Consider the following 41,720-nt stretch of genomic DNA (forward strand, 5'->3'; position numbering starts at 1 on the left):
CGCATACCTTTAAAAAAGGACACCGCATAATGGTGCAGGTGCAAAGCAGCTGGTTTCCGCTGGTAGACAGAAATCCGCAACAGTTTGGGTATATACCCGGTATGGATGCGAAAGATTTTAAAAAAGCTGCCATTCGTATTTATCATGATGCGAAGCACAGCAGCAATATAATATTGCCGGTAATGGAGGATTAACAGCCTATGCTTTATCAATGGCGTCAATAATGATCCCGCAGGCCTTAACGATCTCTTCATCGCTGATGTTCAGCGGGGGTGCTATGCGCATGCATTGGGGGGCAAATAAAAACCAGTCGGTTAATGCACCTGCTTCAATACAAAGGTCAATAATGGTCTTGTTTTTTTTGAAGCTCTCAAATTCAACAGCGATGAGCAGGCCCGAAGAACGAACGGTTTTGATTTGAGGATGCTTCAGTAAGGAAAGAAAAAGCTTTTCCTTTTCTTTTACACTGCCGGTAATATTTTCCTCCTGTAATACTTTCAGTGCGGCCAATCCGGCGGCACAGCTAACCGGGTGCCCGCCAAATGTAGTGATGTGTCCTAGAACCGGGTTGCCGGTAAGGCAGCGCATTATTTTCTGATCCGCGATAAAGGCGCCCAAAGGCATTCCGCCACCCAGCGCTTTGCCCAGCAAAACAATATCAGGTATTACCTGTATCTGTTCAAATCCCCACAGGCTGCCCGTTCTGCCAAAGCCGGTCTGGATTTCATCCAGCACCAGCAGGCAGCCGGTTTCCGTGCATTTTTTACGCAGGGCCTGCATCCATGCGTTGGACGGAGCCACTATGCCACGTTCTGCCTGTACGGTTTCGGCAACTACGCAGGCGGTTGAGGTATCGATATGTTCGAGATCGCTGAATGAATTGTAGTTCAAATGCAGGATGCCGGGCAATAAGGGACGGTACGCATTGCGCCAGTATTCATCTCCTATAATGCTCAATGCGCCCTGTGTTGACCCGTGATAAGATTGATTGAAGGCGATGATCTGCGTTCGGCCGGTATACCGTTTGGCTAATTTCATAGCGCCCTCCGTAGCCTCAGCGCCCGAATTGGTGAAGTATACAGCGTTGAGTGAACGGGGTAAATACCGGGCAAGATGATGTGCATAAGCCACCTGTGGTGTTTCAACCAGCTCGCCATACACCAGCAAATGCAGGTATTGATCCACCTGCTTTTTAATGGCTTCTGTTACCGCGGGATGGCGGTGTCCGATATTGCATACGCTTATTCCGGCTATGAGGTCAATAAATGATTTTCCGTCAACATCCCATAGTGTGGAACCTTCTGCTTTAACAATTTCCAATGCTAAGGGTGCATCTGAAGTTTGCGCTACATGCTGTAAAAAAAGTTGCCGCTGATTCAATGTTAAGATTTATGTGACAGGTAATTAGCTGTAATGCTGTTGTACACGCAAATGTCGGCATTATGCGCATATAAGCGAACGCGATTGCGTTTCTAATTGTTGCTGGCAGTGAGGACACCAGCCAGGTCCGTCCTGCTGTGGGCGGGGTCCGCCTGACCGGTAGGCAGTATAGACGCGGTCTCCAGTAATTTTACCCTGAAAGGATTACAGGTCTGTAATTCAGTTATACCAAATGGTGCGACCCCTTCGGGGTCGAAGGCTTCGGCTATGGTTTTTTATAAACCTTGTATCCCTTCGGGATAGAGAGCAGCTGTATTGAACAATTCAGGGCAGTATATATAAGCGGGCAGGGTTGCCCCAACTGCCTGGCTCAATTATCATAAACGCATATAAGCATCGTTCTTGTCTTTTATTTTTTGGAACTTTAATAGCCCGGTTGTGAAACTCATCGCTGCAAAGCATGCCTCGTGTTTTGCCATCTTATTGTCTCAGTTTCGCTAACGTTACCGCCTGCTTAAATCTTTTTGTTTTCCCTTTCAGGTTATACACTTCCGTTAGTACGATATAGATGCCCATACCTGTTTGCCGGTTTTTTTCGTCCAGCCCGTCCCACCTGAAATAGCCTTTGGTTCCGCAAATGCCGTTACGTACCAGGTAGCGGACGCTTCTTCCCCGCACATCAAACAGGGTTATATTGCATACATAGCCGGGTTCTGGAAATTGATAGGCGATGGTAAGAAAATCATCATGCCCGTCGTTGTCGGGCGAAAAAACGCCGGGGCTGATATTGACCTCTCCCCGCAATTGTTCATGTACGCTGAACTGAGAGTTCTGATAAGTGGGCGTTCCGTAACCGGCACTGGCGGCTGCGGAATGCCAGTTGTTTTTATCCTGCGTCGGCTGATCGTACGCTATCCTTTCCAGTGCCACCCCCTTATAATTGGTCACCAGCCCTAAATGCCAGTTTTCATTGTAACGGAGTTCATCCAGTACTTCACCCATTGCATTCAGCAATACTACAGCGCCTGATGCGTTCGGATAAGAAGGCATGGTTGTTATTTCAATTACAGCTCCGGGATCTTTAACCAGGTATTGTTGCTTAACTGCGGCGGCGTTATCCGTTACAACAATAAAATCGCTGGGGAAAATTAAAACATCTTCATCATTGAGCTGCTTAATGCTACTGGTGGCGCCGGCACTGTTCCTGTTGGCAATGTATAATATTTTGGCATTGATAACATGATCGCTGCGGTTATAAAGCTCTATATAGTCGGCACCATCTGCGGGAGGGTTGAACAGTATTTCATTAATAACAATATCAGAAGCGCCGGGCATTTGTGCCAGGCCTGCTTTTGCAGAAAATTCATTGCCGGCTCCGTTCCCGCTGCAATCCACAATCTTTCTTACGTGCAGGTTGTATATTTTTTCTTTTAACAGCGGCGCGCTCAACTTTAGTCTCACCGTATTGAACAGGGGCGCCCCCGGCTCAGCCAGCTCAATGACCATACCGTCACTGCATATATAATTTTCTTTTACCGATGCCTGTAAGCTGTCTAATGTTTCATCAAATACAAGCACAATATGCATACTGTCTGTGGCGTGTGCACCGAGCAACTGAGGCGCAGTTTCATCTTTATTATCCCCGGCTACGGAGTTGGGCGTTCCCGGTGTGCCGCCCCTTGCATCAGTAGCCGCCTTCCAGTTGCTGCCGCCGCTGCATGGGTTTTGGGGATCTGTCATTTCAAGCGACCAGCCGCCATTGCTTTTCAGTTCGTTGCCGTACCAGCTCTTACTATACGCCACGGCATGAATTAGTTTCTCATCGGCTGAACGCAGCAGCAGCATATCGCCATTAATGGCCGGGGAAGGGAAGCCGCTAATGCCTATGGTGGCGCCAAAAAGAGAAAGTGCTGTGGCGGCGCTGGTTGAGCAAAGAACAACAAAGCTGTCGGGTTGCAGTATGAAGTGAGCTTTAATGACCGTTGTGCTTTTGCCATTTGCAATTTGCCAGCCATAGAGGTTATAAGCGTTGCGCGAAGCATTGAACAACTCTATATATTTAAAATTGGGGAGCCCCGGAGAGGAAGAGGGATTTGTCATGATCTCATGGATCAGTACATCATAACGGGTCGCCGGTTGTGCCTGCATATGTGAAGTGCAGGCAAGCGTTAGCATGCAGAGCAGGGTGTTTTTCATGGTTTCAAGTTATAAAAATTCCGGCATATTTCCCTATCTTCAACTGATAAGTTCAGTTATGCCTTCCACCTCGCATCAACCCTCAACCGGGTCTCATTTACCCCGTACCTTAGGACCCTTAATGCTTTGGGGACTTGGGGTTGGATATGTTATATCGGGCATGTATTTCGGCTGGAACCTCGGACTTGCGGCGGGGGGCACTTACGGCCTGGCGCTGGCCACCCTGCTTATTATTGTTCTTTACATTACGTTCACCTTTTCCTATACCGAACTGGCCTGTGCCATTCCCAAAGCCGGCGGTGTTTTTGATTATGCCACCAGGGCGCTGGGAAAAGACGCCGGCTTTATAGCCGGTATGGCACAGATCATAGAATTTGTATTTGCCCCGCCGGCCATTGCCGCTGCCATTGGCGCTTATTTCCATATTTTTTTTCCGCAGGTACCCGTTACTGTTATTGCCATAACCGCTTATATTATTTTTACGTCGCTTAATATTTACGGGGTTAAAGCAGCCGCAACTTTTGAGCTGGTCATTACCATACTGGCTGTAACGGAACTGCTCATTTTTGCAGGCGCTACCCTTCCGCATTTCGAATTCCGGCATATTCAGCACAATGCATTTCCCTTTGGCTGGAAAGGGGTATGGGCCGCTATACCTTTTGCCATCTGGTTCTTTTTGGCCATTGAGGGCGTGGCCAATGTGGCGGAAGAAGCCATTAACCCGCAACGGAATGTATTGCTGGGCTTTGGATCGGCTTTGCTTACCCTTATTGTATTGTGCATTTTAACCTTCCTGTCTTCCGTAGGTGTGGCAGGCTGGGAAGCCATTGTGTACCCTTCTCCCGGCGCGCCGCCCTCCGATTCGCCGCTTCCTTTGGCGCTCGAAAAAGTAACAGGCAGCAGCGGGTGGCTGTACCATCTTCTTATTACTATAGGACTAATGGGTTTGGTAGCCTCCTTTCATGGCATCATACTTGCTGCAGGGCGCGCTACATTTGAGTTTGGGAGAGTAAAATATATTCCGCAGGCATTCGGCAGCATTCATCCGCGGTTTAAAACCCCTGCCAATGCATTGCTTATCAATATGGTGATCGGCATCATTGCATTGCTTACGGGCAAAACCGGGCAAATCATTACAATAGCCTGCTTCGGTGCACTCACCCTTTATATTTTTTCAATGATCACTGTATTGGTATTGCGCAAAAAGGAGCCTTCCCTGCCGCGTCCTTTCAGGGTTCCCTTTTATCCATATTTCCCTGTTGTTGCTTTGATAATTGCTATAATTTCGCTGATCGCTATGACCACCCTTAACATTGCTGTTGCCCTGGTTTACTTTGGTATTCTCGTTATCAGCTATATTTGGTTCCATTTTTTTGTAAAACAATCCATGCATGCCGCAGAAATTAACAACAACTGAGCTTCTCCAGCAACTCTCCGATCAAAATATCCAAAAAATAAAATTAGCCGTAACAGACCTCGACGGAGTGCTGCGCGGCAAGGTCATCAGCTTCAACAAATTCAAATCCATAGCCAACAGCGGCTTTGGATTTTGCGATGTGGTATTTGGCTGGGATGCGGGCGATGTTGCTTACGATAATGCTACCGTCACAGGATGGCATACGGGTTATCCCGATGCCACTGCCGTTATAGATATTCAAACCTACCGGCGCATCCCCTGGGAAAGCGATCTGCCGTTTTTTTTGGCTGATTTTGATGACGGTAAGGGAAACTGCTCGGCAGTTTGCCCGAGAAGCCTGCTAAAAAAAATAAACCGGCAGGCCAATGATGAAGGCTTTATTGCTTTCTGTTCGCAGGAATTTGAATGGTTTAACCTGCTGGATAACTCAACGGAATTATATACCGGTAAATTCCGTGATCTTAAACCCATGACCAATGGCATGTTTGGCTATTCGGTTTTAAGAGCTTCACAGAAAAGCGCTTTTTTTCACGACCTGTTCGACCTGCTGAACAAGTTTGATATCCCGCTGGAAGGGCTTCATACCGAAACCGGCCCGGGTGTGTATGAAGCTGCTATTATGTACTCCGGCATACTGGAAGCTGCCGACAGGGCGGTATTGTTCAAGAGCGGTGTAAAAGAGATCGGCTTCCGTCATGGAGTGCTTCCCACTTTCATGGCCAAGTTCAGCGAAAACTTACCCGGCTGCAGCGGGCATGTGCACCAGAGCCTGTGGTCTTCTGATGCCAAACAAAATCTTTTCTACGATAAAAAAAGTAAAACCGGTATCAGCCCGTTGATGGAAAGTTATATAGCAGGACAGTTGCATTGCCTTCCTCATATACTTCCCATGTATGCGCCTACGGTTAACAGTTATAAACGACTGGTAGAAGGGGCATGGGCGCCCACAACCCTAACCTGGGCCATTGATAACCGCACCACCGCTTTAAGGGCTTTGCCTGCGGGTGAAAAGTCAACCCGGCTGGAAACCAGAGTGGTTGGATCCGATTCCAATCCTTATCTCGCTATGGCAGCATGCCTGGCTTCGGGATTGTATGGCATCCGCAAAAAAATGAAGCTGCAGATACCGGCTACTACAGGTAACGGTTACGAGGATAAAAAGCATGGTATACTGCCCGCTGACTTATGGCAGGCTACCCAGGCCATGAAGCAGTCACCTGTGGCGAAGGAGCTTTTCGGCGAAGCATTTGTGGCCCATTTTTCGGCAACGCGTGAATGGGAATGGCGCCAGTTCTCCAAAGTGGTAACGGATTGGGAACTGAAGCGGTACCTGGAGATCATTTAAGTGATAAGGGGTAAGTGATAAGGGGTAAGTGGTAAGATGGTAAGATGGTAAAGCTGTAAGATGGTAAGATAGTAAGACTGTAAGAATCTCAAATCAAAAATTTCAAATTTCAAATTTCAAATCTGTATATGTCATTCGAAAAGATCCATCAGTTTAATTTCCCAACTACCATTCGTTTTGGCGCAGGCGTGGTTAAGGAGCTTCCGGCTTATTTGAAGGCGAATAATTTAAAAGCACCTTTGGTTGTAACCGACCCTAATGTAGCGCAACTGCCTTTCTTTAAAAACATTGCTGAAGACCTGCGTAAGCACAGTATAGCTGTTGAAGTGTTTTCAGATATTCATAAAAACCCGGTTAAGTCGGATGTATACAAAGGCGTGGATGTTTGGGATGCAACAAACCGCGACAGCGTTATAGGCATTGGCGGCGGTGCGGGGCTTGATGTTGCCCGCGCAATACTGCTGCGCATCAATCACCGCGAAGATCTTTTCAAGTATGATGACCTGGTTGGCGGCGATGTATATGTTACCAACGATGTGCCTCATTTTATAACAGTTCCCACTACTTCCGGCACAGGCAGCGAAGTGGGCCGCAGCGCTATCATTTCCGACGACGACACCCACCAGAAGAAAATTTTATTTTCTCCCAAACTGATGGCAAAGATCGTTTTCGCAGATCCTGTACTGACCATGGATATTCCCGGCCCCATTACGGCGGCTACAGGCATGGATGCGTTAACCCATAACATGGAAGCCTTCCTGGCAAAAAATTACCATCCCATGTGCGACGGCATAGCGCTGGAAGGCATAAAGCTCATTGATGAATCGCTTGAAAGGGCCACCAATAAGCCCGACCTGGAATCAAGAAGCAAGATGCTGCTGGGCTCTATGATGGGCGCTATCGCTTTTCAGAAAGGGCTGGGTGTGGTGCATTCGCTCGCACATCCGCTCTCCTCTTTATTGGATACACACCACGGGCTGGCCAATGCGGTTAATATTCCCTATGGCATGCAATTCAATATCGCGGGGTTTGAAGATAAGTTTCGCCGTATAGCCCGTGCCCTCGAATTGCCAAAGGAAAACGGTGAGGCAGTGGTGCAGTATTTATTTGATTTGAATACAAAGATCAATATACCCCACCATCTTCGTGATATCGGGGTAAAGGATGAACATATAGAAACCCTGGCCGACCTGGCTTTTGCGGATTTTGCCCATCCCAACAACCCAAAACCCGTATCAAGAGAAGACTTTAAGCAACTTTATTTAAAAGCATTATAATATCGCGGTTGAAATGATAATAGGTGTTACGGATTGCAGCAAATATGCCAATTATGCCAGCTGGATATTGGCGCACGGGCCCGAAGTGAAAGTAAAAAAGCTTACCTGGCAGTCATCCGGTATGGAAGGAATAAAAGATTGCGATGGCGTGGTGCTTACAGGCGGTGAGGATGTGCATCCCCGGTTTTACAACCGCCCTGATCTGTATGAATATTGTTATAAAGATGATGTGAGTGAAGCGAGGGATGAATTTGAGCTGAAAATACTGGAACATACCGAAGCCAGTGCAGTGCCGGTGCTGGGCATTTGCAGGGGACTGCAGATCGCCAATGTTTTTTTTGGCGGTACGCTTATTCCTGATATTCCGCGCTGGGGCAAATTCAATCATTCCAAGCTGCCCGATGATACAGACCGTTACCATTCTATTCGGGTTGATCCGGCATCATGGCTGCATAAGATCACGGGTAGTGGAGCAGGGCCGGTGAACAGCAATCATCACCAGAGCGCCGATGCCATTGGCAACGGGCTTATTGTTTCGGCCCTGTCGCCCGACGGCATAGTGGAAGCATTGGAAAGGAAAAATCCCGGCGGAGCATCTTTTTTATGTCTTGTACAGTGGCATCCTGAACGCATGAGTGAACAGGGCAGTAATTTTGTAAAAAATATAAGAGAAGCGTTTATAGGGGCAAGTGGTGAGAAGTGTTACAGGTTGCAGGTTACAAGTTAGGGAGTGTGCATGGTTGGTGAGCAGTGAGCGGTGAGAAGTGAAAGAGTATCAAGTCTGTTAGTATTTGCCTCATGGCTGAAAGCTTATAGCTCAGGAAAAATGAAAAATAGAAGATGAAAAGTTGAAAACCGCACCCAACCGCACCAGCCTGAACCTGTAACCTGAAACGTGTAACTTGCAACCCGCTCCCTGCACCTTCACACCTTAAAATAAACAATATGCAAATCATAAATCCGGCAACAGAAGAAGTGATACAGGAAGTAGCAGAAGATACTCCTGAAACAGTAGCGGGAAAATATCAGCTTTTAAAAGAAGGTCAGAAGCACTGGGCTGCAAAGCCATTGGAACAGCGGATTGGTGCGATCGAAAAATTTTATGCCCTGCTTGATGAACGTAAAGATGAGCTGGCCGCAACACTTACCCTGGAAGTGGGTAAGCCGCTTCAGCAATCATATAATGAGCTGAACGGTGCCCGCAAAAGACTTGAATATTTTATAAAAAACGCTGCCAGGTGGCTGGCGGAAGAGTGGATCACCGAAGAAGATGCTACAAGAGAAAAGATCGTGTACGAACCTTTGGGTGTTATAGCCAATATTTCAGCATGGAACTATCCCTACCTGGTAGGTGTGAATGTATTTGTGCCGGCGCTTATTGGTGGAAATGCTGTGCTGTATAAGCCATCTGAATATGCTACACTGACAGGTTTGCATATACGGCAGCTTCTATACCGGTCGGGCATACCCGAAAATGTTTTCCAGGCAGTAACCGGGAAAGGTCCGGCCGGGGAGGCCCTGCTCGATCTGCCGCTGAATGGTTATTTCTTTACCGGCAGTTACCGTACCGGAAAGCATATAGCCGAACAAACTGCGGGCAAGCTTGTGCCTGTACAGTTAGAGCTGGGTGGTAAGGATCCATTGTATGTGATGGATGACGTGGACGATGTAAACGCTGTAGCTGAAGCCGCGCTTGAAGGAGCTGTATACAATGCAGGGCAAAGCTGCTGCGCTGTTGAAAGGATATACGTGCAGGAAAACATCTATAATAAGTTTGTGGAGACTTTTGTAGCGCTGGCAAAAAAGCTGGTTACCGGCAACCCGATGGATAAGAAAACAGATATCGGCCCCGTAAGCAGAAAGGAGCAATTGAAATTTTTAGCCGGGCAGGTGGAAGATGCCAGGCAAAAAGGCGGCAGCATAATGTCGGGCGGCGCTGAACCCAAAGGCAAAGGCTATTTCTTTGAGCCCACTGTAGTTACCAATGCCAATCACGGGATGAAATTAATGACCGATGAATCTTTCGGCCCGGTAATAGGCATACAAAAAGTAAAGGACGACGATGAGGCGGTGCAACTGATGAAAGATACACCTTATGGCTTAACTGCTGCGGTATATTCCAAAAGCTTTGACCGCGCCGAAAAAGTGATGAAGCAGATGGATACCGGAACCGTATACTGGAACTGTTGCGACAGGGTAAGTGCCGGGTTGCCCTGGTCGGGCCGTAAAAACTCCGGACTGGGCGCTACATTGTCATATCATGGCATTAGGGCATTCGTGCAGCCGAAGGCTTATCATATGAGAGGATAGCCATACTATACCGCCGGGCGGCGGGAAAAGAGGATTTGGCCACATCTCGTTAACCACTGGCAGGTTGATTTTCATAATAATCGTTGTCTGTTCAGATAAGGAGCGCACTGTTAAGGTATTGAGCGCTTACATAACTTATGACGGTGATTTGGTCTGCGTGAAGCAGGAGCAATTCCCGAACTCATTTCTGAGTATCATTTTTCAAAGTCATTATTGTAGTACATTTGAACATAATCTGAATTTATTTTATGTATAATATTAGATCCGGAAAAGAGCTTGAGCGAATTACCCATAAAACGATGGCGGACATTGTTGAGATCCGGCTAAGAGAATATCTGAAAAACAAAGCGTTAAGACCAGGAGATTCGCTGCCCAAAGAAACCGAAATTGCGGAATCTCTCGGGGTTTCAAGAAATGTGGTGAGAGAAGCGTTGAGCCGTTTGCGTATGCTGGGAATAATACAAACCAAGAAAAGAACCGGAATGGTTGTTTCCAGTCCTGATATAATGGGATCATTCGAAAGAGTGCTTGATCCGATGTTTATTGATGAAACAACGCTCCGGGAAATTTTTGAACTCAGGCTTATATTGGAAATAGGATTGGCAGAACTTCTTTTTCTCCGGAAAACGGAAGCAGATATAGCAGAGCTTGAAAAAATTGCAAAAAAACAAAAGCCTACCACAGGGCAGCATTCATTCCGGATAAAGAATGAAATTGACTTTCACGGCAAGTTGTACCAAATGACGGGCAATCATACTTTGAGGCGCTTTCAGGATATGCTTTTGCCGGTGTTTGGGTATTTGGTTTCTCTTGAAAAAGTGCCTATCATTGGAAAAGTTTCACATCTTGATTTGGTAGAAATACTTAAAACCGGCACCAAAGAAGATTTCCGGCAGGGGATGCTTCAGCATCTTGAGCATCATTTCAGCAAGCTTCATTGATATAATTAATTCAGCAATAAATTTTTTTTATTTCAGTAAAATACCTACATTTGATATGTAGTACATAACTACATTAGGATATTCAATTTCATTACTTACAAAACGATTATATGCTTATGAAATGGAGAAGCCTTTCCCTGCCTGAGTTTTCTTTTCTTTTTTTTGTATGCCTTTTTTTATCTCAATCCCTGTTTGCACAGAATATAAATTTAAGCGGCACTGTGCGGGACGGTGCCTCAAGGGGAATTGAGAGTGCCAGCATAAAGATTAAAGGCACTTCTAAAGGTACCGTTACCAACGCGGATGGGTCATTTTCACTCAGTGTGCCATCGCCGCGGTCAGTTCTGGTAATAACAAGCGTAGGTTATACCCCTGTTGAAATAAGAGTGGGTAACCAAACAACACTTGATATTCAAATGGAGCCGCTGGATGAATCAATGACAGATATCGTTATTGTGGGATATACACAACAGTCGAAAGCCAAAACCACCGCTGCCATTTCCAAAATTGATCCGGATGAACTAAAAAACAGACCCAGCCCCAATCCTGTACAGGCCATGCAGGGGAAATTGGCCGGGGTATCTGTTCCCGTGGCCAACGGGCAACCGGGAGCAGGTGTAAACAATATCATTATACGCGGCGGCACCAAATTGAATGTATACGGTTCCGGTTTGGGAACAGGCGGGGGAAATGTACAGGGGTCTTCTGATAATACCGGGCCGCTGGTAGTTATTGACGGGGTTTTTCGTTCTATGAACGATATCAATCCCGATAACATTGAATCAATCCAGGTAATGAAAGATGCTGCCTCAACTGCGATATACGGAGCAAGAGGTGCCAATGGCGTTATTGTAATCAAAACCAAAGGCGGCAGGTTCAACACAAAGATGAATCTTATTATCAATCATCGTACTACCTGGGAAACAAAAGCGAAAGACCTTGATTATATCAGCGCAGAACAGTACCTGAAGCTGGCAAGAACAACTGTACAAAATACCCATGACCCGCTTGATAAAAATAATCTCCTGAATAATGCGGGCTTTTCGGCCGGTACAAGAATATTTACAGCGCCCGGACAGTTTGGCAAGCATGTATATACGACCGGTCTTTACGACAATATCGTGGCTGTTGAAGGCCAGGCATACGTAGACAATTTATTGGCCAATGGATGGCAAACAACAGATGATCCCCTCAACCCCGGTACGAGATTGCTTTTTCTTGATAACAAATACCAGGATAAATTATGGAAAACCGGATTGTCGCAGGTAACAAATATCTCTGTAAATGGCGGCGGTGAAAATGCAAACTACAATGTTTCTGTAGGGCATACCGATCAAAAAGGGGTGTTCGTAGGGACCAACTATAAGCGAATGGACGTGCTGGGAAATTTTGGTTTTAAAGTAACCGAAAACTTCAGGTTAAACGCTATGGTAGATTACCAGAATTTCCGGCCGAATTATGTAGAATCTTTTCAAAATGATATCACCCGGGCCACGCGTGTTACGCCATTGCTCCGTTTGTTTAAAGATGACGGGCTTCCCACTCCGGGAGAAAATTATTCTACCCGCAACCGTTTTCATACGCTGATGTATGATGACCTGCGTATAAAAACGGAAAGATTCGTTACAAGGCTTTCTGCAGATGTTGAGATCCTTAACGGATTGCATTACAAACCGGCATTCTCATACATGCTGCAGGACTACTCATACATGTTTATGCGCAAAGCAACGCCTTCAGATGAAATTCAGCCCCCGCAGCAGCGTCAAAAAACGCAAAACAGCAGCAACTCACGCCAGATCATGATCGACCAGATCTTACAGTATGATTTCAATATCAGGAATAATCACAATTTTACGGCGCTCGCAGGATTTAACTTTACACAGAATACCAGCCGCAATATGAATATGGGCTCGCAGCGGGCAACCAACGACTATATTTACACCATTAATGAGCCGGTAACAACTGTAATTAATGGGGTTATTACACCCAACGTTACTACTTTCAATACTTCACTGGGCGAAACGAGGTCGGCAAGTTATTTCGGACAGTTGAACTATGACTATGACGGGAAATATCTTCTGAGCGGTTCTTTGCGCTATGATGGTTTTTCCAATTTTGCTCCGCAGAACAAATATGCATTTTTCCCCTCTATATCCGCAGGATGGAATATTCACCGCGAAAATTTCTGGAAATCTGCAGCGGTAAGCATGTTGAAGCTCAGGGCCAGCTGGGGTAAGGCCGGACTAAGCGACCTGAGCATTACAGACACTTACGGCGGGTATTCGGCAACCCGGTATGCTTTGGGTCCCGGTATACTCAGATCCAATTTGTCGAACCCTGCATTGATATGGGAATCTACCGCCACTACAGACATTGCCGTGGACGCGGGATTTCTTGACAACAGGATCACTTTAACTGTTGATTATTATAATAAGCTCACCCAAAACAGGCTGGCTTCCAAGCCGCTGCCTTCGGAAGCTCCATTCTCCTCTATTGTATACAATAACGGTGAATTGCAAAACAGAGGGTTTGAAATAGAAATAGGCGCTACAATTATCAGGACGGAAAGTTTTTCGTGGAGATCTAACTTGTCCTTTGCTCTAAATAAGCAAAAAGTGACCAAACTGCCAGACAATGGCCGGGAAAAGAACAGGCAGGGCGGAGATCTCATTTATGATCCTGCCGGTAAACAATTGGTTGAAGCCGGAGGTATAGCAGAAGGAGAAAGACCTTATGCCCTGTATGCATACCAGGTGCTGGGGGTGTTTGCCACGGAAGCCGAAGCGCAGGAATGGAATACTAAAATAAAAGATAACCTGGCTTCGCCCGCAGGTATCGCAGCAGGTAAGCATGCCGGGGATTTTATCTTTAACGATGTTAACGGCGATGGTGTAATAGATTCCAAAGATCAGGTATTTATGGGATACCGTACGCCTGATAAAATTGGAGGTATGCAAAATACACTCAGCTATAAGGGTGTTTCTCTGCGTATCGCGTTGGATTATGCGATGGGTCATATGATCGCGAATGGCGCTTTGGCCCGCTCTATCGGACAGGGACGTGCATTTAATGAAGGCGCTCCAAAAGAAGTATTGGGCAATGAAATATGGCAGAAAGAAGGTGATGCAGGAAAAAGATATGCCCGCTTTTCTTTTGCAGATTTCGATTTCGGACAGCGGAACTATATCAGACTGGCTCCGCTTGGTAATAACCATTCTTACGGTTCCGATGTTTCGGCAATGATTGATAAAGGAGACTTCCTGGCGATTAGAGAAATTACGGTAGCTTATGACATACCGTCGTCGGTTATGAGAAAAATAAAATCCACGGGAATGAATGTGTTCTTTAGTGTAAACAATGTGGCTTACCTCACAAAGTATCCCGGTATTAATCCGGAAACCTATACCGGTTTCGATGCCCATGGATATCCAAGACCCAGACAATTCTCTCTTGGCGCCACATTGAATTTTTAAACCAGAGTATTACACTGAAAATTTTCAATATGAAAAATTATATATTATATATATCGGCTTTAATATACGCAGGTGCCCTGCTTTCTTCGTGTGAAAAAATACTGGAGGTAAAGCCTCAGTCAAGCATAACCGAAGAAAATTACTTCAAAAATGAAGGCGATTATGAGCCTTATGTTACAGGCATCTATACCTTTATTCGTTCGTTCCATAACAATGTAACGTATGGTACGGAGCGCAGTGAAGAGTTGATTTCTGCATCCAATTCCAGGTTCGGAGTTGCCTGGAGCCAGATCATAACGCCTGCATCGGGCGCTGTTAATTATAACGACTGGTACCGGGCAATAGGACATTGCAATCTCCTGCTGATGCGGATCAAAGATTTTACGTTTACTGCAAACCCCGATGCAAAAAACCGTATTATGGCTGAAACTTATGCACTTCGCGGGTACTTTTACTTTCATCTTACCCGTATCATAGGGGATGCACCCCTGATGTTGCAGGCTGTAGTGGATGACAATGTGCCGCTGCTTCCGAGGTCTCCGGCAACTGATGTTATGAAGCAGATCAACAGCGACCTGGATTCTTCTATCTTACTCTTTAAAGCGATCCCGGGTTACAACTTCACTGCATTTTCATCTAAATACAGGTTCACTTATGGTTCGGTGCAGGCTTTAAAAGCCGATGCAAAATTGTGGAGCGCCAAAGTGCTGAACGGGGGAACAGCAGATCTTAATGATGCGCTTTCAGCCATTGAGGAGGTGGAAAAAACCAATGCTTCGCTCAACGCAGATTTCGCCAATGTTACCGGCACAAGAGCCGGTTCCAACCCGGAAGTGATACTGGCAGCCTATTACAATCGCGACGAAACCGGCAACAACTATGTAATAAATGCACTACCCTTTCTGGCGATCATACAGGGCGCATTGAACCTTGACAGTTTGCCCTATTGCGCCACTGCCGCCAACGGTCAGGGTGCATACCAGATCAGTGAACAATCCCGGGCTCTTTTTGCAGCCCATCCCGAAGATAAAAGAATACCCTATACCTGGATCGTTGAGCGACAAAGCGACGGACCCAGGATAGCCTGGATAACCAAATACCGCGGCACCAAATATGCCGAAGACCGGGTGCCCGACAATGACCTGATCATGTACAGGCTGGCCGACATATACCTGATGAAGGCAGAGGTTTATGCTGCATTAGACAATACACCTCTTGCAATAGAATATCTGGAGAAGATCAGGGAAAGAGCGGGAACAGGTGAATATACAGGGGCTGAAGATAAGCAAAGCGTGGAGCGCGAAATACTGGATGAAAGAGGCAGGGAATTATTTTTTGAGAACAGGCGATGGTATGACCTGGTTCGTTTTCACCGCGGAGGCACAATTGATGTATACAACTATGTTCCAAATCTCATAGGAAAAACAACACCCTTGTTCTGGCCGCTTAATACAACCGTATTGGGAAACAATGATATGCTGGAACAAACGGACGGGTATTAAGTAAATAATATGCTCACCATTGTATGGCGTTTTATATGAAGCAATTTATTGCTATAGGAATTCTTTTTTCATTGATTTTTTTTTCAGCCCGTGTGCAGGCTCAAAGCGCGGCTTTTTCAGATACAGCGCTTTTGTTTGAGCCCGACAGGGACGGGTACACGATGTTTCATGTGCCGGCATTAACCATATCTGCAAAAGGAACGATACTGGCATTTGCGGAAGGAAGGTACGGCAAAGGAAAAGACTGGGATGACATGGATCTCTTAATGCGGCGGAGCACAGATGGCGGTCATACATGGGAACCTTTCCGGGTAATAATACCCCGTACCAAAGGCAAGCCAACCAGTAATATTACCCCTGTCGCCGATAAAAATGGCACCATCCATTTGCTGTATCATGTTAATTATGCCAACGCATACTACATTCAGTCTGAAGATGAAGGCAGAACCTGGTCGGCGCCCGTGGATATTACATACGTGTTCAACGGGTTTAAAACAGCATACGACTGGAAGGTTCTTGCCACAGGCCCCGCTCACGGCATTCAATTGAAGAGCGGAAGATTGCTGGTGCCCGTATGGTTATGCATACCCAATAAGAATATCCCCGGAGGCGACCATCGCCCGAGTTGTGTGGCCACCATATACAGTGATGACCACGGTAAAACATGGCAACGTGGGGATATCATTACCGATAACGGCGACATTGCTGCAGGCGGTGATACCATCATCAATCCCAATGAATCAATTGTTGTGCAGTTAACGGATGGCAGCATAATGATCAACATGCGCAATGAATCGTTGATCAACAGGCGCCTGATAAGTGTAAGCCCCGATGGAATTTCCGGGTGGAGCAGGCCGCATTTTGATATGGATTTGTTTGAACCGGTATGCATGGCAAGTATAATCAGGGTATCGGGAAGGAAGCATAAAAAAAGCAGGATAATCTTTGTAAACCCCGACAGCAGGAACAATGCCACTCAGATACGGAAAAGACAGGCAGTATATAAACCGAGAGAAAATGTTACAGCAAGAATAAGTTATGATGAGGGGAAAACCTGGGCCGCTCACAGATCTCTTTATCCGGGAGGTTCCGGCTATTCGGATCTGGCAGTTGATAAAAATGGGATGATTTATTGTCTGTATGAAATAAGAGATGGAGACGATAATGACTGGAAATACAGGATAATAATGCACAGATTCAACCTGGAATGGCTCACAAACGGGAAGGATTATTTTCATTGAACTTTTGATACGCACATTTGAAATAAATAAATATTATGAGTAAAATACAAGGATTGATAGCTGCGGCATTTACACCATTTAAAGAAGACGGCTCAGTAAATTTTGAAATGATCCCGGAACTGGTAGAAAAACTGGTACAGGATGGTTTGCAGGGAGCATTTGTTTGCGGCAGTAACGGTGAAGGGCCTAACATGACTACCGCAGAAAGAATACAGGTAAGCGAAGCTTTTATAAAAAGTGCCGCTAAGCGGATAAAAATAATTGTTCATGTAGGGCATAGCAGTATACAGGAGGCCCGCACACTGGCTGCTCATGCAGAAAGAGCAGGGGCCGACGCTGTGTCTTCTGTCGCCGCCTTCTACTTTAAACCAACCTCGGTATCAAACCTTGCCGCAGCTATAGCAGCCATTGCGGAAGCGGCGCCTTCCACTCCTTTCTACTATTATCATATCCCGCAGCTTACCGGTATTGCAATGGACATGATCGAGTTTATGAACAAGGCACAGACCCTCATTCCCAATCTGGCGGGAATAAAATATACGGCTGCCTCAATCAACGAATTTCAGCTGTGCCTGCGCTACCAGCACAGAAAGTTTGATATTCTTTACGGGTATGATGAATTGTTGCTTCCTGCGTTATCGGTAGGAGCCGTTTCGGCCATTGGCAGCACGTATACGTTTGCAGCTCCCTGCTATTTAAAAACGATTGATCTGTTTAACAGCGGCAACTTCAGGGCAGCAGAAGAAAATCATTCTTTTATGGTAGAAGCTATAAAAATTTTTGCTGCATACCCGCCCATTCCCGCACAAAAGGCTATTATGACAATGCTGGGTTGGGATATGGGGCCAAGCAGACTGCCCCTGCAAACATTAAGCAAAGCAGATTTCGATACATTATATGATTCATTGCGGTCAATTTCTTTTTTTGACAAAGTTCCGGTGAGGCAAACACACAAGGTTTAATGGATCGCCCGTATTAATCCCGTTCAGATAAATGGTATGCATTGAAACAATTACTGATTATTCTATTTTTTTTGCCGATGAGCAGTATTTCGCAGGATCAAAAATATTTTAACTGGAATACGCTTTCGCCCTATCCCGATAAAGATGGCTGGGCCGGTTCTTATGCAGGTGTAAGCAATGGAGCATTGATCATAGCCGGCGGTGCAAATTTTCCGGACGATACGAGGCCCTGGAATAATGGGAAGAAAGCATGGCATAAAAAGATATTTGTTCTTGAAATGCCGGACGGGTCCTGGAAAGAAGCCGGCTCATTGCCCCGAGAGATGGGATATGGCGTTTCATTAACGTATAACAACAGCCTGCTTTGTATCGGAGGCGGCGATGCCCGGGGAAATTATGCAGATGTATTTATGCTTACCTATCTGTCCGGCGCTGTAGAAACTGTAAGGCTGCCGGATATGCCTGCACCTTTAATCAATGCCTGTGGCGTAATGGTTAAAGATGTTGTATACATAGCAGGTGGAATTAAAACGCCGGACGGAAAAACAGAAAAAATATGCTGGAGCCTTGATCTGGCTGCTCCCGGGGAAGGCTGGAATATACTTCCTGAAATGCCCGGTTCATCCCGTATGCTGGCCACTGCTGCAACGGCAGATGGAAAAGTATACGTTTTGGGAGGAGTGGAACTGGTAACGCAACCGGGTGACAGCGTTTTAAAACGCAACTACCTGAAGGATTGCTGGGAGTATACACCTGCGGATCAAAGTTGGAAAAGAATAGCCGATCTGCCCCATCCTGTAGCCGCGGCGCCCGGTCCTGCCTATAACGCCGGTCAATCGCATATCATGCTTTTTGGAGGGGATAACGGGGAAAATGCCGCTAAAGTATCTGCGCTCAAAGATGATCATCCGGGTTTTTCCAGCGATATACTTGCCTACAATACGATAACAGATACCTGGTCTGTAACCGGTAAAATTCCGATCAACATAAGAGAGGATGCGGCGGTACATCCCCACAACAGCACTTATGCACCCGTAACCACTCCTTTGGTAATATGGAATAACAATATTGTTATTGCCGGTGGAGAGGTTAGGCCGGCAGTGCGTACCAACAAGGTTTTAATGGCAACGCCCCGGCAACCCGACGGGCAATTCGGCTGGCTGGACTGGTCGATCATTGGACTGTATTTTTTATTGGTGATAGGCATCAGTATGCATGTCTCGAAAAATATGGGTGAATCTACTGCAGATTTTTTTCTCGGAGGACAAAAGATCCCCTGGTGGGCCGCAGGACTGAGTATTTTTGGTTCCAAACTAAGTGCACTCACTTTTATAGCGATACCTGCAAAAGCATATGCAACAGACTGGGTGTTTATAATGAACAATGTGATGATAATAGTGGTGGCCCCCATCGTGACCATGTTTTATTTGCCCTATTTCCGGAAACTTAAAATAACAAGTGTATACGAATACCTGGAAATACGCTTCAGCAGGAATGTAAAGCTGTTGGGCAGCCTCACCTTTGTATTGTTTCAACTCAGCAGGCTGGGCGTTGTAATATATTTGCCGGCTTTGGTGCTGAGTACGGTTACCGGTATCAATATCTTTACCTGTATCGTAGTTACCACCTTGGTTACAACTGCTTATAGCGTGGCAGGAGGTATAGAAGCCGTGGTATGGACTGAAGTGATGCAGGTTTTTGTATTATTGGGTGGTGCTCTTGCCGCTCTTTTTTTCATAAGTTACAATACAGAGGGCGGCTTCAGCAGCCTGCTGTCGGAGGCCTATGTTCACGATAAATTCCGGGTGGCTAACCTGGGCTGGAGCATATCCCAGCCTGTGCTCTGGGTGGTTGCCGTGGGTGCCTTCCTTACCAATCTTGTAACGTATACCAGCGACCAGGTAGTGGTTCAAAGGTATCTTACCACGTCTACCGAATCTGAGGCAAGGAGATCTATTTATACCAATGCCTTAATGGTCATTCCGGCATCTCTTATCTTTTTTGGTGTGGGAACTGCCTTATGGGGATACTTTCGTCATAATCCCGGCGCAATCAATCCCCACGGCAGAGTTGATGATGTATTTCCCTGGTTTATTTCTCATGAACTGCCTTCCGGCCTGTCGGGCCTGGTTATAGCGGGTTTGTTTGCCGCAACGATGTCTACCATCAGCTCAAGCATGAATTCCATTGCAACTGTTGTTACCACCGACTTTTTTAAACCATTGAAAAGAGCTGCAACCGATAAGGAAAGTTTACGGTTTGCCAAATGGGTTACTGTTTTTTTAGGGTTGGGCGGATGTTTGATCGCAATCTATCTGGTATATCTTCAAAATGCTTCTATATGGGATCAGTACCTGAAAATAATAGGATTATTCGGTGGGTGCCTTGCCGGTATGTTCATGGCAGGTATATTTTTTAAGGGCATCAACAGCAACGGCATACTCGCCGGATTCATTATCAGCAGCATTGCTTTGTACTTTATTCAGCAATCAGAGTCAATAAATTTTTTCCTGTATCCTTTGTTTGCGGTAATAGGGTGCGTACTGATGGGATACATTTTTAGCTTTTTCTTTCCTGCAGAAAAGAAATCACAAACGATATAGGTCATGAATATTTATATAGACACTCCCTTCCGGGAACGGCATAAACAATATTTAAGAAAGGCTATACAGGATGATGAACTGGTTTTTAAAGATGAACTGGCAACGCCCGGGGAGCAGCTTGCCGCATTATTATCTGCGGATATTTTACTGGGCAATCCCAAACCTGTGGAGTGGTTGCAGAAAGCAGATAACCTCAAATGGGTGCAGTTGTATTCTACAGGCTTCGAATATTACAGCCATATCAGCATACCGGCTGTAATTACCAATATGCAGGATTATTATTCCCGGCCCTGTGCCGAAACGGTGGTGGCAGGTATACTGGCTTTGTACAGGGGCATAGATACCTGCACCCGGCTGAAGGATCAGCAGAAATGGGTTGGTTATACGCTCCGCAAGGAATTTCAGATACTGTCCGGAAAAAAAATAATCATTCTTGGCTGGGGTAATATTGGCAAAAGAACGGCGGCGATACTGAAAGGCTTCAATTGCCAGATAAATATTTACTCCAGGTCTTCTTCTGATGCACATATGCATACTGCCGAAGAATTAAAAAAGCAGCTTCCCTATGCCGATATTGTAATAGGCTGTTTGCCCGGTACGGGTCAAACCCGTGGGATGTTTACTACAGAAATGATCCGGCTTATGAAGCCAGGCGCTGTTTTTTGCAATGCAGGCAGGGGTAATTTACTGCAGGATGAACAGGCCCTGATCACCGCCCTTCATCAAAAAAAACTGGGCGGAGCTGTATTGGATGTAACTGCTGAGGAACCCATACCTGCACAACATCCGCTCTGGACATGCCCCAACACCATTCTCAGCCAGCATTCGGGCGGTGGCTCTGCTACAGAATACGACGGTATAGCTGAGCTGTTCATACAGAACCTCCAGGCGTTTAAACGCGGAGAACCATTGAAAAACCAGGTACAGTTTGAGAAAGGCTATTAAATAAAATTAAATAAAATTGTTTATGAGAACATTTGATCAAAAACAGTTGCAGGAGCAGTTCAGAGAAGACGGGTTCGTGTTTCTCCCGGGATTTATTAACGAAGCAGAAGTGGAACAAATTCATCTGCACCTGGAAAAACTGATTAAAGAAAAAGTGCCGGTCATGCCCCCTGAGCATGTCTTTTATGAAAAAAAGGATGATCCGTCAACATTAAAACAGTTGCAAACATTATTTTCCTATGATGATTTTTTTTACCGGCTTATGTTTGGAAGTCGTTTTGAGGCGTTGGCCTCCGTACTGCTGGATGATGGCGTGGTGGGAAAAAACATGCAATACTTTAATAAACCCCCGCTTACAGGCAAGCCCACTCCTCCGCACCAGGACGGGTACTATTTTATGCTCGAGCCCAATGAGGCAGTAACGATGTGGCTCGGCCTTGAACCTGTAAATGAGGAAAATGGTTGTGTAAGATATGTGAAAGGCTCTCACCGGAAAGGCATACGGTCACATGGCAAAACGGGCACACTGGGCTTTTCCCAGGGAATAACCGATTATGGACGGGAGGACGACAAAGAAGTGTGGAGGGTTACGAAAGCCGGTGACCTGCTGGTACATCATTCTTTAACAATTCACAGGGCCGATGCAAATATGAGCAGCGATCGTACCCGGAAGGCATTGGGCTTTATTTATTATGCCCAAAAGGCAAAGGAGAATACGGCCGCTAAAACAGCGTACCAGCAAAAACTCAATGAAGAGATCAGAAAAGCTTCTTTATCCTGAAAATATATTTGATATGAACAAACATGAACAATATTTTAATTATTCTTTTTTAAGTAAAGAAGACATAAACCTGTTTGACGAAAAAGGTTTTTTAGTGATTAAGAAAATACTTACGCCCTCCGGGCTCACACAAATGAGGGAAGAGTGCATGAAAGCGTGGAATGCTCAGAAACAGGCATTTGACCCGTCTAAGTCGTGGCTGCAAAATTCTTTACTGGTGAATATTCATCATCAGTCTTCCGTGGCGCGTAATTACTATTTTGAAGGTCCTTTGGTAGATATTGCAAGCCAGATCATCGGGCCCAACATTAAAGGCGCTACCTCGCAGCTTACTTTTAAAATGCGGGGCAATACAAAGCCTTTTGGCTGGCACCAGGATAACGGTTACGGAGAGCTGGAACCTTATAATGCCCTGACAACACTTACTGCCCTCGACGATACGGATCGCGGTAACGGATGTCTGTGGCTTATCCCGGGAAGCCATAAGCAGGGGCAGATCAAAGTGAAGCAGACCGAGGAACAAAAAACAAAGCAGGCCGAGATCATTGTAGATGCAGATGAAGATCTTGCCGTGCCAATGGAAATGGAAGCCGGTGACGCTTTGATATTTAACTGCTGGATGCTGCACAAGTCGGATGGAAACTATGCCGGTGACCGCGACAGGCGAATATTGTTTTTAAGATATGCCGATGCCGATGCAGTTGAAGTGTATAACAACCGAAAGCCACGGTTGGGTCGCCTGGTAAAAGGTTCAAGCATCTTTGAAGAAGTAAGAGCGTTTGAGAAAGAATTATAACCCGCAAATTATTCATCGGTAAAAATCATTGTCATGAACATTTGTAAAGCCATGTCCCGAAAATTAACATGCTGTTTTCTGTTCGTATTGCTGTCAGCACAGATCCTTAAATCCCAGGAGTTAAATCATTTGTTTAAACAGGGAGAAAGTGACTATAAATGTTTCAGGATACCGGTAATAGTGTCAACGAACAACGGAACCCTCCTGGCATTTGCTGAAGCCAGGAAAAACGGCTGCAGCGATACGGGCGATATTGACCTGGTATTGAAGCGCTCTTCCGACGGGGGAAAAACATGGGGAGGACTTGAAGTTGTTTGGAATGATGCTGAGAACACTTGTGGAAACCCTGCTCCCGTCGTAGACAGAAATACCGGGAACATTATTTTGCTTTCTACCTGGAACCTGGGAACAGATCACGAAAAAGATATCATTGCTTTAAAGAGCGGGGATACACGCAGGGTATTTGTTCTCAGGTCAACGGATGACGGCAGAACCTGGTCGACAGCAAGAGAAATAACAAAAGATACCAAAAAGGATGACTGGACATGGTATGCTACCGGACCTGCAAACGGCATACAGATACAAAAGGGAAAATACAAAGGTCGTCTCGTAATTCCCTGTGATCACATTGAAGCAGCATCGAAAAAATACTATTCCCATGCTATCTATTCGGATGATGGCGGTGAAACCTGGGAACTGGGCAACAGCACGCCGCAGGACCAGGTAAATGAATGCACGGTAGCCGAATTGTCGGGGGGAAAACTCATGCTTAACATGCGCAACTATAATGAAACCCGTTTAAGACAGGTTTCAGTTAGCAAAGACGGAGGACATTCCTGGTCGGATCTGAAAGGTGATCCGGCGCTGATTGAACCGGTATGCCAGGGAAGTCTTTTGAATTATAAGCAGGCCGGCAAAAAGGCATTGGCCTTTTCAAACCCCGCAAGCAAAGAAAAGCGTGTGAACATGACTGTTAGATTGAGTGTTGATGATGGTAAAACATGGAAGTACAGTAAAGTATTGTATGAAGGACCGTCTGCATATTCGAGCCTCGTGGTGCTCCCTAATGGTAATCTGGCCTGCTTGTTTGAAGCGGGCATCAAAAACCCCTATGAAGGCATTGTGTTCCGGGAAATACCGCTATCTGAAATCAAACGAAAATAGTTTGCATTATGCTGCTTACGGCTGCCACACTCAGGGGAAACTGGGCTACGCTTTTGCTACCCATCAACAGCGACGAATCTATTGATTATAATAAGTTGTCGGATGAGGTAGAATATTTTATTGAACAAAAGGTTGATGGCATTTACACTAACGGAACGGCCTGCGAGCTGCACAATCAAACAGAAGAAGAATTTTACAAAATCCAGGAGATCCTGGCAACCCTGTGCCATGCCTGTCAAATGCCTTTTCAGATAGGAGTAAGTCATCCTTTTCCGGCAGTAACCTTGCAAAGAATTAAAAACACATTATCGCTTAGGCCTTCAGCTTATCAGGTTATTTTACCGGATTGGGTTGTTGCAGGGCCGGTAGAAAGGGTAGCCTATTTGAGCAGGCTGGCAGAAGCAGCCCCCGGTATACCGCTTGTTTTGTATAATCCGCCACATGCAAAAAAGGAGTTGAGCTCACATGAGCTGCAAAACTTAAGCAGTGAGATACCTGGTTTAATTGGTGTAAAACTTGCCGGCGGTGATGAGCAGTGGTTTAAAGAGATGCAATGGGCGCGGGAACGGCTTTCGGTGTTCGTACCCGGGCATTTGCTTGCATCCGGTGTGCATAAAGGCATTGCATCCGGAGCCTATTCTAATGTGGCATGCATCAGCCCCGGAGGCGCACAATGGTGGTGGCGGTTGATTAACACAGATGTATATACCGCCCTTGAAGTGGAAAAACGGATCCTTGATTTTTTTGATGAATGCATTGTTCCGTTTAAAAATAAAGGATATTCTAATCCTGCACTTGATAAACTATTGGCAGCATCAGGCGGATGGAACAGCATTGGAACGAGGCTGAGATGGCCCTATAAATGGATCCCCGGAACAGAAACAGAAGCCGTGGCAAAAAGAGCCCGCAAATATTTACCAGAGTTCTTTAATAATTCCTTTTCATAAAATCATTTCTTATGCCTGGAAAAAAACTATTCCTTTCTATCTCTGCATTTGTTGCGTCACAAACCATATCGGCCCAATTCCTGTCTGATTCAACAGACAGAATTGCAGACACTATCCAGATACAGGATATCAATTTCCCTTCATCAAAACTTCCCCGGCCGTTACAGGTGATGAATGATGTGGGGATAGCTACTTTTTCCTGGGTAAAAACATCAGTACTTCACTATGCCAGGAACAAGTCCGGGGGATTGTATGAAACAAGGGCTACGGTTACTCCCGGTGGTGATTACCTGCTGATGTTCCCCGATGGAGGGCACTATGGACCGGGGAAAGACAAAAAAGTAAATGATATGCTTTCCCTTCGCTCAAAAGACAAAGGAAAAACATGGAGTAAGCCTGTAGTTGCTTTTGACATTGACTATAATCAGCACGGCTTTATTCCGTTCATCCCTAAAAATTCAAAGCGGATATATGCGTTTGGTACCCAGCCGGTGTTTGGGATGTATAAAAGTACCGACGGGCAACATGAAAATGCACCTATAGGTTACCGTTATTCTGATGACGATGGTTATACCTGGTCGGAAGTCAGGTTTATCCGCCCCGTAAATGACCCGGAGTTTCGGGGTATGTCGGTGATGAGGATGACGGAAACGGACAGGGGAACGTGGTTGCTTGGAAGCCATGAAGGCGATTGGAGCTATAAACCCCTGATCACACGGCAATACCTGCTGAGGTCGGAAGACAAAGGCCTTACGTGGGAATTGCTTCCGGGCAAAAGGCACGGAGGCTGGCATGTTAAAGGATTTGGCCGGATGGATGAAGGACGTCCCATCAACATTGGAAATGACAAAGTGTTTTTGATGACAAGATCGCCCGAGGGCCACCTTTGGTCTTCAACAAGTTCAGATGATGGAAAAACATGGGCGCCTTTTAAACCAACTCCCCTGGTTCATCCCGACGCTCCTCCCATGTTGTTTAAGCTCTCAGACAATAAAACACTCATTGCATTTCATCACAATCGGCATCACGACCTTAACTACACGGGATTAAGCGGAAGCAAAAAAGAAATAATGATGGACAGATCAGAATTGTGGTTCTCATTGTCAGAAGATGATGGAGCAACCTGGAGCGAGCCCAGGTTGTTCCTGGTGAATGCATTAGCCGAAGCCTATACTTCTCATTTCAGAAATTATCAATGTTCTTATATGGATTTGTTTATTGATAATGGTGAATTGCATTGCTTCATTCCTCACAGATGGCAAAGGGTCCTGTACCTCCGCTTCAGTGAAACAGATCTTAATAAATTTCCTACAGGCAGGGAACTTCTGAAAAAATGATCATAACAGGAATCACTACGCGAATCATAAGACAGTCGTCTGAACTATGGTACGGCGCTCTGCCGGTACCCGACAACTATACCCCTTATTTTGATTTTCCTTTCAGCATCATTCATACCAGTGAGGGGATAGAGGGATACACAATGGATTATTGTCCGCTGGGGCAGGGTTACGGATCGGCCTATGCAGTGCACGATATATATTACCGCATACTTAAGGGCAAAAACCCTGTTCGCCATGAAGCGATCTGGCAGGAATGCCGGTCGCTGCAAAGACACCTGTATAATTACAGGGAAGCTGTGTGGGGAAATCTTGACGTGGCAATCTGGGATATAAAAGGGAAGATTACAGGTTTGCCCATAGCAGATTTACTGGGAAGATGCAGAGATAAAGTTCCGGTATATGCAAGCTGTCCCCCTCAAACTATTGTTAATATGGATATGCTTGAACAACAGGTTTTACAAAAGATAAAGGAGGGCTTTAAAGGAGTAAAGCTTCAGTTGTTCGGGAGATCGGGGGAGGAGTTACCCAAGATCCGCAAAGCCAGGGAACTGGCAGGAGAAGCATTTCCGCTGATGCTGGATTGTAATGGAGCATTGAGTTTTGAAGATGCATTAAAAGTAGGCTTTGAGCTGGATGACCTCAGGTACGAATGGTTTGAAGAACCCATTCCCGACGCACAGATCGTGTTGCTGAAAAAATTATCCGGTGCCATCCGCACTCCTGTGCTTGCTGCCGAAACAGTAGGTTTGTTTGAATTACCCCATTATATGAATGAAGGCGCAATAGATATAATAAGGGGCGATGTCCATCACAAAAGCGGTATTACCGGTGTAATGAAGGCTTTGGGCATGTGCGAAATGATGGGGTATGAGTTTGAAATTCATACTGCGGCATCTCCTTTACTGGACGTTGCCAACCTGCACGTTGCTTGTGCAACAAGGCTTTCCAGGTTCCTGGAATCTCATCACAGCATGTTCAGGTTCGGATTGAAAAACAGCCCGCTTGAAATAGATAAGGATGGCTGCCAGCATTGTCCCGGGGAGCCTGGACTGGGCGTTGAATTAGACTGGGACTGGCTGGACAACCATACCGTTAAGGTTTTAAAGGACGGCTTACCCGGGGAGGTAAGAATGGATTAAAGGATCACCGGCACACGCGTTCCCCAACCCGGAAGTTTATCGTTTCACCTGGCCGATGGTGAATTTTCCGTTTCACACCCATCATCTCACAAAAGCAAGTGGTGAATTCAATTTGCCTGTTCACCGTGTCCTGTTTTTTGTATACCCCGATCAACCACTATCGCCGCACCCCGCTTCCACCATGCAAACACGGCTTGCATGACTGATATAGAAGGTTTTACAAAAGCTTAATCTTAACAAAATATAGGCTTAATAAATGGTGTTTAATATTGTTAAACAATTGAGTCACAGTAAATTTTATCAAACAACCAAATTATGTGGATAACTTTTTATTGTAAAATTGTTAGTAATTATAAACTTTTGTTTAATTTAACTAAATAATTCGAACCCGTGGTAAAGGTTTGCGCTTTCCTTTTCAGGAAAATACCAAAGACTAAAATAAATAGAACCAACTAATAAAAATTATGAGACTGATCCCTAAACCGGGTGGAAAAGTCCTGCTTTTCCTTCTTATATCTATTGGTGCTGCGATGAGTGTGATGGCTCAGGATTCCCTGCGGGTAGACAGCATGATCTTATCCAACAGGAGCGGGCTGGAAAATATCCTACAGGGAAGTGTAGCCGGATTAAGGGTAAAAAGCTGGTCGGGTACGCCCGGCGCCCAGTCTACACTGAACTTACGCGGGTTGGGCCTGGATCCTACGGATCAATCCACAATGCCCCTTATTCTTATCAATGGGGTGCCCATGTTGGCCGGTCCTTCCAATGTAACGGCAATCAATCCCCTCACTTATTTTTCTCCCGAGCAGATCGAAAGTATAGAAGTGATTAAAGACATTGATCGCCTTGCCGCTTATGGCGTACAGGCGCCTAACGGAGCGCTCAATATTATTATGAAAGAAGGGAAGTCCGGGTCTATTCATGTTCGGGCCAACGCCTATGCCGGGGCTGATTTCCTGCAAAATATGGATTACAAGCGGGATGCCTTCTACAACTTTAATACAACGGCCCGCAGAGCTGTGTATGATGATGGCGGCATGGTGCACGGGCAAACATTGCTGGTAGATGGCGCGGGCAGCTACGGCTCCTATCTTTTTGGGCTGTCAAATCACCAGGATAAGGGTATTATAAAAAATACCGGGTTTGGAAGCCAGTCCTTGTTTCTGAATGCGAAATACAATATTACCGACCGCTTCACCGCTCATTTCTATAATAATATGGCGCTCGCCAACCGGAACGGACGTTATGCCGGAGAATACAGCCGTAACCTGACCCTGCCCGTGGTTGGCGATGAAGCGTTTTTCATGGACAAGAACCGTAATCTCGGGTTGATGTCCTCTATGGGTTTGGCCTATTTTGTAAACGACAACCTTACCATCCGCTCCGTGGCAAGCCTTTCCTACGAAGGCGCCAGCCGGGATGTATATATCCCTTCCAACCTGCTTGACAGAGATATTTATGCTTCAAGCGCTGCCTATAAACGGCAATTGATTACCTGGAATACTTCCCTGAACTGGCTGCATGAATTTTCCAGGGCGCTGCAAATGGATATGACGCTCGGCAATGAGTTCAGAAATACAGATAACCGCCTTACTTCAGCCAACGGGCAACGCAGCTTGGAAAACGGCGGATCGGATTTTGTAAAAGTGGTTACGGGCTATAATGCCAGTCAAATGGTGGCATTGTCGGATCATGACCTGGAAAAGCTTGCATCCTTTTACGGGATCTGGAAATTCAAATATAAAAATGACCTCAACGTAAACCTGGTGGGCCGTGCCGATGGCAGCTCCCTGTACGATAAGAAATGGGCATTTTACCCGGCGCTTGGCATTCATTATGATCTGAAAAACACACTGAACATCCCTGTAAAACTCAATGCAGGCATCGGGAAAACGGGTGTGCTGAGCAGGCCGGAAGTATACCGCGGGCAGTTAGATGCGTACGGAGATTATTATGGTGGCAATTACCTGGGTATAGGAGAGTTGTATCCGGCTTTCAGCGGCGCCAAAAGTATTGACGTGACACAGATTGATGCCGGTATAACGGTTGCGCTCGGATCAGTGCTGGATCTTTCCGTAAATTACTTCAATAAAACCTACAGCGATTTTACCTATCAGCGGTACCAGCCCAATATCGCCGGCATTGCCTATAAATATGAAACCGGCGGCAAACTTGGGTTGTCGGGTGTTGAAGTGGCGCTCAATGGCAACTGGATACATTCCACTCATTTCTCATGGGCCAGCAATCTGAACATTGCCTTCTACCGGAACAAGGTAAAATCATTACCCGGCGATATTGGAAATACCAGCCTCGCCCACCTTGGCGCGGTATCGGGCGCCCCGGTCACTTCGCTTGTGGCCTGGCAGGGCAGTACAGAAAAAAGCATTGGCAACAGCGATCCAAAGGCCTTTGGCGGGTTTACCAATACGTTGCGTTATCGTAATATTTCTGCCGCCTTCATACTCTCCTACGCCTGGGGAGCAGACATTGCAGCGGCATCTTTCAACAGCCGCTATGACGCAGAAGCCGTCAATTATGATTTTCCTGTTAAAAACGCGGAAACGCCTTATTACCTGATCAATGAAGGAACCAACGGCCGTACCATTTACCAGGGGATCAGGACCATTGAAGATGGAAGCTTTGTACGCCTGAGCAGGGCTGCGGTTTCCTGGCACTTCAACTCGATATCTAAAAAAGCGGAAGCATTAAGCGACCTGGAAATATTTATACGCGGCGACAACCTGTTTACTCTTTCGCGGTACAGCGGCATCAATCCGGAAGAAAATATTACGGGTTACCGCAGGTATGATCTGATGTATACCGGTACACCCCTGCCTGCTTCGGTAGCGCTGGGCATTAAAGTGGTTTTTTAAGCATGATGCTATTAAAAATGAACAACATGACACACTGGATGAAATATTGGAAGCTATTTGTGCGTGAGAGGAGAAACCTGCCTGCCGGCAGGCAGGCGACATGTCAGATGCTCACGTCTCACGTCTCACGTTTCACGCCCGGCCTGGTATTGGTAATGGTTCTGTTTTGCTCCTGCCGTAAGAGCCTTACGGTGCCCCAGGAAAACAGCACGGTGGAAGACGGCTATTATCAGTCTGCGCAACGCATCCAGCAGGCAGTGATCGGTGGCTACGTAGACCTGCGGAGAGCCCTGTTGGCCGACTATGCCTGGATGATGTATGGCGAGGCCCGGGCGGGAGACCTGAAGGTGGAGGTTGCTTTCCAGTCACGGGTGGCCGACCAGGATCTCACAGCCGCTGATCAAAATTTAGGGCAGCTTTCGGACTGGGGATACTTTTATGATGTGATCAAAGATGCCGGCGATGTGCTGGACATTATAGACGGGGCAGAAGAAGGAGTGCTGAGCAGTTATCAGCGAAACGTATACCGGGGTGAAGCGCTGGCGCTCAAATCTATGGCCTATTTTTACCTGGCCCGGATCTGGGGATCAGTGCCATCAGCCGAGAAAAACAATTTTGGCAGCCGCCTTACCGGCGAAGAAGCGATTACCCAGGCGATGACATGGGCAACAGAAGCGCAGAAGCTCCTGCCCTGGATCTTGCTCAATGATGATGGGATTGAAAGCGCTGCATTAACGGCAGTGCGTTTTAACAAAACCGCAGTAACGCAATTGCTGGCCCAGGAAGCATTGTGGCTCAACAACGGACAGAGCGCCTATGACCTGCTGACCAATACCTTTACCGGCAATGCAACGGATAGCCTGTCGGGTTTTGGGCTTGCGATCGGTGAAGACCGGCGTACCGATATTCCGCAGGCGCCCCTGAGCGCAGGTATACTGAGCATGCCCCTGGCAACATTCAATGCTATTTACCCGGATGGTGATGCACGCCGCGGGAGTATGTTTAATATTTCCGGTAATTCCGCCACGCTGATCGTACAGGACGCCAGCAAAGTAGAGCTTCTGCCGGTACGGGAGATCAATTTATTATTTGCAGAAGCTGCCTGGCGTTCAGAACGGCTGGAGGAGGCCAAAGAATGGCTCATCACCGCTGCAAACGGCGCCACAGAAGACTACAGCATTTTAACGGAAGGAACATTCGGCGAAGCGCTCCTGCTGGAACGGCAACGCATGCTGGTGGGCACCGGGCAACGTATGTTTGACCTGATCCGGTTTGGCGAAGTATCCACCTATATACCTGTATTTACAGAAGCTGATGTTACCAACGGCGCTGCCTATTGGCCGCTGTCGGCCAACAGTATCAGGGGCAATGGATGGAGCCAGAATGCTTATTGGGCAATTCCTTAAGGGATATATAAAAAAATTGAACTGAAAAAAACAATTGTAATGAAGGCATTAATAAAAGGAGCCTGTTTGCTTTTTGCTGTACTGATGCTATGTGTAGCCGGTATCGCACAATCCGAAATGACCGGTAAGGTCAGCGATCCCGATGGTAAAGCGATCATCGGCGCTTCCGTGGAGGTCAAAGGCAAAATGACCGGCGCTACTACCGATGCCGCAGGGCATTTCCGGTTGCGGATGAGCGTGGGCGATACGCTGGTGCTTTCATCCATAGGTTTTGAAACCCGGGAGATCGTGTTCAGAAAAGCGTCTGATCTGACGATCTCGCTGGCTGAAGCAAATACGATCCTGAGCGACATTGTGGTAACGGGTTATAAAAGCCAGGAAAAGACGGAAATTACGGGATCTGTTTCCACCATTAAAATGGACAAAATAGCGGAAGGGCAGGCGGCAGAATCTTTCAGCTCCCTGCTGCAGGGCAAAGTAGCCGGTGTAAACATCCAGTTGAACTCCGGGGAACCGGGGGCTACCCCTGCCATCATCATCAGAGGGCTGGCTGCAGTAAGCCGCGGCGACGCTTCCGCCATTTCCGAGCCGTTGTATGTGATTGACGGTATACCCATCATTTCAAAAATGAGCAGCGAATTTGCTGTTACCAGCACCAATGTGCTGGCCGACCTTAACCCCAGCGATATCGAAGATGTGGTAGTGCTCAAAGATGCATCTGCCGCAGCTATTTACGGCTCAAGAGCGGCAAACGGGGTGATCCTGATCACTACCAAAAAAGGCAAACGAGGCAAGCCGCAGATCAATTTCAATATCCGCACCGGTGTGAATTTTGTACCACAGCTCAGGGATGTGGCCGCCGGAACCAAAGAACGGGAACAGGTTAAAAGCCTCTACGATCTGTACGCACCTTACGGTATAGCTATGCCGGCGATGTATACCGATGTTACAAACCCGTTCTACAACAACTCGTCCGACTGGCAGGGCTACCTGTACAACACTTCCGTTACGCAGGACTACGGCGCCTCCATTCGCGGAGCCGGCGATTTTGGACAATACAGCATCAGCATGGGTTATATGGATAGCAAAGGCATCCTGTTCAACACCGGCTTCAAGCGCTACAGCCTCATGGCCAATACCAGTTTCAACGCTTTAAAAAGTAAGCTGATCATTAACAATACGCTGGCCGTTTCGCGCACCGACCAGGGCAGGAATCCCGATGGACTCTCCACTACCTACTCTTCCCTGCTGCCGCTGCCGGATAATCCGCTGGTAAAAGGTGCGGAAGTGTACCAGCCGGGACATATTTCAAACCTGAATGATCGCGTACGGTTCAGTTCCGATGCTACGCTGAACATTCTGAGGAACCTGAGCTATAAGGCCAGCCTCAGCCTGGAGTATTTGCGGGCTATGCAGGATAATTATTCTGAATCCAGACGTACCCTGAGAGCAACCAATCTCAGCGCCGTGGGCGAAAACCAAAACCTGCTTTTCCAGAACACCGTTACCTATACGCCTAAGTTTGGAGACGGGCACAGCCTGAGCGTTTTACTGGGGCAGAGCATGGAAAAAACAGAGGCGAAAATAACTACAGTAAACAGTATAAGTGCAGCACCCACCCTGTCGCAAACAGTGAACTGGCCCCGGGGCAGCAGCATCGGCTCCAGCAATTACGGCGCCAGCACCCTGATGTCGTATTTCAGCCGCATTGATTATAATTTTCAGCAGAAATACCTGCTGGGGGCTTCTATCCGTACAGACGGGTCTTCCAAGTTCGGTAAGGCCAACCGCTGGGGTGTGTTCCCGTCTATTTCGGCAGGCTGGAATTTCTATAAAGAAGATATTTTTGCTGATGCAGGCTGGCTGTCGAGCGGTAAGATCCGCGGTAGTTACGGGCTGTCGGGAACCACCTGGGACAATAACTACCTGGCGCTGGGGATCATGGACGGGGGCGCACTGGACCGGTATAATTCTTTGGTCGAGATCGCCTATGGAGGCATTTCAGGGTTTACACCCACCTGGCTTGATGGCTTCAAGAACGACAACCTTACCTGGGTGAAAACCAATATGGCCAATCTCGGTATTGACCTCACCTTATTCAAAGGAAAGGTAGAATTCATTTTTGATGCGTATGAAAAATTGACCAAAGGGTTGCTTTTGTCCACTGCCCTGCCCACTACATCGGGTTATAATGAAGTATACCGTAATGCTGCAGATGTGCTGAACCGCGGTCTGGAGTTCACTGTTAATACCAATATGAGATTTGGCAGGGATTTTACCTGGAATACCAGTTTGAACTTTGCCTATAACAAGAACAGGGTCATCAGGCTTCCGGATGGCAATGCAGATATCATTAAAGTGAGCACTTCGGGGCAGGACTTCGGATCCATTATCCGTGTGGGGAACCCGCTCAACGGTTTCTTCTTCTACGAATCGCAGGGTATTTACCAGGCAGAAGATCAGATCCCGGTAGATCCCAAAACCGGGAGAAAGCTGGTGGGATTGCAGAACAAGAGCCTGCAGGTAGGCGACCGTAATTTTAAAGATCAGAACGGCGACTATAGCATTGATGTTGCCGACCGTATATATTCCGGTGATCCGAATCCGAGATGGAACGGTGGATGGACCAATGATTTCACCTATAAAGGATTCAGCCTTAACATCGTCTCCACTTTTGTGGTCGGCAGGGAGATTGTCAATACCGCATTGCTCGACCGCCTCAAGCTGGGGAAAGATTTTGCGGGAAGTTCTTCCCTGCCCAACTTCGACAATTATGCCATTTGGGAAAAAAGCGGTGATAATGCCAGGTATCCTACCCTTAATCCGTGGAGCGATGCAACACAGGTGATCAATTATGATTCTGAGTATATAGAAGACGGTTCTTATTTCAAGATCAGGTCCGCCACCCTGTCTTATACTTTTAGCAACAGGGTCATGGAGCGGTTCCCTTTTGAAAGGATGCGGATCTATTGCACGGCAGACAACCTTATAACATTCCAAAAGTATAGCGGCCCCGATGCTGAGCTGGTTACCATTGATGGTTTCGACATGTCGGGAGGATACCCGATGCGGAGAATGTTATTGTTTGGCGTTTCCATTTCACTATAAAGTATGATCATTTGATCGGGGTAAAATAAAGTCATTTGAATATGAAAAGTAAATATATCATTATCGGTTGTGTATGGTTCATATCCCTTTTAGGGCAATCATGCAAAAAGTGGCTGGAAGAATTGCCGATCAATACGGTAACGGAAGACCAGGCCTGGAAAACAGGCAGCGATGCTGAAGGCGCTGTGGCTGCAGCTTTCGCCATTTTCCGCAGGGCGCTGTCGGGATTAACCAAAGACGATACGCCGGCAACGACCCGCAACGGATCATGGGGCGATTATTATTTCTGGGGTGATGCGCGCTCGGGAGACTGGATCACGCCGAATGATGACGGCGACTGGCAGGCCACCTTCGAAAACCACCTGATCCAGCGCACAGAGCTGGAGCCCATGACCAACTGGAGGCTTTTTTACCGTACCGTTGAACAGTGCAACCTGGTGCTCGAAAAAATTCCGGATATCACCAACGGGCTTACGGCGGATCGGCAAAAACAGTTACTGGCGGAAGCCCGTTTCCTGAGAGCATTAGCGCATTTTTATGCAGCGCGGATCTGGGGAGACGTTCCGATAAACCTCGAAGCGCGCAATGTGCGGCCATTAGGCAGGGAACCCCTCAGTTCCGTGATGCAGATGGTGGTGGAAGAAGCGGATATTGCCATACCGGATCTGCCCTGGAAACATGAAGGAACCATCAAAGAGTCCATGTCAAGAGGCACAAAAGGCGCAGCCCTCGCAATGAAAGCGCATGCATTGATGTGGTTGAAAGATTACCAGGGCGCTTCCAATGCCATGAAAGAGATCATCGATTCACAAGTATTTAAGCTGGTACCGATAGACCAGTTCCGGAATTTATTTGATTTAGGAGAATCGGAAGAGATGATCTTAGAAATGTATTATGATAAGAAGAAGGGAGAATTTGCCGATTATTACGGGCATATTATGACCTATTATCTTACCAATCCCTATACCGACAGGAGCAATTTAACGCTGGCGGTACCAAGGTCAAGGATACTGGAGATCTATCCCGATTATGCCAGGGATCAGTCGGACAAAAGGGTGCCCGCATTTTTTGAAAGCATTGATTTTTCGGTGAGCGCCAGTGAGCTGAGACCTGTACTGGCCGATCCTTTGGCAAATGGTGAAAGAACGATCATGTTTGCCAAATTCAGAAAGGTCAAAGACCGCAGCTATAGCCTTATGGAAGCGCCGGTTCCTGTTTTCAGGTATGCAGATATACTGCTGCTGAAGGCTGAAGCAGATGCAAGGCTGGGTAACGTAGGCGAGGCGCTTACCAACTTAAATGCTGTGCGCAGGCGTGCGGGAATTCCGGATTTTACCAGGGATGATCAGCCTGTTGTTATAGAAGAAGTGCTGGAAGAGCGGCGGAGGGAGCTGACCGGTGAGTTTCAGCGCGTGTACGACCTCGTTCGCCTGGGGCGTTTGCACGAATTCAATCCGTACATCACAGCCCAGGGCGAAAAGGACGGCGCCGGATTTTTTCCTGTGAGTGATGAAGCTTTTGCCAATAATCCGAATATGGAACAAACGTATTACTGGCAGTTTAACCAGTAGGGGATGGCAATGAGTGAATAGTGAAAAGTGAATGGTGAATTGTGAATTGTGAGAAGTGAGAGGTGAAACGTGAGAGGTGAAACGTGAGAAGTGAAACGTGAGAAGTGAAAGGGTGAAGACTGAAAGCTAAAAGCTCCTGACAGCTAAACTATAAATGATAAACTTATATAACGAATGAAATCAATAATCGCAATAGCGCTTGTAACAGTGGTGTTTGTTTCGGGGTGCAGCAAGGATTATTTTGCAGACGGAGGGGTCCTGGATCCCGATGAAACAGCAACCCTGGGAATGTCCACTATGGATTACCTGAAAAGCCGCCCTGACGTGTTTGATACCCTCACCGCGCTGATCACCCTCACCGGGCTGGAAGGGGCTGTGAATGCCGATGGTTCTACCTTTCTGGCTCCGAAGAATTATTCCATTCATAATTACTTCAACCTGGTATTCCCCGACCCGGAGAAGCGGCCCAAAACCTTCGGCGATTTCACCGATGAAGAAATGGAAGCGATAGCGGAAATATTGAAGAACTATATCATCCCCGGCAAAGAGGTCGTAAGAAGCGGGCTGGGCACCGCTTACAGTTATGATACTACTTACGGGGGCGTTAAAGCGCGTTTTAATATTGTACAGAGCGATTACCTGGGCAATGTGAATATGGGTGCCAGGAATATTGTTTTTTCCCTTAATAAAGGTATGCCGGGAACCTTTGAAATATATTTATCCGTTCCGGTAGAAACGGCAGACCTGCGCTCAACGAACGGCATCGTGCATGTGCTTGCCGCCGATTCACACATTTTTGGATTTAATTAGGTAAGAGATGACATATAATAACAGGATATTTCAATTTTTGACGGCAGTATTTGGGAGTACTATGCTGCTCACGGGCGCCTGTACCAAAATTCCGCAGGAAGGAAGCATCGCCCCGGATATTACCTATAAAAACAGGAAACAGTATGCAATCTCGGGGTTGCATCTGAATATCGGCGACTTCCAGTCTTCCACCTCCACGCTGCCCCTGACGTTTGAAATCGTGGAGATCAGGGAACCCGGCGGTAAACCTGTCAGCGCATTAAGCGATGAAATTGCTGTGGTCCGTTATAAAGAAGCCCTTGTTGGCAACGAAAGCGCTGAAGAGCTGGCGCTGAAGTCGGATACGGTGATGGTTCCTGCCGTAAAGATCAATGAGTTTACCGGTGTGTTGGAAATACTGGAAGGGAACAAAATTCCTGCAGGGGAGTATCATTTTGATATACGGGTATCGAACAAATCGGGCACCAGGCTGTTAACAGATGCCCTCGTGGTGGAATTTAAAGAGCAGGATGTTTTGTCCTGGTCGTCGGGCATGGCCAAACAGCCTGAAATTGAACGTGTGGGCGATGAGCCCAACCAGATCCGTTTTGTGGCATACCTGGATGGACAGCCGCTTCCCGGCGATTATATTGACTTTACCAAAGACCGTGCTGCCGGGTTCAAGGGCACTTTTGTGGATGATACCGATGAAGGGGAAATATGGAGTGTGAATTTCCCGGTGAAGGAAGCTGATACTTATGCTACCTGGAAAATAGTAACCGAGGTGGGAGGTGTGGAACAGGTGAGCTATGAGGCTTACAATTTCAACTTTGTGATAGGGATCCCGGGTAGCTATGTGGTTCGATTGTACAAATAACAAAAAATATGCGGATAAAACGCCTATGGAGGTTTTCGTTGCACACGAAAATGTTGATCAGGCGTTCCCTGCCCGTCCGGTCAGGCGGGCATCCGGCCAATAAAAAAACAAAAGATATGCGGATGACTTACTTTTTTAGATATGCCTGCCTGCTGTTGGCTGTTTTGCTGATACAAGGCAGCCCGGTGTCTGCTCAAACGAAAACCAGGAAAATATTGGTGATCGGAGTAGATGGTATTATCAATACCGCCATTGATTATGCGGCCACACCGGGCATTGGCGCCCTCAGGTCCAACGGCTCCTATAGCATGAGTGGTTATGGCGGTGTTCCCGCCTATGCCAGTTCCGGCTGGTCTACGATGCTTACAGGCGTTTCCGCCGATAAGCATGGCGTTACGGTCAATGAATCTTTTTCGGGGAACAATTTTGCGCAATATCCCTCGGTGGTCAGCCGCATGAAAACAGCGCTCTCTTCTTTGGTAGTGGCTTCGGTTGTGCGCACCCCCGAGATCAATACATTACTCAATGGGGCAGCAGACCAGAAATTTCAGTTTACTACAGATGAAGAAGTCTATAACAAATCAGTGGAACTGCTGAAGCAGGCAGACATGGGTGCGGTATTTGTGCAATTCAGCAGCCCCGCCGATGTTGGAAATGTTGTGGGATTTCAGTTGCGCCAGGCACAGTATGTGCTGGCTATTCAGAAAATTGATGAGTATGTGGCCGGGCTACAGACAGCCATCCAGTCCAGGACAGATTATACCAATGAGGACTGGAATATTTTCCTGGCGTCCACGCATGGCGGAACAGAATCCGGGGTACCGCAGAGCACTACACTGGAAGAGATCAATGTTCCGATCATTCTTTCAGGCGCTGAAATGGACAAAAAAGAATTGATCGGTACGGCGCTGGCGCCCCGCGAAAATGCGGATAATGTTTTGACAATAAATAAAGCTCCGTCAGGCGACAAAACTTATGTCCGTATCCCTATCAAAGGAACGCCCTTACAGGGGATGAACAAATTTACCATCGAATTCTGGCTGAAAGCAGGCGATAATTCCAGCGACCCCTCCATCATGGGAGACAAGGACTGGGATTCGGGAGGCAACCCCGGCTTTATCATCTGCAGGAGCGGAACATCATGGAAGATCAATTTTGCCAATGAAAAGCGGGAACGTTACGACATTGGTTCCTCCAAAACACTGGAAGACGGCAACTGGCACCACATTGCCATTGCATTTGATAAAACCAGCTATTGCACGATATACCAGGATGGCGAAAAAGTAAATGAATCGGCACTTACCTATAAGAGTGCAGATAATATGACCTCGCCTTTTGATTATATCTGTCTGGCGCAGGAGGGAACAGGACGATACGGCGGCGGAGCGCCTAACTGGGCAGGTTCTTTCAATGAAGTGAGAATATGGACGGATGTGCTCTCCGGCGAAACGATCAAAGATTACATGTACCTCCGCAATATTGAAAACAGCAACCATCCCAACAAAGCTTCGCTGAACCTGTACCTGAAGCTGGATGAAGTAAGAGGTACTGTAATTAAAGATTATAGCGGCAAAGGGCATGATGGCGAACTGGTGGGCATTGCCACCGAACGTCACCCCTACTACCCGATAGGACTAACAGATGTAGCCGTGAATATATTGAGCCATTTTGGGATTGCTCCGGATGCCGGTTGGGGGCTGGAAGGAAGCGTGCTGAAATCAAACGTGCCTTACCGTTTATTTAAAGTGCCCAGATAAAAACCATAGTGTCATGAAACTGAATTTGAAATTGTTTTTAGTGCTGCTTATTGCAGGTATGGCAGGAGTAGCTTCCTGCACAAAAGATAAATTGCGACATGAAGTGCCGGATCCGGAACAACTGGTCTCCGGCAGGCTGGCAGGCACCTGGGCGAATCCCGGCAATATAGTTACACCCGACAATGTGCCGTCTGAAGTGTTTGGAACCATGCGCCTGGTATTTACCACGGATGCTTCAGGCAATCCGGAGAAGTTCCTGGCACAGAATTGCCCGATCGTATTTGGCAATGCGGGTGTTGCAACCTGGACCGTTACCGGTACAGAGGACAGCGCCACAGTAAATGTAACGGGGGTTGAGCCGGTAGATGAATTCAGCGTAAAGGTTGAAGGATCTACGCTAACGCTCTCCTTTTACATGGGATGGGAGAATACCGATACGAAAGCAACAGGAAAGGGAGACTTCCGGGTAACGCTCACCCGCCAGTAACAAACAGAGATGAACGCTTTTAACCCATAAATCATAAGCAGCGGCCTGCAGGGCCAATTTCAAATAAATCAAAAAATGTTCGGATGAAAAAGAATAATAAGGTATTTGTTTTGCTGTTGTCAATGGCAGTGGCGGGTATTGTGCTGGTCGTATCATGTAAAGAAAAATTCGACCATACTATTGATACGGCCAATCCGGTTGTGGTTAGTTATAACCCGGCTTTGGCAGTTGAAGGCGTTGCCGTGAACAGTGACCTGATACTGACCTTTAGCGAAAACGTAAAAAAAGGAAGTGGTGAAGTGGCGATTATAGGCGCCTCCGATACCATACGCATTAACGTTGAGTCGGATGCCGTAACAATAGATAAAGACATGAGGGTGGTGACCATTAATCCTCCGGCAGACCTGGAGGCAGATGAATTTTATACTGTTACCCTGGGAGCGGGAACCTTCACAGACCTGTTGGATAATCAGTATATGGGTATGCCATCCGGATCGTCGTGGATTTTTAAAACCGTGGGCACCAGCGGACTGGCGTTGAGCGCCATGAACCCCTTGCCTGGCAGTACCGACGCCTCCCTGTTTGCGCTGGAACTGATCTTTGCTGTTGACGTACAAAAGGGTGCCGGCAGCATCAATGTGTTTAAAAGCGACGGAGATACCAAGATAGCTGAAATACCTGTTAGCAGTCAGTCTGTATCCATTGAAGGTAAGAAGGTGACAGTGAAGCTGGGAACACCGCTTGAATTTGCTACTGCTTATTATGTGCTTGCAGACGCAGGTAGCATTGTAGATGCGGGCGGTAAAGCTTTCGAAGGTTTTTTAATGCCGGGATCCTGGAGCTTCACTACTACAAGCGGCAGCGGGAACAACCTGCTGGTGTACCTGCCCATGGATAATGACCTGAATGACGTGAGCGGCAACCGTTTTGACGCCATGAAAGGTGAACTGGCTACAGCCGACGTTACTTTTGTAACCGATCCCCAACGGGGGAGGGTGGCTTCATTTAATGCAGGCTCTTATGCCGTACTTCCAAAGCATGATTTGCTGAGGCCGGGTCTTTCACAAAGCTTTAGTTTTAGTTTCTGGACAAA

At 46.9% G+C, this 41,720-nt stretch carries 30 protein-coding genes; 28 read left to right on the top strand and 2 right to left on the bottom strand.

Annotated elements, in window-relative coordinates; translation table 11 throughout:
* Nucleotides 1–194: CocE/NonD family hydrolase C-terminal non-catalytic domain-containing protein (locus PLH26_RS02565; protein WP_324584416.1), on the top strand; the 194-nt coding region annotated here is incomplete at its 5' end.
* 4 nt (nt 195–198) lie between these two features.
* Here PLH26_RS02565 and PLH26_RS02570 read toward each other — a convergent pair.
* On the bottom strand, nt 199–1,380 hold the full coding sequence (locus PLH26_RS02570) for an aspartate aminotransferase family protein (protein ID WP_324584417.1): 1,182 nt from the start codon (nt 1,378–1,380) through the stop codon (nt 199–201).
* 480 nt (nt 1,381–1,860) lie between these two features.
* Nucleotides 1,861–3,576, bottom strand: coding sequence for a lamin tail domain-containing protein (locus tag PLH26_RS02575; protein WP_324584418.1), 1,716 nt, complete (start codon nt 3,574–3,576; stop codon nt 1,861–1,863).
* 58 nt (nt 3,577–3,634) lie between these two features.
* On the opposite strand from PLH26_RS02575, the gene eat reads away from it, so the two are divergent.
* From eat to PLH26_RS02710, 27 genes are all read left to right on the top strand, one after another.
* Nucleotides 3,635–4,993: an ethanolamine permease gene (gene eat / locus PLH26_RS02580; protein WP_324584419.1), complete on the top strand. Its 1,359-nt coding sequence runs from the start codon at nt 3,635–3,637 to the stop codon at nt 4,991–4,993.
* Nucleotides 4,968–6,338, top strand: coding sequence for a glutamine synthetase family protein (locus tag PLH26_RS02585; RefSeq protein WP_324584420.1), 1,371 nt, complete (start codon nt 4,968–4,970; stop codon nt 6,336–6,338). The genes eat and PLH26_RS02585 overlap by 26 nt, the downstream gene beginning before the upstream one ends.
* Nucleotides 6,339–6,466: 128 nt before the next feature.
* Nucleotides 6,467–7,615, top strand: a complete 1,149-nt coding sequence (locus tag PLH26_RS02590) for an iron-containing alcohol dehydrogenase (RefSeq protein ID WP_324584421.1) — start codon at nt 6,467–6,469, stop codon at nt 7,613–7,615.
* A gap of 13 nt (nt 7,616–7,628) precedes the next feature.
* Nucleotides 7,629–8,342: a gamma-glutamyl-gamma-aminobutyrate hydrolase family protein gene (locus PLH26_RS02595; protein WP_324584422.1), complete on the top strand. Its 714-nt coding sequence runs from the start codon at nt 7,629–7,631 to the stop codon at nt 8,340–8,342.
* A gap of 218 nt (nt 8,343–8,560) precedes the next feature.
* A complete protein-coding gene (locus PLH26_RS02600) occupies nt 8,561–9,925 on the top strand; it encodes an aldehyde dehydrogenase family protein (RefSeq protein ID WP_324584423.1) in 1,365 nt (454 codons plus the stop codon).
* Between the two features lie 248 nt (nt 9,926–10,173).
* On the top strand, nt 10,174–10,866 hold the full coding sequence (locus PLH26_RS02605) for a FadR/GntR family transcriptional regulator (RefSeq protein ID WP_324584424.1): 693 nt from the start codon (nt 10,174–10,176) through the stop codon (nt 10,864–10,866).
* A gap of 116 nt (nt 10,867–10,982) precedes the next feature.
* Entirely contained in the window at nt 10,983–14,339 is a 3,357-nt protein-coding gene (locus tag PLH26_RS02610; RefSeq protein WP_324584425.1) for a SusC/RagA family TonB-linked outer membrane protein, read from the top strand.
* A gap of 29 nt (nt 14,340–14,368) precedes the next feature.
* The gene (locus PLH26_RS02615) at nt 14,369–15,841 is read left to right on the top strand and encodes a RagB/SusD family nutrient uptake outer membrane protein (RefSeq protein ID WP_324584426.1); all 1,473 of its coding nucleotides are present in this window, start codon (nt 14,369–14,371) and stop codon (nt 15,839–15,841) included.
* Between the two features lie 35 nt (nt 15,842–15,876).
* On the top strand, nt 15,877–17,082 hold the full coding sequence (locus PLH26_RS02620) for a sialidase family protein (RefSeq protein ID WP_324584427.1): 1,206 nt from the start codon (nt 15,877–15,879) through the stop codon (nt 17,080–17,082).
* 35 nt (nt 17,083–17,117) lie between these two features.
* A complete protein-coding gene (locus PLH26_RS02625) occupies nt 17,118–18,044 on the top strand; it encodes a dihydrodipicolinate synthase family protein (protein WP_324584428.1) in 927 nt (308 codons plus the stop codon).
* A 41-nt stretch (nt 18,045–18,085) separates the two neighbouring features.
* A complete protein-coding gene (locus tag PLH26_RS02630; protein WP_324584429.1) occupies nt 18,086–20,647 on the top strand; it encodes a sodium:solute symporter family protein in 2,562 nt (853 codons plus the stop codon).
* A 3-nt stretch (nt 20,648–20,650) separates the two neighbouring features.
* Nucleotides 20,651–21,592, top strand: a complete 942-nt coding sequence (locus PLH26_RS02635; protein WP_324584430.1) for a D-2-hydroxyacid dehydrogenase — start codon at nt 20,651–20,653, stop codon at nt 21,590–21,592.
* A gap of 22 nt (nt 21,593–21,614) precedes the next feature.
* Nucleotides 21,615–22,373: a phytanoyl-CoA dioxygenase family protein gene (locus PLH26_RS02640; RefSeq protein ID WP_324584431.1), complete on the top strand. Its 759-nt coding sequence runs from the start codon at nt 21,615–21,617 to the stop codon at nt 22,371–22,373.
* A 13-nt stretch (nt 22,374–22,386) separates the two neighbouring features.
* Complete coding sequence (locus tag PLH26_RS02645; protein WP_324584432.1) at nt 22,387–23,169, top strand: phytanoyl-CoA dioxygenase family protein; 783 nt, start codon at nt 22,387–22,389, stop codon at nt 23,167–23,169.
* A gap of 33 nt (nt 23,170–23,202) precedes the next feature.
* Nucleotides 23,203–24,333: a sialidase family protein gene (locus tag PLH26_RS02650; protein ID WP_324584433.1), complete on the top strand. Its 1,131-nt coding sequence runs from the start codon at nt 23,203–23,205 to the stop codon at nt 24,331–24,333.
* An 8-nt stretch (nt 24,334–24,341) separates the two neighbouring features.
* Entirely contained in the window at nt 24,342–25,280 is a 939-nt protein-coding gene (locus tag PLH26_RS02655; RefSeq protein WP_324584434.1) for a dihydrodipicolinate synthase family protein, read from the top strand.
* Nucleotides 25,281–25,291: 11 nt separating this feature from the next.
* Nucleotides 25,292–26,617 carry a sialidase family protein gene (locus PLH26_RS02660; RefSeq protein ID WP_324584435.1) on the top strand — a complete coding sequence of 442 codons (1,326 nt, stop codon included), beginning with the start codon at nt 25,292–25,294 and terminating at the stop codon, nt 26,615–26,617.
* On the top strand, nt 26,614–27,759 hold the full coding sequence (locus PLH26_RS02665) for a mandelate racemase/muconate lactonizing enzyme family protein (RefSeq protein ID WP_324584436.1): 1,146 nt from the start codon (nt 26,614–26,616) through the stop codon (nt 27,757–27,759). Before PLH26_RS02660 ends, PLH26_RS02665 begins: the two co-directional genes overlap by 4 nt.
* A gap of 464 nt (nt 27,760–28,223) precedes the next feature.
* The gene (locus PLH26_RS02670) at nt 28,224–30,632 is read left to right on the top strand and encodes a TonB-dependent receptor plug domain-containing protein (protein WP_324584437.1); all 2,409 of its coding nucleotides are present in this window, start codon (nt 28,224–28,226) and stop codon (nt 30,630–30,632) included.
* 2 nt (nt 30,633–30,634) lie between these two features.
* Nucleotides 30,635–32,038: a RagB/SusD family nutrient uptake outer membrane protein gene (locus PLH26_RS02675; protein WP_324584438.1), complete on the top strand. Its 1,404-nt coding sequence runs from the start codon at nt 30,635–30,637 to the stop codon at nt 32,036–32,038.
* Nucleotides 32,039–32,077: 39 nt separating this feature from the next.
* Nucleotides 32,078–35,146, top strand: a complete 3,069-nt coding sequence (locus PLH26_RS02680) for a SusC/RagA family TonB-linked outer membrane protein (RefSeq protein WP_324584439.1) — start codon at nt 32,078–32,080, stop codon at nt 35,144–35,146.
* A 41-nt stretch (nt 35,147–35,187) separates the two neighbouring features.
* The gene (locus PLH26_RS02685) at nt 35,188–36,717 is read left to right on the top strand and encodes a RagB/SusD family nutrient uptake outer membrane protein (protein WP_324584440.1); all 1,530 of its coding nucleotides are present in this window, start codon (nt 35,188–35,190) and stop codon (nt 36,715–36,717) included.
* 174 nt (nt 36,718–36,891) lie between these two features.
* Nucleotides 36,892–37,527 (top strand): fasciclin domain-containing protein, encoded by a 636-nt coding sequence (locus tag PLH26_RS02690; RefSeq protein ID WP_324584441.1) that lies wholly within the window; start codon nt 36,892–36,894, stop codon nt 37,525–37,527.
* Between the two features lie 7 nt (nt 37,528–37,534).
* Nucleotides 37,535–38,383 carry a DUF5007 domain-containing protein gene (locus tag PLH26_RS02695; RefSeq protein ID WP_324584442.1) on the top strand — a complete coding sequence of 283 codons (849 nt, stop codon included), beginning with the start codon at nt 37,535–37,537 and terminating at the stop codon, nt 38,381–38,383.
* A 122-nt stretch (nt 38,384–38,505) separates the two neighbouring features.
* Entirely contained in the window at nt 38,506–40,140 is a 1,635-nt protein-coding gene (locus tag PLH26_RS02700) for a LamG-like jellyroll fold domain-containing protein (protein WP_324584443.1), read from the top strand.
* A gap of 13 nt (nt 40,141–40,153) precedes the next feature.
* Nucleotides 40,154–40,627: a hypothetical protein gene (locus tag PLH26_RS02705; RefSeq protein WP_324584444.1), complete on the top strand. Its 474-nt coding sequence runs from the start codon at nt 40,154–40,156 to the stop codon at nt 40,625–40,627.
* An 83-nt stretch (nt 40,628–40,710) separates the two neighbouring features.
* A partial coding sequence (locus PLH26_RS02710; RefSeq protein ID WP_324584445.1) for an Ig-like domain-containing domain occupies nt 40,711–41,720 on the top strand: 1,010 nt, incomplete at its 3' end.

This window comes from Agriterribacter sp. (assembly GCF_035444585.1).
In the GTDB taxonomy this organism is placed as follows: domain Bacteria; phylum Bacteroidota; class Bacteroidia; order Chitinophagales; family Chitinophagaceae; genus Agriterribacter.

Excerpts from the sequence above, each read along its gene's own strand:
- PLH26_RS02575 (WP_324584418.1), bottom strand. The coding sequence starts at position 3,576 with ATGAAAAACACCCTGCTCTGCATGCTAACGCTTGCCTGCACTTCACAT.
- eat (WP_324584419.1), top strand. The coding sequence starts at position 3,635 with ATGCCTTCCACCTCGCATCAACCCTCAACCGGGTCTCATTTACCCCGT.
- PLH26_RS02585 (WP_324584420.1), top strand. The coding sequence starts at position 4,968 with ATGCCGCAGAAATTAACAACAACTGAGCTTCTCCAGCAACTCTCCGAT.
- PLH26_RS02590 (WP_324584421.1), top strand. The coding sequence starts at position 6,467 with ATGTCATTCGAAAAGATCCATCAGTTTAATTTCCCAACTACCATTCGT.
- PLH26_RS02595 (WP_324584422.1), top strand. The coding sequence starts at position 7,629 with ATGATAATAGGTGTTACGGATTGCAGCAAATATGCCAATTATGCCAGC.
- PLH26_RS02600 (WP_324584423.1), top strand. The coding sequence starts at position 8,561 with ATGCAAATCATAAATCCGGCAACAGAAGAAGTGATACAGGAAGTAGCA.
- PLH26_RS02605 (WP_324584424.1), top strand. The coding sequence starts at position 10,174 with ATGTATAATATTAGATCCGGAAAAGAGCTTGAGCGAATTACCCATAAA.
- PLH26_RS02610 (WP_324584425.1), top strand. The coding sequence starts at position 10,983 with ATGAAATGGAGAAGCCTTTCCCTGCCTGAGTTTTCTTTTCTTTTTTTT.
- PLH26_RS02615 (WP_324584426.1), top strand. The coding sequence starts at position 14,369 with ATGAAAAATTATATATTATATATATCGGCTTTAATATACGCAGGTGCC.
- PLH26_RS02620 (WP_324584427.1), top strand. The coding sequence starts at position 15,877 with ATGAAGCAATTTATTGCTATAGGAATTCTTTTTTCATTGATTTTTTTT.
- PLH26_RS02625 (WP_324584428.1), top strand. The coding sequence starts at position 17,118 with ATGAGTAAAATACAAGGATTGATAGCTGCGGCATTTACACCATTTAAA.
- PLH26_RS02635 (WP_324584430.1), top strand. The coding sequence starts at position 20,651 with ATGAATATTTATATAGACACTCCCTTCCGGGAACGGCATAAACAATAT.
- PLH26_RS02640 (WP_324584431.1), top strand. The coding sequence starts at position 21,615 with ATGAGAACATTTGATCAAAAACAGTTGCAGGAGCAGTTCAGAGAAGAC.
- PLH26_RS02645 (WP_324584432.1), top strand. The coding sequence starts at position 22,387 with ATGAACAAACATGAACAATATTTTAATTATTCTTTTTTAAGTAAAGAA.
- PLH26_RS02650 (WP_324584433.1), top strand. The coding sequence starts at position 23,203 with ATGAACATTTGTAAAGCCATGTCCCGAAAATTAACATGCTGTTTTCTG.
- PLH26_RS02655 (WP_324584434.1), top strand. The coding sequence starts at position 24,342 with ATGCTGCTTACGGCTGCCACACTCAGGGGAAACTGGGCTACGCTTTTG.
- PLH26_RS02660 (WP_324584435.1), top strand. The coding sequence starts at position 25,292 with ATGCCTGGAAAAAAACTATTCCTTTCTATCTCTGCATTTGTTGCGTCA.
- PLH26_RS02665 (WP_324584436.1), top strand. The coding sequence starts at position 26,614 with ATGATCATAACAGGAATCACTACGCGAATCATAAGACAGTCGTCTGAA.
- PLH26_RS02670 (WP_324584437.1), top strand. The coding sequence starts at position 28,224 with ATGAGACTGATCCCTAAACCGGGTGGAAAAGTCCTGCTTTTCCTTCTT.
- PLH26_RS02675 (WP_324584438.1), top strand. The coding sequence starts at position 30,635 with ATGATGCTATTAAAAATGAACAACATGACACACTGGATGAAATATTGG.
- PLH26_RS02680 (WP_324584439.1), top strand. The coding sequence starts at position 32,078 with ATGAAGGCATTAATAAAAGGAGCCTGTTTGCTTTTTGCTGTACTGATG.
- PLH26_RS02685 (WP_324584440.1), top strand. The coding sequence starts at position 35,188 with ATGAAAAGTAAATATATCATTATCGGTTGTGTATGGTTCATATCCCTT.
- PLH26_RS02690 (WP_324584441.1), top strand. The coding sequence starts at position 36,892 with ATGAAATCAATAATCGCAATAGCGCTTGTAACAGTGGTGTTTGTTTCG.
- PLH26_RS02695 (WP_324584442.1), top strand. The coding sequence starts at position 37,535 with ATGACATATAATAACAGGATATTTCAATTTTTGACGGCAGTATTTGGG.
- PLH26_RS02700 (WP_324584443.1), top strand. The coding sequence starts at position 38,506 with ATGACTTACTTTTTTAGATATGCCTGCCTGCTGTTGGCTGTTTTGCTG.
- PLH26_RS02705 (WP_324584444.1), top strand. The coding sequence starts at position 40,154 with ATGAAACTGAATTTGAAATTGTTTTTAGTGCTGCTTATTGCAGGTATG.